Source organism: Rubrivivax gelatinosus (assembly GCF_016583785.1).
Lineage (GTDB): Bacteria > Pseudomonadota > Gammaproteobacteria > Burkholderiales > Burkholderiaceae_C > Rubrivivax > Rubrivivax gelatinosus_B.
Genome location: NZ_NRRU01000018.1, coordinates 1 through 56907 on the forward strand (window position 1 = coordinate 1; position 56907 = coordinate 56907).

Annotated in this window: 48 protein-coding genes and 1 tRNA gene (1 of these 49 only partly in view); 27 read left to right on the forward strand and 22 right to left on the reverse strand. The window is 70.8% G+C overall.

Features of this window, described 5'->3' with window-relative positions:
* Positions 1–262: 262 nt before the first annotated feature.
* The gene (locus tag CKO43_RS06585) at positions 263–520 is read left to right on the forward strand and encodes a hypothetical protein (RefSeq protein WP_242481078.1); all 258 of its coding nucleotides are present in this window, start codon (positions 263–265) and stop codon (positions 518–520) included.
* A 164-nt stretch (positions 521–684) separates the two neighbouring features.
* Here the strand turns inward: CKO43_RS06585 and CKO43_RS06590 are convergent, their stop codons facing one another.
* Both CKO43_RS06590 and CKO43_RS06595 read right to left on the reverse strand, forming a co-directional pair.
* On the reverse strand, positions 685–1347 hold the full coding sequence (locus CKO43_RS06590; RefSeq protein WP_200378207.1) for an alpha/beta hydrolase: 663 nt from the start codon (positions 1345–1347) through the stop codon (positions 685–687).
* A 208-nt stretch (positions 1348–1555) separates the two neighbouring features.
* Positions 1556–2764, reverse strand: coding sequence for a tryptophan--tRNA ligase (locus tag CKO43_RS06595; protein ID WP_200226368.1), 1209 nt, complete (start codon positions 2762–2764; stop codon positions 1556–1558).
* A 73-nt stretch (positions 2765–2837) separates the two neighbouring features.
* On the opposite strand from CKO43_RS06595, the gene purN reads away from it, so the two are divergent.
* From purN to CKO43_RS06610, 3 genes are all read left to right on the forward strand, one after another.
* Positions 2838–3467, forward strand: a complete 630-nt coding sequence (purN, locus tag CKO43_RS06600) for a phosphoribosylglycinamide formyltransferase (protein WP_200378208.1) — start codon at positions 2838–2840, stop codon at positions 3465–3467.
* 71 nt (positions 3468–3538) lie between these two features.
* Positions 3539–4798: an RsmB/NOP family class I SAM-dependent RNA methyltransferase gene (locus CKO43_RS06605; RefSeq protein WP_200378209.1), complete on the forward strand. Its 1260-nt coding sequence runs from the start codon at positions 3539–3541 to the stop codon at positions 4796–4798.
* Between the two features lie 146 nt (positions 4799–4944).
* Positions 4945–6168 (forward strand): DesA family fatty acid desaturase, encoded by a 1224-nt coding sequence (locus CKO43_RS06610; RefSeq protein WP_200226371.1) that lies wholly within the window; start codon positions 4945–4947, stop codon positions 6166–6168.
* Between the two features lie 172 nt (positions 6169–6340).
* Here CKO43_RS06610 and rpmG read toward each other — a convergent pair whose 3' ends face one another.
* The 3 genes from rpmG to trxB form a co-directional block, all read right to left on the reverse strand.
* Positions 6341–6511, reverse strand: a complete 171-nt coding sequence (gene rpmG, locus CKO43_RS06615) for a 50S ribosomal protein L33 (RefSeq protein ID WP_009857054.1) — start codon at positions 6509–6511, stop codon at positions 6341–6343.
* A 20-nt stretch (positions 6512–6531) separates the two neighbouring features.
* On the reverse strand, positions 6532–6765 hold the full coding sequence (rpmB, locus tag CKO43_RS06620; RefSeq protein WP_200226372.1) for a 50S ribosomal protein L28: 234 nt from the start codon (positions 6763–6765) through the stop codon (positions 6532–6534).
* Between the two features lie 95 nt (positions 6766–6860).
* Positions 6861–7820: a thioredoxin-disulfide reductase gene (gene trxB, locus CKO43_RS06625; protein ID WP_200226373.1), complete on the reverse strand. Its 960-nt coding sequence runs from the start codon at positions 7818–7820 to the stop codon at positions 6861–6863.
* A 199-nt stretch (positions 7821–8019) separates the two neighbouring features.
* Between trxB and CKO43_RS06630 the strand changes: the two genes are divergently transcribed.
* From CKO43_RS06630 to lolA, 3 genes are read left to right on the forward strand one after another with little or no spacing between them, the layout of a single operon-like run.
* Complete coding sequence (locus CKO43_RS06630) at positions 8020–8688, forward strand: cyclic nucleotide-binding domain-containing protein (protein WP_200226375.1); 669 nt, start codon at positions 8020–8022, stop codon at positions 8686–8688.
* 37 nt (positions 8689–8725) lie between these two features.
* Positions 8726–11047 (forward strand): DNA translocase FtsK, encoded by a 2322-nt coding sequence (locus CKO43_RS26205; protein ID WP_200226376.1) that lies wholly within the window; start codon positions 8726–8728, stop codon positions 11045–11047.
* A complete protein-coding gene (gene lolA, locus CKO43_RS06640; RefSeq protein ID WP_200226377.1) occupies positions 11044–11652 on the forward strand; it encodes an outer membrane lipoprotein chaperone LolA in 609 nt (202 codons plus the stop codon). The genes CKO43_RS26205 and lolA overlap by 4 nt, the downstream gene beginning before the upstream one ends.
* 16 nt (positions 11653–11668) lie before the next feature.
* On the opposite strand, the gene CKO43_RS06645 is transcribed toward lolA, so the two are convergent.
* Entirely contained in the window at positions 11669–12187 is a 519-nt protein-coding gene (locus CKO43_RS06645) for a chemotaxis protein CheW (protein ID WP_200226378.1), read from the reverse strand.
* A 140-nt stretch (positions 12188–12327) separates the two neighbouring features.
* Here CKO43_RS06645 and CKO43_RS06650 point away from each other — a divergent pair, with 140 nt between their 5' ends.
* From CKO43_RS06650 to CKO43_RS06670, 5 genes are all read left to right on the forward strand, one after another.
* Positions 12328–13674 (forward strand): replication-associated recombination protein A, encoded by a 1347-nt coding sequence (locus CKO43_RS06650; protein ID WP_200378210.1) that lies wholly within the window; start codon positions 12328–12330, stop codon positions 13672–13674.
* A gap of 168 nt (positions 13675–13842) precedes the next feature.
* The gene (locus tag CKO43_RS06655; protein WP_200226380.1) at positions 13843–14766 is read left to right on the forward strand and encodes a branched-chain amino acid ABC transporter permease; all 924 of its coding nucleotides are present in this window, start codon (positions 13843–13845) and stop codon (positions 14764–14766) included.
* A 16-nt stretch (positions 14767–14782) separates the two neighbouring features.
* Positions 14783–15874 (forward strand): branched-chain amino acid ABC transporter permease, encoded by a 1092-nt coding sequence (locus CKO43_RS06660; RefSeq protein WP_200226382.1) that lies wholly within the window; start codon positions 14783–14785, stop codon positions 15872–15874.
* 15 nt (positions 15875–15889) lie between these two features.
* Positions 15890–16660 (forward strand): ABC transporter ATP-binding protein, encoded by a 771-nt coding sequence (locus CKO43_RS06665; protein WP_200226383.1) that lies wholly within the window; start codon positions 15890–15892, stop codon positions 16658–16660.
* Between the two features lie 17 nt (positions 16661–16677).
* Complete coding sequence (locus tag CKO43_RS06670) at positions 16678–17391, forward strand: ABC transporter ATP-binding protein (protein WP_200226527.1); 714 nt, start codon at positions 16678–16680, stop codon at positions 17389–17391.
* Between the two features lie 66 nt (positions 17392–17457).
* Here the strand turns inward: CKO43_RS06670 and CKO43_RS06675 are convergent, their stop codons facing one another.
* Positions 17458–18429: a Bug family tripartite tricarboxylate transporter substrate binding protein gene (locus tag CKO43_RS06675; RefSeq protein ID WP_200378211.1), complete on the reverse strand. Its 972-nt coding sequence runs from the start codon at positions 18427–18429 to the stop codon at positions 17458–17460.
* On the reverse strand, positions 18429–19472 hold the full coding sequence (locus CKO43_RS06680; protein ID WP_200378212.1) for a CDP-6-deoxy-delta-3,4-glucoseen reductase: 1044 nt from the start codon (positions 19470–19472) through the stop codon (positions 18429–18431). Before CKO43_RS06680 ends, CKO43_RS06675 begins: the two co-directional genes overlap by 1 nt.
* Before the next feature lie 33 nt (positions 19473–19505).
* Between CKO43_RS06680 and CKO43_RS06685 the strand changes: the two genes are divergently transcribed.
* A complete protein-coding gene (locus CKO43_RS06685) occupies positions 19506–20393 on the forward strand; it encodes an NAD-dependent epimerase/dehydratase family protein (protein ID WP_200226386.1) in 888 nt (295 codons plus the stop codon).
* Here the strand turns inward: CKO43_RS06685 and CKO43_RS06690 are convergent.
* Both CKO43_RS06690 and CKO43_RS06695 read right to left on the reverse strand, forming a co-directional pair.
* Positions 20390–20980, reverse strand: a complete 591-nt coding sequence (locus tag CKO43_RS06690) for a rhomboid family intramembrane serine protease (protein ID WP_200226387.1) — start codon at positions 20978–20980, stop codon at positions 20390–20392. The genes CKO43_RS06685 and CKO43_RS06690 overlap by 4 nt on opposite strands.
* A gap of 46 nt (positions 20981–21026) precedes the next feature.
* Positions 21027–21111, reverse strand: a tRNA-Leu gene (locus tag CKO43_RS06695).
* Positions 21112–21220: 109 nt separating this feature from the next.
* On the opposite strand from CKO43_RS06695, the gene cysM reads away from it, so the two are divergent.
* Genes cysM through CKO43_RS06710 form a run of 3 tightly spaced genes read left to right on the forward strand, consistent with a single transcriptional unit; the run spans position 21221 to position 22955 of the window.
* Complete coding sequence (gene cysM, locus CKO43_RS06700) at positions 21221–22141, forward strand: cysteine synthase CysM (protein ID WP_200226389.1); 921 nt, start codon at positions 21221–21223, stop codon at positions 22139–22141.
* 8 nt (positions 22142–22149) lie between these two features.
* Positions 22150–22707, forward strand: coding sequence for an NUDIX domain-containing protein (locus CKO43_RS06705; RefSeq protein WP_200378213.1), 558 nt, complete (start codon positions 22150–22152; stop codon positions 22705–22707).
* 11 nt (positions 22708–22718) lie between these two features.
* Entirely contained in the window at positions 22719–22955 is a 237-nt protein-coding gene (locus tag CKO43_RS06710; protein WP_430699132.1) for a sulfurtransferase TusA family protein, read from the forward strand.
* Positions 22956–22968: 13 nt separating this feature from the next.
* Here the strand turns inward: CKO43_RS06710 and galU are convergent, their stop codons facing one another.
* Positions 22969–23835, reverse strand: a complete 867-nt coding sequence (gene galU, locus CKO43_RS06715; RefSeq protein ID WP_200378214.1) for a UTP--glucose-1-phosphate uridylyltransferase GalU — start codon at positions 23833–23835, stop codon at positions 22969–22971.
* Between the two features lie 86 nt (positions 23836–23921).
* Between galU and CKO43_RS06720 the strand changes: the two genes are divergently transcribed.
* Positions 23922–24896, forward strand: a complete 975-nt coding sequence (locus CKO43_RS06720; protein WP_200378215.1) for an NAD(P)-dependent oxidoreductase — start codon at positions 23922–23924, stop codon at positions 24894–24896.
* Here the strand turns inward: CKO43_RS06720 and CKO43_RS06725 are convergent.
* Positions 24838–27672 (reverse strand): valine--tRNA ligase, encoded by a 2835-nt coding sequence (locus tag CKO43_RS06725; protein WP_200378216.1) that lies wholly within the window; start codon positions 27670–27672, stop codon positions 24838–24840. The genes CKO43_RS06720 and CKO43_RS06725 overlap by 59 nt on opposite strands.
* Positions 27673–27774: 102 nt before the next feature.
* Between CKO43_RS06725 and CKO43_RS06730 the strand changes: the two genes are divergently transcribed.
* Positions 27775–29133, forward strand: a complete 1359-nt coding sequence (locus tag CKO43_RS06730; protein WP_200378217.1) for a S41 family peptidase — start codon at positions 27775–27777, stop codon at positions 29131–29133.
* A 17-nt stretch (positions 29134–29150) separates the two neighbouring features.
* Here the strand turns inward: CKO43_RS06730 and CKO43_RS06735 are convergent, their stop codons facing one another.
* Both CKO43_RS06735 and CKO43_RS06740 read right to left on the reverse strand, forming a co-directional pair.
* The gene (locus CKO43_RS06735; protein ID WP_346728216.1) at positions 29151–30767 is read right to left on the reverse strand and encodes a tetratricopeptide repeat-containing diguanylate cyclase; all 1617 of its coding nucleotides are present in this window, start codon (positions 30765–30767) and stop codon (positions 29151–29153) included.
* Positions 30764–31741, reverse strand: a complete 978-nt coding sequence (locus tag CKO43_RS06740) for a GMP reductase (protein WP_200226396.1) — start codon at positions 31739–31741, stop codon at positions 30764–30766. Before CKO43_RS06740 ends, CKO43_RS06735 begins: the two co-directional genes overlap by 4 nt.
* Positions 31742–32031: 290 nt before the next feature.
* Between CKO43_RS06740 and CKO43_RS06745 the strand changes: the two genes are divergently transcribed.
* Positions 32032–35673, forward strand: a complete 3642-nt coding sequence (locus CKO43_RS06745) for a PAS domain S-box protein (RefSeq protein ID WP_242481079.1) — start codon at positions 32032–32034, stop codon at positions 35671–35673.
* 10 nt (positions 35674–35683) lie between these two features.
* Positions 35684–38038, forward strand: coding sequence for a UvrD-helicase domain-containing protein (locus CKO43_RS06750; RefSeq protein WP_200226398.1), 2355 nt, complete (start codon positions 35684–35686; stop codon positions 38036–38038).
* A 12-nt stretch (positions 38039–38050) separates the two neighbouring features.
* Here the strand turns inward: CKO43_RS06750 and CKO43_RS06755 are convergent, their stop codons facing one another.
* The 4 genes from CKO43_RS06755 to CKO43_RS06770 form a co-directional block, all read right to left on the reverse strand.
* Positions 38051–38914 (reverse strand): BPSS1780 family membrane protein, encoded by an 864-nt coding sequence (locus CKO43_RS06755; protein ID WP_346728217.1) that lies wholly within the window; start codon positions 38912–38914, stop codon positions 38051–38053.
* On the reverse strand, positions 38890–39864 hold the full coding sequence (locus tag CKO43_RS06760; RefSeq protein ID WP_200378219.1) for a homoserine kinase: 975 nt from the start codon (positions 39862–39864) through the stop codon (positions 38890–38892). The genes CKO43_RS06755 and CKO43_RS06760 overlap by 25 nt, the downstream gene beginning before the upstream one ends.
* A gap of 53 nt (positions 39865–39917) precedes the next feature.
* Positions 39918–40244 carry a hypothetical protein gene (locus CKO43_RS06765; protein WP_200378220.1) on the reverse strand — a complete coding sequence of 109 codons (327 nt, stop codon included), beginning with the start codon at positions 40242–40244 and terminating at the stop codon, positions 39918–39920.
* A gap of 227 nt (positions 40245–40471) precedes the next feature.
* Positions 40472–42883: a PEP-CTERM sorting domain-containing protein gene (locus CKO43_RS06770; protein WP_200378221.1), complete on the reverse strand. Its 2412-nt coding sequence runs from the start codon at positions 42881–42883 to the stop codon at positions 40472–40474.
* A 294-nt stretch (positions 42884–43177) separates the two neighbouring features.
* On the opposite strand from CKO43_RS06770, the gene polA reads away from it, so the two are divergent.
* The 6 genes from polA (at position 43178) to CKO43_RS06800 (ending at position 52467) form a co-directional block, all read left to right on the forward strand.
* Complete coding sequence (gene polA, locus CKO43_RS06775; RefSeq protein ID WP_200378222.1) at positions 43178–45919, forward strand: DNA polymerase I; 2742 nt, start codon at positions 43178–43180, stop codon at positions 45917–45919.
* A gap of 210 nt (positions 45920–46129) precedes the next feature.
* Complete coding sequence (locus tag CKO43_RS06780) at positions 46130–46606, forward strand: hypothetical protein (protein WP_200226401.1); 477 nt, start codon at positions 46130–46132, stop codon at positions 46604–46606.
* Between the two features lie 58 nt (positions 46607–46664).
* The gene (locus tag CKO43_RS06785; protein ID WP_200378223.1) at positions 46665–49193 is read left to right on the forward strand and encodes a dockerin type I domain-containing protein; all 2529 of its coding nucleotides are present in this window, start codon (positions 46665–46667) and stop codon (positions 49191–49193) included.
* Entirely contained in the window at positions 49190–49819 is a 630-nt protein-coding gene (locus CKO43_RS06790) for a cohesin domain-containing protein (protein WP_200378224.1), read from the forward strand. Before CKO43_RS06785 ends, CKO43_RS06790 begins: the two co-directional genes overlap by 4 nt.
* A gap of 120 nt (positions 49820–49939) precedes the next feature.
* Positions 49940–51994, forward strand: a complete 2055-nt coding sequence (gene ppk1, locus CKO43_RS06795; RefSeq protein ID WP_200378225.1) for a polyphosphate kinase 1 — start codon at positions 49940–49942, stop codon at positions 51992–51994.
* 11 nt (positions 51995–52005) lie between these two features.
* A complete protein-coding gene (locus CKO43_RS06800) occupies positions 52006–52467 on the forward strand; it encodes a SixA phosphatase family protein (protein ID WP_200378226.1) in 462 nt (153 codons plus the stop codon).
* 19 nt (positions 52468–52486) lie between these two features.
* Here CKO43_RS06800 and CKO43_RS06805 read toward each other — a convergent pair whose 3' ends face one another.
* On the reverse strand, positions 52487–53989 hold the full coding sequence (locus tag CKO43_RS06805; RefSeq protein ID WP_200378227.1) for a Ppx/GppA phosphatase family protein: 1503 nt from the start codon (positions 53987–53989) through the stop codon (positions 52487–52489).
* Positions 53990–54074: 85 nt separating this feature from the next.
* Between CKO43_RS06805 and CKO43_RS06810 the strand changes: the two genes are divergently transcribed.
* Positions 54075–54950, forward strand: a complete 876-nt coding sequence (locus tag CKO43_RS06810) for a dienelactone hydrolase family protein (protein ID WP_200378228.1) — start codon at positions 54075–54077, stop codon at positions 54948–54950.
* Between the two features lie 26 nt (positions 54951–54976).
* Here CKO43_RS06810 and CKO43_RS06815 read toward each other — a convergent pair whose 3' ends face one another.
* The 3 genes in view from CKO43_RS06815 to menA are tightly spaced (at most 2 nt apart) and all read right to left on the reverse strand, a layout consistent with a single transcriptional unit that may run on beyond the window.
* A complete protein-coding gene (locus CKO43_RS06815; protein ID WP_200378229.1) occupies positions 54977–55462 on the reverse strand; it encodes a type II toxin-antitoxin system RatA family toxin in 486 nt (161 codons plus the stop codon).
* A gap of 2 nt (positions 55463–55464) precedes the next feature.
* Positions 55465–56445: a Bug family tripartite tricarboxylate transporter substrate binding protein gene (locus tag CKO43_RS06820; protein ID WP_200378230.1), complete on the reverse strand. Its 981-nt coding sequence runs from the start codon at positions 56443–56445 to the stop codon at positions 55465–55467.
* Positions 56442–56907 carry the 3' portion of a 1,4-dihydroxy-2-naphthoate octaprenyltransferase gene (gene menA, locus CKO43_RS06825; protein WP_346728218.1) on the reverse strand. 458 nt of this gene lie beyond the right edge of the window, so 466 of the gene's 924 nt are visible here — the last part of the coding sequence; the start codon falls outside the window, past its right edge; its stop codon occupies positions 56442–56444. The genes CKO43_RS06820 and menA overlap by 4 nt, the downstream gene beginning before the upstream one ends.

Sequence of the window (56907 nt, forward strand, 5' to 3'; positions counted from 1 at the left end):
TGCTGGTGCTGGTGCTGGTGCTGGTGCTGGTGCTGGTGCTGGTGCTGGTGCTGGTGCTGGGGTCCGTGGCGGTGCTGGGGTCCGTGGCGGTGCTGGGGTCCGTGGCGGTGGCCGTGCGTCAGCCGCCCGTGCCCGTGCCGGTGCCGCAGCGGCACCCGGCGCGCCCGACCCGGCTGCCGAACAGGCCGCGGCCGCCTTCACGGCTGCGCTGCTGGCGCGCGCCGCCTTCGTCACGCCGGGTGCCCGCAGCCGGCGTGCGGCGGTGCGTCGGCCGGTCTGGCTGCTGGCCGCGCCCCAGCCGCTGGCCGAACGCGGCGAGCGCCCGCTGTGGCAGGGCCGGGCGCTGCGTGTGCTCGCCGGGCCGGAACGCATCGAGTCGGGCTGGTGGGACGGGGCGCTGGCGGCGCGCGACTATTTCGTCGCCCAGGCCGAGGACGGCGCACTGGTCTGGATCTACCGCGCCCGGCTGCCCGACGACGAGGCGGTCGAAGGCTGGTTCCTGCAGGGCTGGTTCGGCTGATGCAACCGGCACCCGCCATCAGGCCGCACGGCGCCGCCAGTTGGCGGCCAGGCCGGTCACGATGTGCTTTCGTTCGACCACGAAGTACACCGGTTGCCGCCTTCGCTCCCTGGACAGAGGGCGTCGCCGCAGTCGGGGCCACCTGGGGGTGGCCGCAGCGCGCCTCAGCCGAGCCGCTCGATCAGCCAGCGTTCGAGCGCCTGCAGTTCCTCGAGGCAGACCGAGTGCTCCATCGGGTACTCGTGCCATTCGACGTCGATGCCTTGGCGCTGCAAGGCATCGCGTGCCGCCAGCCCGCGGGCGATCGGCACGACGCCGTCGTCGCGCCCATGGGCCATGAACACCGGCACGCCGGCGCTGGCCGGATGGCGCTCGGCCGCGCTCGTCTCGGGCAGCGGCAGGTAACCCGAGAGCCCCGCCAGCCCGGCCAGGCGGTGCGGCGAGCGCAAGCCGGCACCAAGCGTCACCGCGCAGCCTTGCGAAAAGCCGGCGAGCACGATGCGCGAAGCCGGCGTGCCGCGCGCGATCTCACGGTCGATCAGCGCCAGCACCGCGGCGAAAGACTCGCGCAGCCCGGCCTCGTCCTCGCGCCGCTGCAGGTCGGTGACGAGGATGTCGTACCAGGCCCGCATGCGGTAGCCGCCGTTGATCGTCACCGGCCGCACCGGCGCCCGCGGCAGCACCCAGCGCACCGGGCCGACCGCATCCAGGTGCAGTTCGTCTGCCATCGCCAGGAAGTCGGTTCCGTCGGCCCCGAGCCCGTGCAGCACGATCACCGTGGCCGCCGGCGTCACGCCCGGGTCGAGTTCGATCGTCTGCAGCACCATCGTGTCTCCTCGGTCAGTCCAGTCCGCCGGCATCGTGTGCCGCGGTGAGCCTTCGCCGCCTACTCAGTCGGCGACCTGGGCGCCAGAGCAGGCACCACGCGCCCCTGCTTGCATGCCCACAGCACCCCCAGCAGACTCCGTGGATCCGGCTCTGCCGGTCCACTGGCGTCGCCCCCCTGGGGGGGAGCGCGCGAGCGCTCCGGGGGGGTCAATACGAAATGCCCATCGCCTCGCGCACGTCCTTCATCGTCTGCCGCGCCACCGTGCGTGCGCGCTCGGTGCCCATCTCGACGATCCAGTGCACCTGCTTGGGGTTGGCGGTGAAGGCGGCGGCGCGTTCGAACCAGGGCTTCTGCTCGGTGACGATGGCGTCGATCACCGGCTGCTTGCACTCCAGGCAGCCGATGCCGGCCGTCGTGCAGCCCTTGCAGACCCAGTCCTGGGTCGCCGCGTCGCTGTAGACCTGGTGCAGGGCCCAGACGGGGCACTTCTCGGGCGTTCCCGGGTCGGTGCGGCGCACACGCGCCGGGTCGGTGACCATGCCGCGGATCTTCTTCGCGACCGTGTCCGGCTCGTCGCGCATCAGCACCGCGTTGCCGTAGCTCTTGCTCATCTTCGCGCCGTCCAGGCCGGGCAGGCGCGCGTTCTCGGTGTACAGCGCCTGCGGCTCGACGAGGATGGTCTTGCCACTGCCCTTCAGGTGGCCGGCGAGCAGTTCGCCGTCGTGCGCCGTCCAGCCTTCGACGCTGGCGGCGGCCTTCTTCAGGATGCCTTCGCCCTTGGCCAGCGCCTCGGCGGCACCGGTCTCGCCGAAGGCCTTGCGCTGCTTCTCGAAGTAGCGCTGGTCGTCCTTGGGCAGCTTGGCCAGCGCCGCCGCCACCTGCTCGGTGAAGTCGGGCGCGCGGCCGTACAGGCTGTTGAAGCGGCGCGCGACTTCGCGCGTCAGCTCGACGTGCGAGGCCTGGTCCTCGCCGACCGGCACGTAGGCGGCCTTGTAGATCAGGATGTCGGCCGCCTGCAGCAGCGGATAGCCGAGGAAGCCGTAGGTCGCGAGGTCGCGGTCCTTGAGCTTCTCGATCTGGTCCTTGTAGGTCGGCACGCGCTCGAGCCAGCCCAGCGGCGTGCCCATCGCCAGCAGCGTGAACAGCTCGGCGTGCTCGGGCAGGCGGCTCTGGATGAAGATCGTGCTCTTCTCCGGGTCCAGGCCGGCGGCGAGCCAGTCGATCACCATCTCGTAGACGTTCTTCTCGATGACGTCGCGCTCTTCGTAGTGCGTGGTCAGCGCGTGCCAGTCGGCGACGAAGAAGAAGCAGTCGTACTGGTCCTGCAGCCGCACCCAGTTCTTCAGGGCGCCGTGGTAGTGGCCGAGGTGCAGGGAGCCGGTCGGGCGCATGCCCGAAAGAACGCGGGGTCGCATGGAGTTTTGCCGGGACAACGAAAGCGTCGATTGTCTCAGGTCGTCGTGGCCCGATCGCTACACTGCGCGGCCCATGAAACGCATCGTCATCCTGATCTCCGGCCGCGGCTCGAACATGGAGGCGATCGTCCAGCGCTGTGCCGCCGAGGGCTGGCCGGCGCGTGTCGCAGCCGTCGTGTCCAATCGGCCGGACGCATCGGGACTGGCCTTCGCCGCCGCGCACGGCGTGCCGACGGCGGTGGTCGACCACCGCGCCTTCGCCGGCGAGCGCGAGGCCTTCGACGCCGCGCTGGCTGCCGAGATCGACCGCCACGAGCCCGAGCTGATCGTGCTCGCCGGGTTCATGCGCATCCTCGGCGACGCCTTCGTGCGCCGCTACGCCGGGCTTTTGCTCAACGTGCATCCGTCGCTGCTGCCGGCCTTCCCGGGGCTGCACACGCACCGGCGCGCGCTCGAAGCCGGCTGCAAGGCCGCCGGCGCCACCGTGCACTTCGTGACGCCCGAACTCGACCACGGCCCGATCGTGATGCAGGCCGTGGTGCCGGTGCTGCCGGGTGACGACGAGGCGGCGCTGGCCGAGCGTGTGCTCGCCGCCGAACACGTCATCTACCCGCAGGCGGTGCGCTGGTTCGTCGAAGGTGCGCTCAGCGTCGAAAACGGCGTCGTGCACCAGCGCGACGGCCAGGCACAACTGCTCGTCTGAGGCGGCCCCGGCCGGTGCGTGCACGCCCCGACTCGGGGCGCGGTGCGCGCTCACGGGATAATCGCGCCCCTATGCATCCGAACGCCCTGCTCGACCTCGCCACCGATCTGCTGCGCAGCGTGCTGCGCCTGGACCAGCCGGCCGACGCCGTCGTTTCCGCGTTCTTCCGCCAGCACCGCGCGCTCGGCAACCGCGAACGCCATGCGATGGCCGAAACCGCCTACGCCGTGCTGCGTCAGCGCCTGCTGCTCGCGCACCTGGCACAAAGCGGCAGCGGCGCGCTCGAACGCCGCCTGGCCATCCTCGCCTGGCAGGGCAGCGACAGCTTCCTGCGCGGCGCCCTCGGCCCGCACGAACAGCAGTGGCTGGCCCAGGTGAAGACGGTCGACCGCACGACGCTGGGCGAGAAGCTGCGCCACAACCTGCCCGACTGGCTGGCCGGGGCGCTGCAGGCGCAACTGGGCGAGGAGTTCTGGCCGCTGGTGCAGGCACTGGACGCCGGTGCGCCGCTGGACCTGCGCGTCAACGCGCTGAAGGCCAAACGCGAGGACGTGCTGAAGGCGCTGGCCGACGCCGGCATCAAGGCCGAGCCGACGCCGTTTTCGCCCTGGGGCCTGCGTGTCGACGGCAAGCCGGCGCTGAACAAGCTCGAGCTCTTCACCGGCGGCAGCATCGAGGTCCAGGACGAAGGCAGCCAGCTGCTGGCGCTGCTCACCGGTGCCAAACGCGGCGAGATGGTCGTCGACTTCTGCGCCGGCGCCGGCGGCAAGACGCTGGCGCTGGGCGCGATGATGCGCAACACCGGCCGGCTCTATGCCTTCGACGTCTCCGGCCACCGCCTGGACAACCTGAAGCCGCGGCTGGCGCGCAGCGGGCTGTCCAACGTCTACCCGGCGCAGATCGCGCACGAACGCGACGAACGCGTCAAGCGCCTGGCCGGCAAGATCGACCGCGTGCTGATCGACGCGCCGTGCTCGGGCCTGGGCACGCTGCGCCGCAACCCCGACCTGAAGTGGCGCCAGTCGCCCAAGGCGGTGCAGGAACTGCAGGCCAAGCAGCAGGCCATCCTCGCCAGCGCGGCACGCCTGCCCAAGTCCGGCGGCCGCCTGGTCTACGCGACCTGCAGCCTGCTGAACGCCGAGAACGAGGAAGTCGTCGCCGCATTCGACGCCGAACATGGCCGCGACTTCGTGCGCCTCTCACCGGCCGAGCTGATGCGCGAGCAGGGAGTCGAACGCGCCGACGAACTGGTGAGCGCCGAATGCCTGCGGCTGTGGCCGCACCGGCATGGCACCGACGGTTTCTTCGCTGCCGTCTGGCAGCGCCGCTGAAGCTCTTCCGGCATTCGTCGCGCAGCGCTCTGGCGGTGGCGGATCTCACAAGTCGCGCCTGAAATCCCGGTCGATTCGCAAAGACCTTGCGAAATCACGGCCCCTACAATCGGGGTTGTTGATGTAACGCAAGGCTAGTGAACCGGATGATTTACCTGACGACACTGCACGACGGCCTGGTCGAGTGGCTTTCCAACGGGCTGCTCGACGCGTCGTGGTGGCAGATCCTGCTCACCGCGCTGGTGTTCACGCACATCACGATCGCGGCGGTGACGATCTATCTGCACCGGTCGCAGGCGCACCGTTCGCTGGACCTGCATCCGGTGGTCTCGCACTTCTTCCGCTTCTGGCTGTGGCTGACGACCGGCATGGTGACCAAGGAATGGGTCGCCATCCACCGCAAGCACCACGCGAAATGCGAGACCGTCGACGACCCGCACAGCCCGGTGACACGCGGCATCAAGACGGTGCTGCTGACCGGCAGCGAGCTCTACCGCGCCGAGGCCAAGGTCGGCGAGACGCTGTCCAAGTACGGCCACGGCACGCCGGACGACTGGATCGAGCGCCATCTCTACAGCCGCTTCAGCTGGCAGGGCGTGGCGCTGATGCTGATCGTCAACATGGCGCTGTTCGGTGCCATCGGCGCGACGGTCTGGGCGGTGCAGATGGCCTGGATCCCGATCAACGCGGCCGGCATCATCAACGGCCTGGGCCACTACTGGGGCTACCGCAACTTCGAGGCGGCCGACGCTTCGACCAACATCTCGCCCTGGGGCATCGTCATCGGCGGCGAGGAGCTGCACAACAACCACCACACCTATCCGACCTCGGCCAAGTTCTCGGTCAAGCGCTACGAGTTCGACATCGGCTGGGTCTACATCCGCGCGCTCGAGAGCATCGGCCTGGCCCGGGTGCGCAAGACGCCGCCGCGGCTGGCGCTGGGCGCGGTCAGGCCGGTGGCCGACAGCCAGACGCTGGAAGCCGTCATCGCCAACCGCTACGAGGTGATGGCCAAGTACGCGGTCGAGATGCGGCGCGCGGTGCGCGGCGAGCTGGCGCGCCTGAAGGAACAAGGTGCCCAGAACAGTGCGCACTGGCGCGATCTGGTGCTGGCCAAGGCCTGGCTGCACCGCGATGAAGACAAGATCCCGAGCGGCGTGAAGACGCGCCTGGCCGATGCCCTGAGCGAGAGCCCGAAGCTGGCTCAGCTGGTGGCGATGCGCGAGGAGCTGCGTGCGCTGTGGACACGCACCAACGTCTCGGCCGAACAGCTCGTCGTCGACCTGCAGGCCTGGTGCCGGCGGGCCGAGGGCAGCGGCATCGCTGCACTGCACGACTTCTCGCTGAAGCTGCGCGCGGCGCGCATCTGAGAACGGCTGCGGCCCGCGGGCCGAGCACGAAGAACGGGGCCTCGATGGGCCCCGTTTGTCTTTCTGCCGTGTGCCGGCTTGCGATCGGGCTGCCGAGCCCGCGGCACAAATGGCAACGGGGCCCGCGGGCCCCGTGTCAATCGTGCGTGGCCGCCTTGCGGGCGGCCGACGATCACTTCAGCTTCACTTCCTTGTACAGGACGTGCTTGCGAGCCTTCGGGTCGAACTTCAGGAATTCGAGCTTTTCGGGCGTCGTCTTCTTGTTCTTGCTCGTGGTGTAGAAGTGGCCGGTGCCCGCCGTGGACTCCAGCTTGATCTTTTCGCGTCCGCCTTTGCTGGCCATATCGATCTCCTAACGGGCTGTCAGATTTCGCCGCGGGCACGCAGGTCGGCGACGACCTGCTCGATGCCCTTCTTGTCGATCAGGCGCAGAGCCGCATTGGACACGCGAAGGCGCAGCCAGCGGTTTTCGCTTTCGATCCAGAAGCGGCGGTAGTGCAGGTTGGGCAGGAAGCGCCGCTTCGTTTTGTTGTTCGCATGGGAAACATTGTTTCCCACCATCGGGCGCTTGCCCGTGACTTGACAGACGCGTGCCATGACGCTTCTCCGGAAAGGTTCGAGGGTGATGGCCGCCTGCGAAAGATACCGAGGTCCCAGCGGACCCGGGCCATCAAAGGCAGCAAAGCCGAAAATTATAGCCCAGATTGCTCCAGGTACCGCTGTGCATCGAGTGCGGCCATGCAACCGGTGCCTGCGCTGGTGATCGCCTGGCGGTAGACATGGTCCTGCACGTCGCCCGCGGCGAAGACGCCGGGAACGCTGGTCATGGTCGCGAAACCCTCAGCGCCGCCCTTGGTCAGCACGTAGCCGTCCTTCATCTCGAGCTGGCCCTTGAAGATGTCGGTGTTGGGTTGGTGGCCGATGGCGATGAAGCAGCCGTTGACCTTCAGGTCCTCGGTCGAGCCGTCCTGGGTCGACTTCAGGCGCACGCCGGTGACGCCGCTGGCGTCGCCCAGCACCTCGTCCAGCGTCTGCCACAGGTGCAGCACGATCTTGCCGGCCTGCACCTTGGCCATCAGCTTGTCGACCATGATCGGCTCGGCGCGGAACTTGTCGCGGCGGTGGATCAGGTGCACGGTGCTCGCGATGTTCGACAGGTACAGCGCCTCCTCGACCGCGGTGTTGCCGCCGCCGACGACGCCGACCGCCTGGTCGCGGTAGAAGAAGCCGTCGCAGGTGGCGCAGCCGCTGACGCCGCGGCCCATGAAGGCCTGCTCGCTGGGCAGGCCCAGGTACTTGGCGCTGGCGCCGGTGGCGACGATCAGTGTGTCGCAGCTGTAGCTGCCGGAGTCGCCGGTGAGCACGAACGGGCGCCTGGAGAAGTCGACCGCGTTGATGTGGTCGAACACCATCTTGGTGTTGAAGCGCTCGGCGTGCTGCTGGAAGCGCTGCATCAGGTCGGGGCCCATGACGCCGTTGACGTCGGCGGGCCAGTTGTCGACCTCGGTCGTCGTCATCAGCTGGCCGCCCTGGGCGATGCCGGTGACGAGCAAGGGCTCGAGGTTGGCGCGGGCGGCGTAGATCGCGGCGGTGTAGCCTGCCGGGCCGGAGCCGAGGATCAGCACGCGGGCGTGGGTGTTGGTCTGGGTCATGGGAGTTCGAGAATGTCGCTGCGGGGTGCAAGACCCCTGCTCGCGTGGGCGCCTAACGTCGCGCCGATCCGACGCCGGAGGATAGCGCCCCGGAGGCTCGGCCGCAGCCGTGCGCGCTCAATGGGCACAATAGATCATTTCTTATCGCCGCCTACGCACCGCGCCGTGCGGCGCAGAACTACCAGAGGAGGTTCCCGTCGTGTCGATGCTGTCGAATCTGGATCTGATCCGGCGCGTGCCGTTGTTCTCGATGCTGACGGCCGAACAGGCCCAGGCGATCGCCGACAGCGTCGTCAAGCGCCGCTTCCGCCGCGGTGAACTGGTCGTCGAACAGGGGCGCAAGAGCAATGCGCTGTTCATCCTGCTCAATGGCCGGGCCCGCGTGCTCACGTCGGACACGCGCGGCCGCGAGGTCATCCTCGCGGTGCTGGAGTCCGGCGACTATGTCGGCGAGATGAGCCTGATCGACGGCGAGCCGCACTCGGCCACCGTGCGTGCCGAGATCCAGACCGACATGCTGGTGCTGCAGCGTGCCGACTTCGCGCGCTGCCTGCCCGAAGGCTCGACGCTGGCCTACGCCATCCTGCGCGGCCTGGTGCGCCGGCTGCGCAACGCCGACCGCCAGATCGAGTCGCTGGCGCTGCTGGACGTCTACGGCCGCGTCGCGCGCACGCTGCTCGACATGGCCGAGGACGACAAGGGCACGAAAATCATCCGCCACAAGGTCTCGCGCCAGGACATGGCCAAGGTCGTCGGCGCCTCGCGCGAGATGGTCAGCCGGGTCATGAAGGACCTGGAGGACCGCGGCGTCATCGAGACCCAGGAGAACGGCTCGGTGATCATCAAGGAACGGCTGCAGACCGACTGACACCCCTCGGGTCGGGGCGATCGGCCACAATGGCCGCATGACGTTCCCGCTCGGATCCCTGGGCGCCGGCACGGCCGCGGCCCGTTCGCCGCGCACGATCGAAGCTCCGGCCCGCTGGCGCCAGCAGGCGCTGCTGGCCCTCGGAGCCGTCGCCTGGCTGCTGCTGGTGCTGGCGCTGGCGACCTACCACCCGGCCGATCCCGCCTTCACCACTTCCGGCAGCGGCGAGCCGGTGCACAACCGCGCCGGGCTGCTCGGCGCCTGGGTTGCCGATCTCGCCTATTTCCTGTTCGGCTTCTCGGCCTGGTGGCTGCTGCCGGTGGGTCTGCGCGTCTGGCTGGCGACGCTGGCCCAGGTGCTGCGTTCGGGTGACGACGCGCCGGCCGAGCCGCCGCGCCCGGCATGGAGCTTCTGGCTCGGTTTCGTGCTGCTGATGATGTCCGCAGCCGCGCTCGAATGGACGCGGCTGTACCGGCTGGAGGCGCTGCTGCCGGGGCATTCCGGCGGCGTGCTCGGATACGCGCTCGGCCCGCTGTCGATGCGCTGGCTGGGTTTCGCCGGCTCGGGCGTGCTCTGGATCGTGATGCTGGTCGCCGGCATGTCGCTGGCGCTGGGTTTTTCGTGGCTGAAGCTGGCGGACAGGATCGGCGAACGGGTCGAAGGCCTGCGCGAACGCCGCGCCGAGGTGCGCGAGCAGGCCGAGGACCGCCGCATCGGCGAGCAGGCGACGCGCGAACGTGAACACGTCGTCGAGGTCGAGCGCCAGATCGTCGAGGAGCACGTGCCGATCGTCATCGAGCCGCCGGTCGTCGAGGTGCCCAAGTCCGAACGTGTCGCCAAGGAGCGCCAGAAGCCGCTGTTCGTCGAGCTCGCCGACACCAAGCTGCCGCAGGTCGACCTGCTCGACGCCGCGCCCGGGCGCCAGGAGAGCGTGACGCCCGAGTCGCTGGAGATGACCAGCCGGCTGATCGAGAAGAAGCTCAAGGACTTCGGTGTCGAGGTGCGCGTCGTCGCCGCGTCGCCGGGCCCTGTGATCACGCGCTACGAGATCGAGCCGGCCACCGGCGTCAAGGGTGCGCAGGTCGTCAACCTCGCGCGCGACCTGGCGCGTTCGCTGTCGCTGATCTCGATCCGCGTCGTCGAGGTCATCCCGGGCAAGAACTACATGGCGCTGGAGCTGCCGAACGCGCGCCGCCAGACCATCCGCCTGGCCGAGATCCTGGGCTCGCAGATCTATCACGACGCCGCCTCGCTGCTGACGATGGGCCTGGGCAAGGACATCATCGGCAACCCGGTCGTCGCCGACCTGGCCAAGATGCCTCACTGCCTGGTCGCCGGCACCACCGGCTCGGGCAAGTCGGTGGGCATCAACGCGATGATCCTCAGCCTGCTCTACAAGGCCGAGGCGCGCGACGTGCGGCTCATCCTGATCGACCCGAAGATGCTCGAGATGAGCGTCTACGAGGGCATCCCGCACCTGCTGGCGCCGGTCGTCACCGACATGAAGCAGGCGGCCAACGCGCTCAACTGGTGCGTCGGCGAGATGGAGCGGCGCTACAAGCTGATGAGCAAGCTGGGCGTGCGCAACCTCGCCGGCTACAACAAGAAGATCGCCGAAGCCCAGGCCCGGGGCGAGAGCCTGGGCAACCCGTTCAGCCTGACGCCCGAGCAGCCCGAGCCGCTGGAGCGGCTGCCGCACGTGGTCGTCGTCATCGACGAACTGGCCGACCTGATGATGGTCGTCGGCAAGAAGATCGAGGAGCTGATCGCGCGCCTGGCGCAGAAGGCGCGTGCCGCCGGCATCCACCTGATCCTGGCGACGCAGCGCCCCAGCGTCGACGTCATCACCGGCCTCATCAAGGCCAACATCCCGACGCGGCTGTCGTTCCAGGTCTCGAGCAAGATCGACAGCCGCACCATCCTCGACCAGATGGGCGCCGAGGCGCTGCTGGGGCAGGGCGACATGCTCTACCTGCCGCCGGGCAGCGGCATGCCGGTGCGCGTGCACGGCGCCTTCGTCAGCGACGACGAGGTGCACCGCGTCGTCGAATACCTCAAGACCCAGGGCGAGGCCAACTACGTCGAAGGCATCCTCGAAGGCGGCACGCTCGAAGGCGACGCCGACGCGATGCCCGAAGGCGGCCCCAGCGGCGGCGGCGAAGACGACTCGATGTACGACCAGGCGGTGCAGGTCGTGCTGCAGCACCGGCGGGCGTCGATCTCGCTCGTTCAGCGCCACCTGCGCATCGGCTACAACCGCGCCGCACGCCTGCTGGAACAGATGGAGAAGTCCGGCATCGTCTCGGCCATGGGCCACAACGGCAACCGCGACCTGCTGGTCCCGAAACGCGAAGAATGAAGAAGTACCTGATTGCCGCCGCGCTCGTCGCGGCCGCCGCGGCAGCGCATGCCGACGCCGTGCAGACGCTGCGTGCCTTCGTGCGCGACGTGAAGAGCGGCCGTGCCGAATTTACCCAGACCGTCACCTCGCCCGACGGCGCGAGGAAAAAAACCTCCAGCGGTCGCTTCGAGTTCCTGCGCCCCGACCGCTTCCGCTTCGGCTACGAGAAACCCTTCCAGCAGACCATCGTCGCCGACGGTCAGAAGGTGTGGATCTACGACCCCGACCTGAACCAGGTGAGTTCGCGCAAGCTCGCCCAGGCGCTGGGCGCGACGCCGGCGGCGCTGCTGGCCGGCGGCTCGCTCGATGGCGACTTCACGCTCAGCGACGCCGGCAGCCAGGGCGGGCTCGACTGGGCTCAGGCGACACCGCGCACCAAGGACGGCGCCTTCCGCTCGATGAAGGTGGGTTTCCGCGGCAGCGAACTGGCGGCCGTCGAGATCGTCGACGGTTTCGGTCAGCGCTCGCGGCTGGACTTCACGCGCTTCGAGGCCGGCGTCGCGCTGCCGGCCGAGCGCTTCCGCTTCACGGTGCCGGCCGGCGCCGACGTGCTCGAGCAGTAGCCGGCGCGGCCGGTTTTCAGAAGGTCTCGGCGTCCATCAGCCCCATGTCGGGGCTGCGCACCAGCGACTCGATGTCCAGCAGGATCAGCATGCGTTCGTCGTCGCCCGACTTCAGCGTGCCCAGGCCGGTGATGTAGGTCGCGTCGATCGCGCCGTTGAACTCGGGCGAGGGCTTGATCTGCTCGCCGCCGAGTTCGAGCACGTCGCTGACCGAGTCGACCACCATGCCGACGGTGCGCCCGCCGATGTTCAGGATGATGACGACGGTGAAGCTGTTGTACTCGGCGTCGGCCAGGCCGAAACGCACGCGCAGGTCGACGATCGGCACGATCACGCCGCGCAGGTTGACCACGCCCTTGATGAACACCGGCGCGTTGGCGATGCGGGTCGGCGGCTCGTAGCCGCGGATTTCCTGCACCTTCAGGATGTCGATGCCGTATTCCTCGGCACCGAGCTTGAACGAGAGGTACTCGCGCGCCGCGGCGGCGATCGCGGCCGCCTGAGCGGCGGCAGGGCTGGCGAGGGCGGTGCTCATGCGGGCTCCTTGCGTGGTTCTGTTGCGCGGTCCCGCCTGCGGTCGGCGGCCGTGGCGGCGATTCTGGTCGGGCAGGCGGCGCGTCAAAGCTCAAAAAACGCTGTCGACCGGCCCCAATTCCGGCTCGGCGACAATCGGCCATGGACGCCCAGGACAGCCTGTTCGCCGAAGACCCGCCGCCGCCCGCGGTGCCGGCCGATGCCGCGCCGCTGGCAGGCGTGCCGCTGGCCGAGCGCCTGCGCCCGCAGACGCTGGCCGAGGTCATCGGCCAGCAGCACCTGCTGGGCCCGGGCCGCGCCTTGCGCGTGGCCTTCGAGAGCGGCCGCATCCCGTCGATGATCCTGTGGGGCCCGCCCGGCGTCGGCAAGACGACGCTGGCGCGGCTGGTCGCCGGCTCGGTGCAGGCGCAGTTCATCGTGCTGTCGGCGGTGCTCGCCGGCGTCAAGGACATCCGCGACGCGGTCGAGCAGGCCAAGGACGCGCGCCGCCGCGGCCGCGCCACCATCGTCTTCGTCGACGAGGTGCACCGCTTCAACAAGGCGCAGCAGGACGCCTTCCTGCCGCACGTCGAGTCGGGGCTGTTCACCTTCATCGGCGCGACGACCGAGAACCCGTCGTTCGAGGTCAACTCGGCGCTGCTGTCGCGCGCCACCGTGCACGTGCTGAAGTCGCTCGGCGACGAGGACTTGACAGTGCTGCTGGACCGTGCCTGCACGCTGCTGCAGGCGCCGCCGCTCAGCGCCGCCGCGCAGCTGCGTCTGGTGGCTCATGCCGACGGCGACGCGCGCCGCCTGCTCAACGCCTACGAGAACCTGGTCGCCACCGCCGGCGATGTCGCCGAGTTCGACGAGGCGACGCTCGAGCGTGCCCTGGGCGAGATGCTGCGCCGCTACGACAAGGGCGGCGACCAGTTCTACGACACGATCTCGGCGCTGCACAAGTCGGTGCGCGGTTCGAACCCCGACGCCGCGATCTACTGGCTCGCGCGCCTGCTCGACGGTGGTGCCGACCCGCGTTATGCCGCGCGCCGCATCGTGCGCATGGCGGCCGAGGACATCGGCCTGGCCGACCCGCGTGCGCTGCGCCTGGCGCTGGACGCGGCCGAGGTCTACGAGCGCCTGGGGTCACCCGAGGGCGAGCTGGCCCTGGCCGAGGCCGTGGTCTATCTGGCGATCGCGCCCAAGTCGAACGCGGTATACAAAGCGTGGAACCAGGTGCGCGACCTGGTGCGCCGCGACATCAGCCGGCCGGTGCCGGACCGCCTGCGCAACGCACCCACCAAGCTGATGAAGTCGCTCGGCCACGGCGAGGGCTACCGCTATGCCCATGACGAGCCCGAAGCTTATGCCGCCGGCGAGCATTACCTGCCCGACGGGCTCGGCGGCCAGCGCTTCTACGAACCGGTCAAGCGCGGGCTCGAGGCCCGCATCGCCGAACGCCTAGCAGAACTTCGCACTCTCGACGATGCGGTGACTACGCCGCGGTGACAGTTGCGTTTCAGGCGAGAATCGCGCCCCAAGCGCGGCCACCAGCTTGTGCCAGCGGGGAGTCGGGCCCTGCTTTACATACAACTCGAAACGATCCGGCCGGCTTCTTGCTAGCTACGACACGGCGCGCGGAGCACCCGCGCGGCTCACCCCGGAGACTTTCTTTCGATGGAAACTTTCTTCCAGCAGATCATCAATGGTCTGGTGCTCGGCAGCATGTACGCGCTGGTGGCACTGGGCTACACGATGGTCTACGGCATCATCAACCTGATCAACTTCGCGCACGGCGAGGTGTTGATGGTGGGCGCGCTGACGAGCTGGACCGTCGTCACGCTGCTGGCCGACTCCGGCCTGCCCGGCTGGCTGATGATGCTGATATCGCTGATCGCGGCCATCATCGTCTGCGCCGCGCTCAACTTCACGATCGAGAAGCTGGCCTACAGGCCGCTGCGCAGCGCGCCGCGGCTGGCTCCGCTGATCACCGCGATGGGCATGAGTCTGCTGCTGCAGACCATCGCGATGATCATCTGGAAGCCCAACCCCAAGCCTTATCCGCTGCTGCTGCCGACCGACCCGATCGACCTCGGTGGCCCGGTGATCAGCGTCACGCAGTGCCTGATCCTGGGGCTGACGGCGGTGATCCTGGCCTCGCTGATGTACCTGGTGAACCGCACCAAGCTCGGCCGCGCGATGCGCGCCACCGCCGAGAACCCGCGCGTGGCCGCGCTGATGGGCGTGCGCCCCGACATGGTGATCTCGGCCACCTTCATCATCGGCGCGGCGCTGGCCGCCGTCGCTGGCGTGATGTGGGCCGCCAACTACGGCACGGTGCAGCACTCGATGGGTTTCCTGCCGGGGCTCAAGGCCTTCACCGCTGCGGTGCTGGGTGGCATCGGCAACCTGGCCGGTGCCGTCGTCGGCGGCATCCTGCTGGGGCTGGTCGAGGCCATCGGTGCGGGATACCTCGGTGACCTCACCGGCGGCGTGCTCGGCAGCCATTACGCCGACATCTTCGCCTTCGTCGCGCTGATCCTGGTGCTCACGCTGCGCCCCGCCGGCCTGCTCGGCGAACGCGTCGCAGACCGCGCCTGACGTCCTGGCCGCTCCCATGAAGAACAAGCTCTTCCTCTTCCTCCTCGCGGCGGTGGCCCTGCTGGCGCTGCCGATCCTGGCGCAGCAGTTCGGCCAGGGCTGGGTCCGCATCCTGGCGCTGGCGCTGCTGTACGTGCTGCTGGCGCTGGGCCTGAACATCGTCGTCGGCTACGCCGGCCTGCTCGACCTGGGCTACGTCGCCTTCTACGCCGTCGGCGCCTACATGTACGCGCTGCTGGCGTCGCCGCACCTGGCCGAGAACTTCGAGTGGATCGCTCGGGCCTTGCCGGGAGGGATGCACACGCCGATCTGGGCGGTGATACCGCTGGCGGCGGGCCTCGCCGCACTGGCCGGCGTGCTGCTCGGCACCCCGGTGCTCAAGCTGCGCGGCGACTACCTGGCGATCGTCACGCTGGGCTTCGGCGAGATCATCCGGGTCTTCATGAACAACATGGAGTACCCGCTGAACATCACCAACGGGCCGCGCGGGCTGGACCGCATCGACTCGATGAACCTGTTCGGCTTCAGCTTCGGCGAGACCCACTACATCGGCGGCTTCGCGCTGCCGTCGGTCACGCTGTACTACTACCTGTTCCTCGCGCTCGTCATCTTCAGCGTGCTGATCTGCTACCGGCTCGAGCGCTCGCGCATCGGCCGCGCCTGGATGGCCATCCGCGAGGACGAGATCGCCGCCAAGGCGATGGGCATCAACACCCGCAACATGAAGCTGCTGGCCTTCGGCATGGGCGCCACCTTCGGCGGCGTCTCGGGTTCGATGTTCGCGGCCTTCCAGGGCTTCGTCTCGCCCGAGTCGTTCTCGCTGCAGGAGAGCGTGATGATCGTGGCGATGATCGTGCTCGGCGGTCTCGGCCACATCCCCGGCGTCATCCTCGGCGCGGTGATGCTGGCGGCTCTGCCCGAGGTGCTGCGCTACGTCGCCGGCCCGCTGCAGGACATGACCGGCGGGCGCCTGGACGCAGCCATCCTGCGCCAGCTGCTGATCGCCAGCGCGATGATCTCCATCATGTTGCTGCGCCCGCGCGGCCTGTGGCCCTCGCCCGAACACGGCAAGGCCGCACCGCGGCCGGTCACCAAGCTGATGCGCTGAAGGGACGCACGCGACATGTCGGAAACGATTCTCAAGGTTCAGGGCGTCTCCAAGCGCTTCGGTGGTCTGCAGGCGCTGTCGGATGTCGGCATCGAGATCCGCAAGGGCCAGGTCTACGGCCTGATCGGCCCCAACGGCGCCGGCAAGACGACCTTCTTCAACGTCATCACCGGGCTCTACATTCCCGACGCCGGCAGCTTCGAGCTCGGCGGCCAGCCCTACAAGCCGAGTGCGGTGCACCTGGTCGCCAAGGCCGGCATCGCGCGCACCTTCCAGAACATTCGCCTCTTCGCCGAGATGACGGCGCTGGAGAACGTGATGGTCGGGCGCCACGTGCGCACCCATTCGGGGCTGATCGGCGCGGTGCTGCGCACCGGTGGCTTCAAGCGCGAAGAGATCGAGATCACCGAACGCGCGCGCCAGCTGCTCGAGTACGTCGGCATCGGCAAGTACGCCGACTACAAGGCGCGCACGCTGTCCTACGGCGACCAGCGCCGGCTCGAGATCGCGCGCGCCCTGGCGACCGACCCGAAGCTGATCGCGCTCGACGAACCGGCCGCCGGCATGAACGCGACCGAGAAGGTCGTGCTGCGCGAGCTGATCGACCGCATCCGCCGCGACGGCCGCACGATCCTGCTGATCGAGCACGACGTGAAGCTGGTGATGGGGCTGTGCGACCGCGTGACGGTGCTGGACTACGGCAAGCAGATCGCCGAAGGCACACCGGCCGACGTGCAGAAGAACGAGAAGGTCATCGAGGCCTATCTGGGCACGGGTGGCCATTGATGAGCGGCGCGCAGAACATGACGACGACGATGTTGAAGGTCACCGGCCTGAAGGTGGCCTACGGCGGCATCCAGGCCGTCAAGGGTGTGAGTTTCGAGGTCAAGGAAGGCGAACTCGTGAGCTTGATCGGCGCCAACGGCGCCGGCAAGACGACGACGCTGAAGGCGATCACCGGCACCCAGCCGGTGGCCGAGGGCACCATCGAGTACCTGGGCCGCAACATCAGCGGCCAGGGCGCCTGGGACCTGGTCAAGCAGGGCCTGGTGATGGTCCCGGAAGGTCGTGGCACCTTCACCCGCATGAGCATCGTCGAGAACCTGCAGATGGGCGCGTTCATCCGCAACGACAAGGAGATCGACGCCGACATCGACAAGGTGTTCGCGCTTTTCCCTCGTCTGAAGGAGCGCCGCAACCAGCTCGCCGGCACGATGTCCGGCGGCGAACAGCAGATGCTGGCGATGGGCCGCGCGCTGATGGCCCGGCCCAAGGTGCTGCTGCTCGACGAGCCCTCGATGGGGCTGTCGCCGATCATGGTCGACAAGATCTTCGAGGTCGTGCACGACATCCACAGCCGCGGCACCACGGTGCTGCTGGTCGAGCAGAACGCCAGCCGCGCGCTCGGCCTGGCCGACCGCGGCTACGTGATGGACTCGGGCGAGGTCACGATGACCGGCGAGGCCAAGGCGCTGCTGAACGACCCCAAGGTGCGCGCCGCCTACCTCGGCGAATAAACCGCCGGCAGCAAAACGAAGGGCCGTCCCGAGGGGCGGCCCTTCGTCGTTTCGGCGGGCAGCGCGTCAGTCGATCTTCGCCCCCGCGAGCTTGACGACCTGGCGGTACTTGGCGAGCTCGCTCTTGACGAAGCCAGCGAACTGCTCGGGCGTCGTCGGCGCCGGTTCGACCATCAGCGTCGCCATGCGCGCCTTCAGCTCGGGCGTCGCGAGCGCGTCGGTGAAGGCCTTGTTCAGGCGCAGCGTGGTCTCGCGCGGCAGCCCGGCCGGGCCGAAGAGGCCGAACCAGGTACTGATGTCGAAGCCGGGCAGGCCGGCCTCGATCGCCGTCGGCAGCTCGGGCATCACGCTCGAGCGCCGCGCCGTCGTCACCGCCAGCGCCTTCAGCCGGCCGCTGCGGATGTTGGCCGAGGCGGCGGCGAGGTTGTCGAAGTTGAAGTCGACCTGGCCGCCCAGCAGCGCCAGCTGCGCCGGGGCCGCGCCGGCATAGGGGATGTGCACGATGAACAGGCCGGCGCTGGCCTCGAACATCTCGCCGGCCAGATGCCCGGCGCTGCCGTTGCCGCCCGAGCCGTAGTTCAGCTTGCCCGGGTTGCGCCTGGCGTAGGCGACGAGGTCGGCGAGGGTCGCGATCTTCAGCCGCGCCGCGGTCTGCGCGTTCATCACCAGCACGTTGGGCACCTGGGCCACCAGCGTGATCGGCGTGAAGTCGCGGATCGGGTCGTAAGGCATCCGGGCGTACAGCCAGGGGTTGATCGCGTGCGTCGCAACCGCGCCCATCACGATGGTGTGGCCGTCGGGCGCACTCCTGGCGGCAATGTCGGCGCCGAGGTTGCCGCCGGCGCCGGGTCTGTTCTCGACGACGACCAGACCGAGGCTGTCCTTGACACGTTCGGCCAGCGCGCGCGCGATCGTGTCCAGCGGGCCGCCGGGCGGGTAGGGCACGACCAGGCGGATCGGCCGCGAATCGGCGGCGAAGGCCTGGGCGCCGGCGGCAGCCAGTGCGGCGGCGACCAGCAGGTGGCGGCGGCTCGGCATCACGCGGCGGCGCCGTGTTTGTCGGCCTCGGAGGTGAAGGAGTCGGCGTAGAACTCGTCGGCCGGCAGGCCGCAGCGTTCGACGAAGTCGCGCTGCGCGGCTTCGACCATCGCCGGCGTGCCGCAGGCATAGACCTGGTGGCCCGACAGGTCCGGCCAGTCGGCCATCACCGCCTGGTGCACGAAGCCGGTGCGGCCACTCCAGCCGTCCTCGGCCGCGGGCTCGGACAGCACCGGCACGTAGCGCAGATGGGGCAGCGCGCCGGCGGCTTCCAGGCACCAGTCGTGGCGGTACAGGTCGGCGCGGCGGCGGCAGCCCCAGTACAGCAGCACCGGGCGCTCGATCTTCTCGTCGCGCATCTGCTCGACGATCGCCTTCACCGGCGCAAACCCGGTCCCGCTGGCCAGCAGCACGATGGGCTTGGCGCTGTCGGTGCGCAGGAAGAAGCTGCCCAGCGGCCCTTCCAGGCGCAGGATCTCGCGCTCCTTCATCGCGCCGAAGACGTGGTCGGTGAAGCGGCCGCCGGGCATGTGGCGGATGTGCAGCTCGATCGCCGCCGGCTCGCCCAGGCGCTGCGGCGCGTTGGCGATGCTGTAGGCGCGGCGCAGGCCGTCGCGCAGGATGAACTCGACGTACTGGCCGGCGCGGTACTGCAGGTTCTGGTTGGCCGGCAGCTGCAGCCTCAGCACCGCGACGTCGGCCGCGGCGCGTTCGATCGTGAGCACGCGCACCGGCATCTTCAGCACCGGGAACTGGCCGGCCGCGGGCACGCCGCGGGCCTCGATGCTGCAGTCGGTCAGCGGCACCGCGCAGCAGCTCAGCATCAGCCCGGCGGCTTCGTCCTCGGGCGACAGCGCCTTCAGCTGGTGCGCGCCGTGGGTGACGCGGCCGTCGACCAGGCGGCACTTGCAGGCGCCGCAGGCGCCGTCGCGGCAGCCGTAGGGCAGGCCCACACCCTGGCGGATGGCCGCCGCGAGCACCGTCTCGTCGCGCTGGACCTCGAACTCGACCCCGGCGGGGTTGACCTGGACTCTGAAACTCATGGCATCGGACGGCACGTAAACTAACCCGCCATTGTGCCCCCTCCCACCTTGCTGATCGTCGGCTGCGGCGATGTCGGCGTCCGCGTGCTCGAGCAGCTCGGCGGCCGCTGGCGCGTGCTGGCGCTGACCTCTTCCCCCGAACGGCGCGCGGCCTTGCGCGCGCTCGGTGCCGTGCCGCTGGTCGGCGACCTCGACCGGCCGGCGACGCTGGGCCGGCTCGCGGGCCTGGCCGACAGGGTGCTGCATCTGGCGCCGCCGCCGGGGCAGGGCGACGACGACCCGCGCACCCGTGCGCTGCTGCAGGCGCTGGCGCGTTCCGGCCGGGTGCACACGCTGGTCTACGCCAGCACCACGGGCGTCTACGGCGACGCCGGTGGCGCGCGTTTCGACGAGACGCGCGCCGTCGCGCCGGCCACCGACCGTGCCCGTCGCCGCGTCGACGCCGAGCAGCAGATCAGGCGTTATGGGCGGCGTCACGGCGTGCGGGTCGCCATCCTGCGTGTGCCCGGCATCTACGCGGCCGACCGTGCCGGCGGCGACCCGCGCGAGCGCGTGCGCCGCGGCAGCCCGGTGCTGGCGGCGCCGCACGACCCCTACACCAACCATATCCACGCCGACGATCTGGCGCGCGCCTGCGTCGCCGCGCTCATGCGTGCCGCGCCGCAGCGCTGCTACCACGTCTGCGACGACACCGAGCTGACGATGGGGGCGTACTACGAACTGGTTGCCAGTCTCGCCGGCCTGCCGCCGCCGCCGCGTGTGTCGATCGAGGAGGCGCGGCGCACGCTGGGGCCGATGACGCTGAGCTTCATGGGCGAGTCGCGCCGGCTGGTGAACACGCGGCTCAAGCGCGAGCTGCGTCTCGTGCTGCGCTATCCGAGCGTCGTCGAGGGTCTGGCCCCCTGGCGGCCGGCCCCCTAGCGCCGGCGGCTGCCGAAGGGCGGCTGGCGCCGCCAGTAGCGGATCATCAGGAAGCCGCCGACCATGCCGCCCAGGTGGGCGAAGTGGGCGATGTCGCCGCGGTCCATGAAACCCAGCAGCAGTTCGAGCGCGCCGAAGACGATGACGAAGGTGCGCGCCTTCATCGGGATCGGCGGGATCAGCAGCATCACCTGCCGGTTCGGGAACAGCATGCCGAAGGCCAGCAGCAGCGCGAACAGCGCACCCGACGCGCCCAGCGTCGGGTTGTTCGAGCCGGTGAGCGCGGTCATCGCCATCTGCGCCGCCGCCGCCGCCAGCGCGCCGGCGAGCAGGAACTGCAGGTAGCGGCGCTGGCCCCACAGGCGTTCGAGCTCGGCGCCGAACATCCACAGCCCCAGCATGTTGAAGAACAGGTGGAACAGCCCGCCGTGCAGGAAGGCGTAGGTCACGAGCTGCCAGGGCCAGAACATCCCGCTGCCCGGCGGCCAGAGCGCGAACCACAGCGTCAAGGGCACGAAGAACTGCAGGCAGAAGACCGCCGTGCAGATCAGCATCAGCGTCTTGGTGACCGGTGGAAGCGGCGGCATGGATCGGGCCGAGGCGCGGGTAGCCCGGCAATGCTGTCGGGAGGGATGGTGCCCGCGGCCAGACTCGAACTGGCACGCCTTGCGGCGGCGGATTTTGAATCCGCTACGTCTACCGATTTCGTCACGCGGGCGGTGACGGACGGCCGTCAGGCACGCCCGGAGGTCCAAACGATTATGTCATGCGACTTCCGCGCGGCCTCCTGCCGGCGCTGCCACAATGCCGTACGAGGAGCGATGACGATGGATCAAGCGGCCGCACCGGCCTACCCGACACTCGAGGAAACGATCGGCCGCACGCCGCTCGTGCGCCTGCAGCGCCTGCCCGGCGCCGACAACGCCGCCCGCGGCAACCTCGTGCTCGGCAAGCTCGAAGGCAACAACCCCGCCGGCTCGGTCAAGGACCGCCCGGCGATCAGCATGATCCGCCGCGCCGAGGAGCGTGGCGAGATCAAGCCCGGCGACACGCTGATCGAGGCGACCTCGGGCAACACCGGCATCGCGCTGGCGATGGCCGCGGCGATCCGCGGCTACCGCCTCGTGCTGATCATGCCGGAGGACCTGTCGATCGAACGTGCGCAGACGATGAAGGCCTTCGGCGCCGAACTCATCCTGACGCCGCGCTCCGGCGGCATGGAGTACGCCCGCGACCTGGCCGAACGCCTGCAGCGCGACGGCAAGGGCAGGGTCCTCGACCAGTTCGCCAACGCCGACAACCCGCGCGTGCACTACGAGAGCACCGGCCCCGAACTGTGGGAGCAGACCGGCGGGCGCATCACCCATTTCGTCAGCGCGATGGGCACCACCGGCACGATCACTGGCGTCTCGCGCTATCTGAAGGAGCGCAACCCGGCGGTGCGCATCGTCGGCGCGCAGCCGGCCGAAGGCTCGCGCATCCCCGGCATCCGCAAGTGGCCCGAGGCCTACATGCCCAAGATCTACGACCCGCGCGCCGTCGACGAGACCGTGCTCGTCAGCCAGGCCGACGCCGAGGACATGGCGCGGCGTCTGGCGCGCGAGGAAGGGCTGTTCGCCGGCATCTCCGCGGCCGGCGCCTGCTGGGTCGCGCTGCAGATCGCGCGCACGGTCGAGAACGCGACGATCGTCTTCGTCGTCTGCGACCGCGGCGACCGCTACCTGTCCACCGGCGTCTTCCCCGCCTGAACCCGGCCGTGGACGAAGAGGCCTGTTTCTGCCTGCGCTGCGGCAGCGCGCTCGCCTGGCTGACGCTGGACGAGGACGGCGGCCCCAAGAGCCGCCGCCGCTGCCCGGCCTGCGGCTGGACGCATTGGAACAACCCGACGCCGGTGCTGGCGGCGATCGTCGAATGTGCCGACCGCGGCGGGCGCCTGCTGCTGGCGCGCAACGCCGCCTGGTCCGGGCGCCTGTTCGCGCTGATCACCGGTTTCATGGAAGCCGGCGAGAGCGCCCAGGACGGCATCCGGCGCGAGGTCGCCGAAGAGACTGGCCTCGAAGTGCAGAGCCTGGACCTGGTCGGTGTCTACGACTTTCAGCGCATGAACCAGGTCATCATCGCCTGGCATGCGCTGGCGCGCGGGGAGATCCGGCTGTCGCCCGAACTGGCCGAATACCGGCTGTTCGAACCGTCCGAAGTGCGCTGCTGGCCGGCCGGGACGGGTTACGCGCTGGCCGACTGGCTGCGTTCGCGCGGCCACGAGCCGGTCTTCATCGATTGGCCGCCGCGCGAGCCGGCGGCTCCCGCCGCCTAGAATCCGCCACGATGGACGCCCTGCCTTTCGACAAGGAACTCGACACCCGCGGCTTGAACTGCCCGCTGCCCATCCTGAAGGCCAAGAAGGCGCTGGCCCTGATGACCAGCGGCGAGGTTCTGAAGGTGGTCGCGACCGACCCGGGTTCGATGCGCGACTTCCAGGCCTTCTCGCGCCAGACCGGCAACGAACTCGTCGACCAGCACGCCGACGGCGCCGAGTTCGTGCACTGGCTGCGGCGGCGCTGAGGCCGCCGGGTCTTCAGAGCTCCAGGCTGCGCAGGTAGTCGCGGAAGCCCGGGCCCAGCTGCGGGTGGGCGAGCGCGAGTTCGACGTTGGCCTGCAGGAAACCTTCCTTGCTGCCGCAGTCGAAACGTTTGCCTTCGTAGCGGTAGGCGAAGACCTTCTCACGCCGCAGCAGGCTGGCGATGCCGTCGGTGAGCTGGATCTCGCCGCCGACGCCACGCGGCTGGCTCATGATCTCGTGGAACACGCCCGGCGTCAGGATGTAGCGGCCGGCGACACCCAGGCGCGACGGTGCGTCCTCGGGCGCCGGTTTCTCGACGATGCGGGTGACGTCGACGATGCGGTCGTTGATCACGGTGCCGTCGACGATGCCGTAGCGCCGCGTCTGTTCGGCCGGCACTTCCTGCACTGCCAGGATGGACGCGCGCCACTCGTCGTACTGCTCGACCATCTGCTTGAGAACCGGCGGCTCGCCGACCATCAGGTCGTCGGCCAGCAGCACTGCGAACGGTTCGTTGCCGACCAGGCGGCGGCCGCACAGCACCGCGTGCCCCAGGCCCAGCGCCTGCGGCTGGCGCACGTAGATGCACTCCATGTCGTCGGGCTTGACGCTGTGCACGACGTCCAGCAGGTCCTTCTTGTGGGCCTGCTCGAGCGCGACCTCGAGCTCGAAGGTCATGTCGAAATGGTCTTCGATCGGGCGCTTGTGGCGGCCGGTGACGAAGATCATCTCGCGCACGCCGGCGGCGTAGGCTTCCTCGACGGCGTACTGGATCAGCGGCTTGTCGACGACCGGCAGCATCTCCTTGGGCTGCGCCTTGGTCGCCGGCAGGAAGCGAGTGCCGAGACCTGCGACCGGGAATATTGCCTTTTGGACCAACATTTAGTTACATAGAATGGGTTGATTCGAATTCATTGTGGCACGCGATCCCATGCGTCAGATGGCGTGATGTCAGTGCCTGTTTCCGCATGGAAGTGCTGATCGTCGAGCCGCTGGAACCGCGTGCGCTCGACTGGCTCGGCAAGCGGCGTGCCATCCACGTCGACCCCAGCCTCGCGAGCGACCCGCGCCGTTTCGAGGCGCTGCTGGCGAACGCGCGTGGCATCGTCGTGCCGCCGACGATGCGGCTGGATGCGCGCATGCTGCTCGCGGCACCGGCGCTGCGCGCCGTCTGCCGGCTCGAGGGCGGGCCCGGCAACATCGACCTGCTCGCTTGCGAAAGTGCCGGCATCGCCGTGGTGCAGCCGGCCGGAGCCGGTGCCGTGGCCGAAGCCGAGTTCGCGACCGCCGCGATGCTGCAGCTGCTGCGCCGCGTGCCGGTGCACGAAGGCGAGGGCGTCTACGTCGGGCGCGAGCTGTCGGCATCGACCGTGGGCATCGTCGGCATGTCGCCGACGGCCCGGCTGCTGGCGCAGCTGGCCGGCGGGTTCGGCGCCCGGGTCGTCGGCTACGACCCGGCGCTGCACGCCTCGGACAGCGGCTGGCGCCAGACCGGCATCCGCCCGGTGCCGCTGGCTGAACTCTTCGAGTCCTGCGACGTCGTCGTCGTGCTGCTGGCCTACTACTCGCGTTACCACGGCCTGCTGGGCGAACGCCTGCTCGAAGCCTGCAAGGCCGACCAGGTGCTGGTCTGCCTGTCGCCGTCCTCGGTCTTCGACGAGGAGGCGCTGGCTGCCGCGCTCGGCAGCGGGCGCCTCGCAGCGGCCTGGTTCGACCGCATCGAGCCCGGCTGGCTGGACCCCGGGCGTGCGCTGTGCGGCATCGACACGCTGCACGTGACGCCGCGGCTGGCGCCGTCGACACGCGAGTCGCGTGCGCGCGGCGCCTGGGCGCTGGTGCGCCGGCTGGACGCGCTGCTCGGCGCGCCGCCCGCCGACGCCGCGTTCACCGAGACGGTGCCAAGCGCGCTCTTTGGTCCTGGAGGCGATCCAGAGCTTGCGTGAAGCCGTCCAGCCGCGCCTGCTCCTGCTGCACCACGGCTGCCGGCGCGCGCGCGACGAAGCTCTCGTTGGCGAGCTTGGCGCGCGCCTTCGTGATCTCGCCTTCCAGGCGCGCGATCTCCTTGCCCAGGCGCGCGAGTTCGGCCTCGACGTCGATCTCGACGTGCAGCGCCAGCCGCAGCCCGCCGCCCAGCGCCACCGGCGCGGTCTGGGTCGCGGCGGCGAAGGCGGCGTCGTCGGCCGGGGCGCGCACCTCGGCCACGCGCGCCAGAGCCTTCAGCAGCGGCGCGGCCTGCTCGACGAAAGCGGCGTCGCCGAAGGCGATGAGCGGCACGCGTTCCGAAGCTGACAGGTTCATCTCGCTGCGCAGGTTGCGCACGACACCGACCACGGCCTTGAGCCGGCCGACCCAGTCCTCGGCGGCGGCGTCGATCTTCTCCGGCTGCGCGACCGGGTAGGGCGCGGTGACGATGGTCTCGGCGACCTTGCGCCGGGCCACCGGCGCCACCGTCTCCCAGAGTTCGGCGGTGATGAAGGGCGCGAGCGGGTGCAGCAGGCGCAGCACGGTCTCGAGCACGCGGATCAGCGTGCGCCGCGTCGCGCGCTGCGCGGCCGCGTCGCCCTGGGCGATCTGCACCTTGGCGATCTCGAGGTACCAGTCGCAGTACTCGTCCCAGACGAAGGCGTAGATCGTGTTCGCGACGTTGTCCAGCCGGTACTCGGCGAAGCCCTGGGCGACGGCCTGCTCGACACGCTGCAGCTGGCTCGTGATCCAGCGGTCGGCCGGCGAGAACACCATGTGCGTGCTGCAGTCGCCGCTGGCACAGGCGGCATCGGCGGCGGCGTCCAGGCCGCAGTCCTGGCCTTCGCAGTTCATCAGCACGAAACGCGTGGCGTTCCAGAGCTTGTTGCAGAAGTTGCGGTAACCCTCGCAGCGCTTGGAGTCGAAGTTGATGTTGCGCCCCAGGCTGGCGTAGCTCGCCATCGTGAAACGCAGCGCGTCGGCGCCGAAGCCGGGGATGCCGGCCGGGAACTCCTTCTCGGTCTCCTTGCGCACGCGCGGCGCGGTCTCGGGGCGGCGCAGGCCGGTGGTGCGTTTGTCCAGCAGCGCCGGCAGCTCGATGCCGTCGATCAGGTCGACCGGGTCGAGCACGTTGCCTTCGCTCTTGCTCATCTTCTTGCCCTGCGCGTCGCGCACCAGGCCGTGGATGTAGACGTCGCGGAACGGCACCTTGCCGGTGAAGTGCGTCGTCATCATGATCATCCGGGCGACCCAGAAGAAGATGATGTCGAAGCCGGTCACGAGCACCGACGACGGCAGGAACAGGTCCTGCTCGACGGTCTTCTCGGGCCAGCCCAGCGTCGAGAACGGCACCAGCGCCGACGAGTACCAGGTGTCGAGCACGTCTTCGTCGCGCTTCAGTTCACCGGTGTAGCCGGCGGCTGCGGCGCGCGCGCGCGCTTCGTCCTCGCTGCGTGCAACGAAGAGTTCGCCGCCCGTGCCGTACCAGGCCGGGATCTGGTGGCCCCACCAGAGCTGGCGGCTGATGCACCAGTCCTGGATGTTGTTCATCCAGTGGTTGTAGGTGTTGACCCACTGTTCCGGCACGAAACGCACCTGGCCCGAGGACACGGCGTCGATCGCCTTGGCGGCGATGCTCTTGCCGTCGGCGCCGGGCTTGTTGACGGCGACGAACCACTGGTCGGTCAGCATCGGCTCGACGATCTGGCCGGTGCGTTCGCAGCGCGGCACCATCAGGCGGTGCTTCTTGGTCTCGACCAGCAGGCCGAGCGCGTCGAGGTCGGCGACGATGCGTTTGCGCGCCTCGAAGCGGTCCAGGCCGCGGTAGGCCTCGGGGGCGTTGTCGTTGATCGTCGCCTGGAGCGTCAGCACGCCGATCGAGGGCAGGCCGTGGCGCTGGCCGACGGCGTAGTCGTTGGCGTCGTGCGCCGGCGTCACCTTGACGACGCCGGTGCCGAACTCGCGGTCGACGTAGGCGTCGGCGATGACGGGAATCGTGCGTTCGGCGAGCGGCAGCTTGACGCGCTTGCCGATCAGCGCCGTGTAGCGCTCGTCCTCCGGGTGCACCATCACCGCGGTGTCGCCGAGCATGGTCTCGGGCCGCGTCGTCGCGACGACCAGGCTGCCCGAGCCGTCTTCCAGCGGGTAGCGGATGTGCCAGAGGAAACCGTCTTCCTCTTCGCTGGCGACTTCCAGGTCCGAGACCGCCGACTGCAGCACCGGGTCCCAGCTGACCAGGCGCTGGCCGCGGTAGATCAGGCCTTCGTCATAAAGGCGCACGAAGGTCTCGGTGACGACGCGCGAGAGCTTGTCGTCCATCGTGAAGTACTCGTGGTCCCAGCTGACGCTGTCGCCCAGGCGGCGCATCTGGCGCGTGATCGTCGCGCCCGAGCTCTTCTTCCAGTCCCAGACGCGGGCGACGAAGTTCTTGCGGCCGAGTTCGTGGCGCGACTGGCCGGCTTCCTGCAGCTGGCGCTCGACGACGATCTGCGTGGCGATGCCGGCGTGGTCGGTGCCGGGCACCCAGAGCGTGTTGTCGCCGCGCATCCGGTGGTAGCGCGTCAGCGAGTCCATGATCGTCTGGTTGAACGCGTGCCCCATGTGCAGCGTGCCGGTGACGTTGGGCGGCGGCAGCTGGATGCAGAACGAGGCCTTGGCAACGTCCAGCGTCGGCGCGTGCGCGCCGCTGGACTCCCAGACCGGGGCCCAGCGGGCTTCGATGGCGGCAGGTTCGAAGGACTTGGCGAGTTCGGACATGAGGCGCGTGGGGGATCTGCGTGCGCCCGTGAGGCACACCCGGCAGACGAATCGGAGAAGATCGGGATTGTAGGTTGCCACCCCCGGCCGGGAGACCGCCCCATGACCTTGACCGCCTCGCCTCTGGCGCGTGCCCTGCGCCGCGCCGCCCTCGTCTTGCTGCCCGTCGTGCTCGCCGCCTGCGGTGGCAGCGGCGACGACGAGGGCGGCGGCGCCGCAGACTGCAGCGTGGCCTCGCGCCAGGTCTGGCTGCGCGACTACATGGCCGACTGGTACTTCTGGTACCGGATCTCGCCGCGCCCCGACCCGTCGGGCTATGCCAGCCTGGACAGCTACTTCGACGCACTGCTCTACACCGGCACCAGCGCCGACTTCCCCGCCGACCGCTGGAGCTACTTCGACAGCACCGAGGACTTCAACCGCTTCTACGGCGAAGGCCGCACGCTGGGCTACGGCGTCTCGGTCGCCGGCTTCGAGGTCGAGGGCGCTCCCGATCAGCCGCTGTACGTGCGCGCCGTCGAGCCCCAGTCCGACGCCGCCGCCCGCTGGGTCGTGCGCGGCGACGAGATCGTCTCGATCAACGGCGTCGCTGCCGCCGCGTTGATCAACGACGGCAGCTTTTCGGTGCTGACCGCCGCCAACGCCGGCCAGACGATGACGCTGGTGCTGCGCCGCGACGGCGCCACGCGCACGGTGACCGTCACCGCCACCGAATACGCGCTGACGCCGGTGCCGACGAGCAGCGTCGTCACCACCGCCGGCGGCCGCAAGCTCGGCTACGTCGTCGTCAAGGACATGATCTCGCAGGTGGGCACGCCGCTGGCGCAGGCCTTCGCCGGTTTCGCCAGCGCCGGCGTCGACGAGGTCGTGCTCGACCTGCGCTACAACGGCGGCGGCCTGGTGTCGGTGGCGACGACGGTCGGCTCCTACGTCGCCGGCAGCGCCAAGTCGGGGCAGACCTTCGCCTCGCTGCTCTACAACGACCGCCACAGCGACCAGAACCAGAGCTTCCGCTTCCAGAGCCCGGCGTCGGCAGCCGGTGTCGCGCGCGTCTTCGTGCTCGTCGGCCCGCGCACCTGCTCGGCCAGCGAGCAGGTCATCAACGGGCTGCGCGGCGTCGGCGTCGAGGTCATCGCGATCGGCGACACCAGCTGCGGCAAGCCGGTGGGGTTCCTGCCCCAGGACGACGGCTGCGGCCGCACCTACAGCGTCGTCAACTTCGAGTCGGTGAACGCGCGCTACGAGGGCCGCTACTTCGACGGCTTCGCGCCGACCTGTGCCGTCGCCGAGGACTTCACCCAGCCGCTGGGTGCCGCCAGCGAGCCGCTGCTGGCCGCCGCGGCGAACTACGCCGACAGCGGTGCCTGCCCGGCCGTGGCCGGCGTGCGCGCGCTGTCCGTGCCGCGCAGCGGCTGGCGGAAACCGGAACCCGGTGAACGCCGCGGCATGATCGCGCGCTGAAGCGCCCGGCGGGCGGTTCAGGCCGCCGGCCGGACCTCGGGCACGACGCGGTTCTTGCCGTGGCGCTTGGCTTCGTAGAGCCGGGCGTCGGCGGCGGCCACCAGCGCCTGACGGCCGTCGGCGCCGTCGCGTTCGGCCAGGCCGAGCGACAGCGTGACCTGCAGCCCGGGCGCGATCGCCGGCCAGCCGTGGGCCTCGACCGCGGCGCGCATCGCCTCGCAGACGCGCAGCGCGTCGTCGGCGGCGGCTTCGACGAAGACGACGCAGAACTCCTCGCCGCCGTAGCGCGCGACGAGGTCGATGTCGCGGCAGTGGCGGCGCAGCAGCGATGCGACCTCGCGCAGCACGACGTCGCCGGTGGCGTGGCCGTAGCGGTCGTTGATGCGCTTGAAGTCGTCGATGTCGATCATCGCCACCGCCAGCGGGTGGCCGTTGCGCAGCGCGCGCGCGTATTCGTCGCGCAGCCGTTCCTCGAGATGGCGCCGGTTGGCGACGCCGGTGAGCGCGTCGGTGCGGGTCTGCGCCGTGAGCCGCGCCGACTCCATGCGTGCCATCGCCGCGTCGTGCTGTGCACGCGCGAGGTCGAAACGCACCTGCAGCGAACGCAGCTTGCGGTCGGACTCGGCGTTGAACTGGGAGCGTTCGGCCTCGTGGAAGGCTTCGTGGTGGACGAGCGCGGCCTCGAAGCGGCCCGCGGCCTTGTGCAGCGCCCACAGCGCCTTGTGCGCACGCGCGACGTGGTTGCGGCCGCCGAGCCGGGTGGCGAGGTCGACCGCACGTTCCAGCGCCGCCAGCGCTGCCGCATCGTCGCCGGCGGCAGCGAGCAGTTCGCCCAGCAGCACGTGGCCGTGGCACTCGGCGCTGCGGTAGCCGGTGCCGACGGTGCGCTCGATCGCCTGGCGCAGCGTCGCCAGCGCCTCGTCGCGGCGGCCGAGTGCCACCAGCGGCTCGACCCGGTTCAGCGCCGCGATGATGCAGGCGCCGGCGGCGGCGGCTTCGGTCTCGCCGATGGCGATCGCACGGTCCAGGTACTCGAGCGCCTGGGCGTGGCGGCCCAGGTTCTTGCAGTTGATGCCCATGTTGTTGAGCACATTGGCGCAGCCCGCCTGCTCGCCGGCCTGCTCGTAGAGCGCGAGCACCTCGTGGTACTGCTGCAGCCCGGCCTCGGGCTCGCCGCTGCGCGAGCGCACGACGGCGATGCTCAGCAGCGTGTTGCCCAGCTGCACCGGGTCGCCGAGCGCGCGTGCGACCTCGGCCGCGCGCACGCCCCAGTCCAGCGCCGTGTCCAGCGCGCCGGCTTCCTCGGCGGCGATGGCCAGCGCCCGCAGCGCCTTGCAGCGCGGCAGCAGGTCGTCCTCGGCCACGAGTTCGAGCGCGGCTTCCAGTTCGGCCAGCGCGTCGGCGTGGCGGCCGCAGAACGCGAGCGCGACGCCGCGCACGCGGCGCGCGCGCGCCAGCCCCCGCATTCCCAGCGCGCCACCCGCCAGCGCCTGTTCGGCCAGGCGCAGGGCCTCGCCGGGGCGGGTGTAGTAGTGCGTCTCGGCCTGGTCGAGCAGCCGCTCGCCCTCGGCCGCCGCCGCTTCGTCGGCGGCAGCGTCCGCGGTCGGGGCGTCGGGGCCGGACAGCGTGTTCACATGAACAGGTGTTCGCCGGCGTTCTCGCCGCCGAGGATCACGTAGTTGACCTTCTTCAGGTCGGCCAGCGCGCGCCCGCCGGCGTAGCTGATCGAGCTCTGCAGGTCCTCGCGCATCTCGCGCAGCGTGTCGCCCAGCCGGCCCTTGATCGGCTCGAGGATGCGCTTGCCCTCGACGTGTTTGTACTCGCCCTTGTTGAAGTCGCTGGCCGAGCCGTAGTACTCCTTGTAGCGCTTGCCGTCGACCTCGACGGTCTGGCCCGGGCTCTCCTCGTGGCCGGCGAACAGCGAGCCGACCATCACCATCGCGGCGCCGAAGCGCACGCTCTTGGCGATGTCGCCGTGGTGGCGGATGCCGCCGTCGGCGATGATCGGCTTGGTCGCGACGCGCGCGCACCACTTCAGCGCCGACAGCTGCCAGCCGCCGGTGCCGAAGCCGGTCTTCAGCTTGGTGATGCAGACCTTGCCCGGGCCGACGCCGACCTTGGTCGCGTCGGCGCCCCAGTTCTCGAGGTCGATGACGGCCTCGGGCGTGGCGACGTTGCCGGCGATGACGAAGGCCTGCGGCAGGCGCTTCTTGATGTGCTCGATGGTCTCGCGCACGCTGTCGGCGTGGCCGTGGGCGATGTCGATCGTGATGTAGTCGGCCCCGACGCCGTCGGCCGCGAGCCGGTCTATCGTCTCGTGGTCCTGCGGCTTGACGCCCGAGCTGATCGAGACGAACAGGCCCTTGTCGCGCATGCGCCGGGCGAAAGCGACGCCGTCCAGGTCGAAGCGGTGCATCACGTAGAAGTGGCCGCCGGCGGCCAGCATCTCGGCGATGGGCTCGTCGATCACCGTCTTCATGTTCGCCGGCACCACCGGCAGCGTGAAGCGGCGGGCGCCGAAGGTGATGGAGGTGTCGCACTCGCTGCGGCTTTGCACGCGGCACTTGCGCGGCAGCAGCAGGATGTTGTCGTAGTCGAAGATTTCCATGGCCGGGGCTTTCGCAAACCGTGAGAGGCGATGGACCCGGCTGCGTGGACGCCGGCTACGGGCGGCCCCGACGGGGCGGCTTTCTGGCCGGACACAGTTTTCGAGTCCGGTGACCGATTCTACGCAGCGACCGGGGCGCGGCACTTGTCCCCCTTGGCGTCGTGCCGCGGGCCGGTGCGCGGGCGCGTACGGCCGGCGCGTCGGCGGCAGGTCCGCGTGCTACGCTGGCAGCACAGAAGGCCGAGACAGACCGCCCCGTTTTCATGGCCAACAAGAGCCGCAGAGACCCGTTGGGACCGCGACATCACCAGGAGCGGTTGGCTCTTGCCGTGCTGCTGCTGGTCGTCGGCCTGACGCTCGCGCTGGTGCGGTTCCGGGCGCGCGACGATCTGCTCGCGACCGAGACCGCGCGTCTGGCCGGCCAGGCCACCGCGGTGCGTTCCGTGCTCGCGCAGCAGATCCAGTCGACCCAGTCGGTGCTGGCGGCGCTGCGTGCCGGCATGGCGCCGGCGCGTCCCGCCGCCATCCAGCTGCCGCTCAGCGCCGTCGGTGAAGCCATGCTCGGCGTCGACGACGTGTTCCGGGTCGATGCCGACGGCCGGGTGATCGCGGCCGGGCGGCCCGGGTCGCAACCGGCTGCGTTCGGCGGGCTGCCGGCGGTGCGCGCGCGCGACCGGCTGCACCTGCTGCTCGCGCCCGACCGCGAGCGCCCGGACAGCTGGCGCCTGCTGATGCTGCTGCCGCTGGACGACGGCGGCTGGCTCGGCGCCGCGCTCGACACCGAATACGCACGTGTCGTGCTCGCCGCCGTGCGTTATGCGCCGGACATGCTGGTGTCGCTGTCGCACGGCAGCGGCCGGGTGCTGATGTCCGAGCCGGTGCGGCCGGGCTCGGCGGCGATCGACCTCTCGCGCAGCAGCCAGCCTTTCATGAACCACCGCGCCAGCGGGCTCGAGACCAGCGTGCAGCGCGGGCTGAGCGCGCTGTCGGGCGACGAGCGCCTGTTCGCGATCACGACGCTGCGCGCGCCGCTGGTGCCGATGGACGGCGAGCTGGTGTTCGGTACCAATCGCAGCGTTGAGGCGGTGCTGCGCGACTGGAAGCGCCAGACCTTCATCGCGACCGTGCTCTTCGTGCTGCTGTCGGCCATCAGCGCTGTGGGCCTGGCGCTGATGCACCGGCGCCAGCGTGCCGCCAGCGAGAGCCAGCGCGAGCAGTCCGAACGCCTGGCGCTGGCGCTGCGCGGCGCCGACCTCGGGCTCTGGGACAACGACTTCGTGCGCGGCGGCGGCACCGTCAACGCCCGCTGGTGCGAGATCCTGGGGCTGGCGCCGCGTACCGGCCAGGACATGCGTGCGGCCTGGCTCGAGCGCCTGCACCCCGAGGACCGCGAGCGTGTGCTCGCCGCCGAGGACCTGCACCTGGCCGGCGGCAACGAAGCCTACGAGGCCATCTACCGGCTGCGCCATGCCGACGGCCGCTGGGTCTGGGTGCTGGACCGGGGCAAGGTGCTCGAGCGCGCCGCCGACGGCAGCCCGCTGCGCATGGCCGGCACGCTGCTGGACATCAACGCACGCATGCTCGAGCGCCAGGCGCTGGAACGCAGCGAGCGGCGGCTGGCGATCACGCTGCAGTCGATCGGCGACGGTGTCATCGTCACCGACCGTCGGGCCTGCATCACGCGGCTGAACACCACCGCCGAGCGCCTCACCGGCTGGACCGACGCCGAGGCCTTCGGCCGGCCGCTGGCCGAGGTGCTGCGCATCTTCAACCAGACCAGCGGCGAGCCGGTGGCCAACCCGGCCGAGACCGTGCTCGCCACCGGCCGCATCGTCGAGCTGGCCAACGACACGGCGCTGATCGCGCGCGACGGCCGCCGCCTGTACATCGAGGACAGCGCGGCGCCGATCCCGGGCGCCGACGGCAGCGTCGACGGTGTCGTGCTGGTCTTCAGCGACGTCACCGAACGTTATGTCGCGCGCCAGGCGCTGCGCGAGCGCGAGCGCCTGCTGGCCGGCATCACCGACGCGCTGCCCGGGCCGGTCTCGCGCCTGGACCTGCAGGGCCGCTACCTGTTCGCCAACGCCGCCTACCGCGAGTGGTTCGGCGCCGACCCGGCGGCGATGGTCGGCCGTGGCATCGCCGAGATCATCGGCGCGCCGCTGCACGAGCGAGTCCACACCTATCTGCAGCGCGTGCGCGGCGGCGAGACGGTGCGCTTCGACGTGCCGCTGACGACGGTCGACGGCGTCGTGCGCCAGGCACTGGTCACGCTGCTGCCCGACCGCGATGCCGACGGCACGGTGCGCGGCCACTTCGCGATCACCTTCGACATCGGCGACCTCAAGCGCGCCGAGGAGGCGCTGCGTGCCGGCGAGCGCCGGCTGCGCGTGCTGCTCGAGAACCTGATGACCGGCGTCGTCGTGTACGGCGCCGACCTGGCGGTGCGCGACGCCAACCCGGCGGCGCTGCGGCTGCTCGGCATGCAGGACCTCGAGGCGCTGCGCGCGTGCGACGAAGCCGGGTCCTGGAACCTCGTCGACGAGGACGACATGCCGCTGGCGCCCGAGCGCTACCCTGCGGCGCGTGCCCGGCGCGAGCAGCGCCGCATCGCCGACCTCGTCGTCGGCGTGCAGCGTCCCGAAGGCGGCACGGTGTGGGCGCTGTGCAATGCGGTGCCGCTGACCGGGGATGACGGCCGGATCGAGTCGGTCGTCGTCACCTTCGCCGACATGACCGCACGCCGCGAGGCCGACCGTTTCGAGCGCCGCAAGCGCGAGGCGCAAAAGCTCGAGGCCATCGGCACGCTGGCCGGCGGCATCGCCCACGACTTCAACAACATCCTCGCCGGCATCCTCGGCCGGCTGACGCTGGCGCGGGAGGACGCCGCCGCCGGCCGCCCGGTGCACGAGCACCTCGAGCAGGCGATGCATGCCGGGCTGCGTGCGGTGGCGCTGGTGCGCAAGATCCTCGAGTTCAGCCGCGGCGAGAGCGGCAGCCGCGCGCTGCAGCCGGCCGCCGCCATCGTCGAGGAGACGCTGGACCTGCTGCGCGCGATGGTGCCAGCCGGCGTGCGCCTGGACGCGCGGCTGCCGGCGCAGCCGGTGTGCGTCGAGGTCGACGCGACCCAGCTGCAGCAGGTGCTGATGAACCTGGCGACCAACGCCTGGCATGCGCTGCCCGAGTCGGGCGGCCACGTCGAGTTCGGCCTCGAGCGCCTGGACCCGGCCGCGGCCGACGGGCTCGGCGAGCCGGCGCTGGCCGGCGCCGCGGTGGCGCACCTGTGGGTGCGCGACGACGGCAGCGGCATCGCGCCGGAGCTGCGCTCGCGCATATTCGACCCGTTCTTCACCACCAAGGAGGTCGGCAAGGGCACCGGCCTGGGGCTGTCGGTGGTGCACGGCATCGTGCAGGCGCACGACGGCGTGATCCGGGTCGACAGCACGCCGGGTGCCGGCAGCAGCTTCCACGTCTACCTGCGCTCGCCCGAGCCGCCCGCGCCGGCACCGGCCGTGGCCGCCGGTGCGCCGCCGGCTCCGGCGGCCCCGTTGCGTGGCGGCCGCGTGCTGCTGGTCGACGACGACGCCAGCGTGGCCGAGGTCCACGGCCAGCTGCTGCGCCGCGCCGGCCTGCGGGTGCGGGTCTGCAGCGGCGGCGCCGAGGCGCTGGCGCTGCTGCAGGCGGCGGCGTCCGACTTCGACATCGTCGTCACCGACTACAACATGCCCGACGCCTCGGGCCTGGACCTGGCGCGCCGCATCGCGGCGCTGGCGCCGGCGCTGCCGGTGGTGCTGAGCTCGGGTTTCGTCGACGACGCGCTGCGCGCCCGCGCCGCCGCCGCCGGCGTGCGTTTCGTCGTGCCCAAGGAGGAGAGCCACGAGCGCCTGGTGCCGGTGGTGGCCGCGCTGCTGGCGGCTCAGGCCGGCTCCTAGAATCGGCCGGATGCATCTCCAAGACGCGCAATTGCTGCGCAACCTGAATCCGGAACAGCACGCCGCCGTCACGCTGCCGGCTGAAGCCGCGCTGATCCTCGCCGGCGCCGGCTCCGGCAAGACGCGCGTGCTGACCACCCGCATCGCCTGGCTGCTCGCCACCGGGCAGGTGTCGCCCGGCGGCGTGCTCGCCGTCACCTTCACCAACAAGGCCGCCAAGGAGATGCTGACGCGGCTGGGCGCGATGTTGCCCATTCCCGTGCGCGGCATGTGGATCGGCACCTTCCACGGCCTGTGCAACCGCTTCCTGCGTGCCCACTGGAAGGCCGCCGGGCTGCCGCAGAGCTTCCAGATCCTGGACAGCGGCGACCAGCTCTCGGCCGTCAAACGTGTCGTCAAGGCGATGAACCTGGACGAGGAGCGTTTCGTCCCGAAGCAGGTCACCTGGTTCATCGCCGGGCAGAAGGAGGAGGGCCGGCGCCCGCACGCCGTCGAGGCCATCGACGAGCACACGCGCAAGCTGGTGCAGGTCTACGAGGCCTACGAGGAGCAGTGCCGGCGCGAAGGCGTGGTCGACTTCGCCGAGCTGATGCTGCGCAGCTACGAGCTGCTGCGCGACGACGAGGCCCTGCGCGAGCACTACCGCCGGCGCTTCCGCCATGTGCTCGTCGACGAGTTCCAGGACACCAACCGGCTGCAGTACGCCTGGCTGAAGATGTTCGCGCCGCCGGGGCAGGCGGGCCAGGGCGTGTTCGCCGTCGGCGACGACGACCAGAGCATCTACGCTTTCCGCGGCGCGCGTGTCGGCAACATGGCCGACTTCGAGCGCGAGTACCGCGTCAAAAGCGTCATCAAGCTGGAGCAGAACTACCGCTCCTTCGGCAACATCCTCGATGCCGCCAACGCGCTGATCGCGCACAACTCGCAGCGCCTGGGCAAGAACCTGCGCACCGACGCCGGGCCGGGCGAACCGATCCGGGTGCAGGAGTCGGCCAGCGACTACGCCGAAGCCCAGTGGCTGCTGGACGAAGCGCGCGAGCTGCACCGCAGCGGCGTGGCACGCAGCGAGATCGCCGTGCTCTACCGCAGCAACGCCCAGAGCCGGGTGCTCGAGAGCGCGCTCTTCAACGCCGGCATTCCCTACCGCGTCTACGGCGGTCTGCGCTTCTTCGAGCGCGCCGAGGTCAAGCATGCGCTGGCCTACCTGCGGTTGCTGGAGAACGCCGACGACGACACCAGCTTCCTGCGGGTCGTCAACTTCCCGGCGCGCGGCATCGGCGCACGCTCGATCGAGCAACTGCAGGACGCTGCGCGCGCCAGCGGCCGCAGCCTGGCGCAGAGCGTCGGCGCGGTCGCGGGCAAGGCCGGCATCAACCTGCAGGGCTTCGTGCACAAGCTGGGCGCGATGCGCAGCGCGACCCAGGGCCTGACGCTGCGCGAGATCATCGAGCACGTGGTGCACGAAAGCGGCCTGCTCGACTTCTACCGCACCGAGAAGGAAGGCCAGGACCGCATCGAGAACCTGCAGGAACTGGTCAACGCCGCCGAGAGCTTCGTCACCCAGGAAGGTTTCGGCAAGGACGCGGTGGCGCTGCCGCTGGACGAACACGGCCCCGGCGCGCTCGCCGGCGGCGGCGAGGCGGCGCTGCCCGCGCCCGATGCCGAGACCGGCGAGATCGTTTCGCCGCTGGCGGCCTTCCTGACGCACGCGTCGCTGGAAGCCGGCGACAACCAGGCCCAGGCCGGCAGCGACGCGGTGCAGCTGATGACGGTGCACTCGGCCAAGGGGCTGGAGTTCGACGCCGTCTTCATCACCGGCATCGAGGAAGGCCTGTTCCCGCACGAGCAGGCGCTGTCCGAGGCCGACGGCGTCGAGGAGGAGCGGCGGCTGATGTACGTCGCGATCACGCGTGCCCGCAAACGCCTGTACCTGAGCTTCAGCCAGACCCGCATGCTGCACGGCCAGATGCGCTACAACGTCAAGAGCCGCTTCTTCGACGAACTGCCCGAAGGCGCGCTGAAGTGGCTGACGCCGCGGCTGGCGGGTTTCGGCTCCAGCTATGCGCGCGAGTACCGCGAGGCCTGGGACCGCGGCCAGGGGCTGTCGGGCATCGTCGGCGCCGGCCGCGTCGAGCGAGCCGAGCCCTGGCAGCAGCCGGTGCCGTTCACGCCCAAGGCCCCGCCCGCGGCGCCGGGTCAGCCGGTGCTGCGCACCGGCCAGGCGGTGTTCCACACCAAGTTCGGCGAAGGTGTGGTCGTCACGCTCGAAGGCCAGGGCGAGGACGCCCGCGCCCAGGTGCGCTTCGGCCGCCACGGCAGCAAGTGGCTGCTGCTGGCGATGGCCAAGCTGACGCCGATCGAGTGATCGTCCGCGGTGTCAGGCCGCGGGCGGTTCGCCGTCCGCCGCCTGGCCCTGGGCGCCGCCAAAGCTGTCGTTGAAGGTGAACAGCAGCGACACGTAGAACACGGTCGAGAACAGCAGCCCGGCCGGCAGCGCCAGCATCGAGGCCGCGCTGTGCGCGCCCAGCACCGAGAACACCAGCGCCGCGGCGATGCCGAAGACGGTGGCGACGACGAACCAGGCCAGGCCGTAGACGAAGAACGCGCCCTTGCATCGCCACACCGCCAGCGTGCTGGAGAACAGCGACTGCGCGACGCTCTGCCGGCCCCAGTGCACCAGCGCCGGCGCGTGCCAGAACGGCACCGACAGCAGCGAACCCAGCACCAGCGCGAGCATCGCCGCCGCCGTCACGCCGGGCTCGGCCATCAGCGCGTCGAGTTCCGCCTGGTCGACCGTACCCTGCGCCATCAGCTCCTGCAGGCGCTGCATCGCGCCGCCCGAGACCCAGTCGCAGATCACCAGGATCGCGATCGCCGCGAGGCCGTAGATCAGGCACAGCAGCAGCAGCGAACGCCGGCGCGCCGGGTCGGCGCGCAGCGGCTCGATGAACTGCGCCGGCGTCACCGGCCCGCCGAACAGCGCCGACTGCGAGGCCACCATGAAACCCAGCGACAGCAGCGGCAGCGACATCATCTGCAGCACGCCGCCAACCAGCGGCAGCAGCGAGACGGCCAGCGCCGCGAACAGGAACACCGCGAACATCGCGGTGAAGGCGAGCGGGCGGCGTGCGAACAGCGCGAACGCGTCGCCCAGCCAGCGCGCGCCGCGCGCCGGTTCCACCTTCTTCAGTTGCAGCGGCATCGGGTCGGTCGGGATCAGGTCGTGGCCGGCGGGTGCCACGGGTTGGCGATGCGGTCGCGCAGCAGGCGTTCGAAGTGCACCGGGTCCTTGGGCTGCAGCAGCGCGGCCTCGCGCGGCTGGTGCCAGTCGCGCAGCCGCGAGAGCCAGAAACGAAAGCCGGCGGCGCGCAGCAGCCCCGGCATCAGCCGGATCTCGCCGTGCGACAGCGGCCGCACCGTCTGGTAGGCGGCCATGAAGGCGAGCGCACGCGCCTCGTCCAGGCTGGCGGTCGTCAGGTCGGCGCACCAGTCGTTGAGGCAGACGGCGATGTCGAACAGCAGCGTGTCGGTGCCGGCGAAGTAGTAGTCGAAGAAGCCGCAGAGGCGGTCTTCGCCGGCGGTCTCGTCGAACATCACGTTGTCGCGGAACAGGTCGGCGTGGATCGCGCCGCGCGGCAGCGCACGGCCGGCGGCCGAAGCCGCGAGCTGCTGCTGGAAGGCGAGTTCGTCTTGCAGCAGTTCGGCCTGTTCGGCGTCGACGTAGGGAAGGACCTCGGGCACGGTGCGCTGCCACCAGTCCAGCCCGCGCAGGTGCGGCTGTTCGACCGCCAGGTCGGCGACTGCCAGGTGGGCGCGCGCCAGCATCGCGCCCACCTGGGCGCAGTGCGTGGCCTCGGGCGCCAGGCGGTGGCTGCCGGGCAGCCGGGTGACGACCGCGGCCGGCTTGTGCGCCAGCGTGTGCAGCAGTTCGCCGCCGGCGTCGGCTTGCGGCGCCGGCACCGGGATGCCGTGCTGCGCCAGGTGCTGCATCAGCTGCAGGTAGTAGGGCAGTTCGGCGCGCGACAGGCGCTCGAACAGCGTGACGACCCACTGGCCCTGGGCCGTGGTCGCGTAGTAGTTGGTGTTCTCGATGCCTGAGCGGATGCCGCGCAGGTCGCCGAGCGCGCCCAGATCCAGGCTGCGGAGCAGGGCATCGGCTTCGGCGAAGCCGACTTCGGTGTAGACGGCCACCTAAAGCCTCGCTCGCCCGGCTGCGGGGCGGGTGTCTCGCAAGCTCTTCACGCTCAGAACGTCAGCATGTGCCAGACCCGCTGGCCCGACGGGTCGCCGGGCTGCGACGGGTCGCGCGCGCCGCTGGACGGCACGATCTCGTAGGGCTTCACGCCGGGCAGCTTGCTGCGCACGGTGATGCTCTGCGTCTGGCCGCGGACCTTGAGTTCTTCGATGCGCACGTTGTCGTCTTCGGAAACCTGGCGCTGCACGGCCGGCTCGGGCGTGCGAGCGGAGGCCGGCTCGGCGACGGCCGGCGGGGTCGCCTGTTGGGCGATCGCGGCACCAGCCAGCGCGAGCAGAGCGCCAGCCGTCAGGTTTCGGGGAAATGAGCGCGCCATGTGACCGATTCTAGGCGGGCGCAACGGCGGCTCCTCAACGGCGGGGGAATCGCTGAGGCGCGAGAAGCGGCGCAGCGGACAGTCCGGCCGGCCTCCAGCGCTCACGGATGGCCCGAACCGAAGACGGTGCAGCCGCCCGGAATCACCCCAGCTACGTGCGCGAGCGGGTACGGCCCCTCGGCCTCGCGGCCCTGGGGCCATGGCGCGCCGCAAGCCGCGGGTGTCGTTCACGGCGTGGTGGTTCCCCTGGGCGATCCTCGTTCACGCCGCCACCGTGCGGCGGTCGTGGCCAGACCGATGCCGGCCAGCCACAGTGCCCAGGTCGCCGGCTCGGGCACCATCAGCGCACCGGCCGCGACCAGGTACTCGAGGCCGAAGTCCTGGGCTCCGACGCCGCTGAACGTGTAGTCCACCGTCAGGTCCACCACGCCACTGAACACGCCAAGGTCCAGCGTGCGGTCCTTGAAGAAGGACTCGGCGGCGCTCAGCGACGTGAAACTGCGGCTCAGCAGCGTCTGGCCGAAGTTCTCGACGCTGAACCTGAAGTCGATCGGCAGACCGCCGTCCTGGCCGGTGAAGTCGACGAGGCCGAGGACGACGGGTTGGCTGCCGGCCAGGCTGATGCGGTAGTGGGCACCACCCTCGGCGGAGTGTCCCGATTCGTCGTCGAGGTAGCCACTGAGGTGCACACCGGTGGCGGTGGCGGCGATGACGCCGAGGGTACCGGACGCCAGCGCCGCGGCGACTGCGGGCGCGCGGGACAGGGCGCTGGCGACGGTGGTGTCGGCAGGGGCGGCGTCGATGCGGGTGAACGCCTGGTTCACGGAGAAAGGATCCTCGAGCGGCGGGCCGCCGACGCCTTCGCCGTGGGCCACGCGCGCCGTGGCCAGGCCGAAGCTGCGGCCTGTCACGACCGCTTTCGCGCTCGTGACGCGCTCGAGTGTGCCGGCGGCCTCGGCCTGGGCACTGGCGCGGCTGTCACCGTCGCCGGTGGTTTGGGCGCGGACGTCGGCTCGCCCGTCCATGCCTGCCTGTGCCTGCGCCTGTGCGTCGGCACGGCGCCAGAGGGAATCGGCGATAGCGGTCGCGGTCGCGGCTCCTCGGCGCTCGCTCGCGTTCGCCTGGGCTTGCGCGGTCGCGTCTGCCCAATCGAGGCTGCCGACCTCGCTCCGGGCCAACGCCACGCGCCCGGCGCGCGCCGTGGCGGTGCCGGAGGACGAGCCGCCACGGCCCCCCAGGTCGCCGCCCCTGCCGCCAAAGACGCCGAGCACGGCGTCCGCAGCCGATCCGGGGCTGTCGACAGCGAGTTCCAGGACACCGCGCGCGGCGCCGCCGAAGCCATCTTCGCCGTACACGGCGCCGTCTTCCGGCGGCCCGTGTGGCCTGCGCACGCTGCCGCCCGCGCCACCTCGGACCTCGAGCGCGCCCGACACCGCGCTCGCTCCGCTGCCGGACCAGCGCAGCGCCGCGTCGGCCTGGCCGCCGGCGCCGCCATTGCCGCCCTGGGTCGAGTCCGTATCGCCGCCCGACCCGGCTTGCACCCGCGCGCTCAGGTGCAGTGTGCCCCGCGCGCTGCCGCCGACCGTTCGGCTGGTGAAGACGTCGGCGCCGCGGCCGCCGTCGCCCGCTTGGCTGTCGCCGCCCTTGCCCCCTTGCAGGAGCAGTGATGCCCAGGCGTCGCCGCTGCCACTGGCGGCGGTCGCGTCTCCGGAGGCCGTGGCGCCATCGCCGCCGGACCCGTACGCGAGCTGACCGTCGCTGCCGATCGCCGTCACGAAGGATCGGGCTTCGGCGCCCGTCGTCCCGGCGTGACCGGAGGCCGTCGCACGACCGCCACGAGAGAAGCCGCTCGCGTAGGCGGCCGGGATTCCTCCCTCCGCGCGGACCTCGGCTTGCACCGGGCCGCGCCCATTGACCGAGGCGTGTGCGGTGGCGTCTCCCCCGCCGCCGCCCGAATACCCCCAACTGGTGCCGCCCCCCGCACCGCCGATGGCTCGCACCACCGCAACCAGCGGGCGTGTCGGGCTGTCGCTTCCGAGACTGAGCGTGGCGCTGGCGGCGCCGCCGTCTCCACCGTACGCGAAGTTCTCGGACGCGCCGCCATCGCCCCCGACCGCGGTTGCGAGCGCCAGGTCGGATCCGGTGGCATATCCCGTGACGTCTGCAGTGGCCATGCCGCCGGCACCGGCCCGGAAGTCCATGCCGCTGGAAGCGCCGCCGTGCCCGCCGACCGCCGATGCCTGGGCGCTGCCACCCGCGGCGCCGGTCCCGTCCAGCCTCGCACGGGCCTGGGCCCCGCCGCCGTTGCCGCCGTCGGCCGCGCTGCCGGCGCCCCCGGCTCCACCGAATGCCTGCGCGCTGACGTCGGTCCGGTCCAGCCCCGAGCCGATGGCGGTGGCGCGTGCCGAACCGCCGTATCCCCCCGGGGCGCCGTCGCCCATCCCGCTATTGCCGCCGGGCCCGCCGTAAGCGCGGGCGGACACGGAGAGCGATTGACCCGCCACATCGGCGAAGCTCTGTTGCGCCGTGGCGCTGCCTCCGTCCTCGCCGACGGCGCCCGGGACGCCGTGGACGACGGTCTCCTTCGTCAGGTCCGCAGCCCAGGCCGGGGGCCACGCGACCAGCAGCAGGGCCCACATCGCGTGGTACCGACAAGCGCCGCATCGATTCCGGTAGCCCATTTCGGCCTCCTCGAAACGGGTTCGACAAGCCTGGAGCATGGCCGAGCGGCCTGCCTTCAATCAAGCGGGCGGCCTCCGCGGCGAGGCTTCACGACCAGAGAAGTGTGTGCAGGCTTGTCGAACGCGTGTCGCGTCACGGCGAGGCAGCGCGAAACGCATCCGGCCCGCGCCGACCCGGCCTTGCAGGCATCCGCGACGCCCTGGCGGCAGCCGTCGGTGCGGTGGCGCGCACCGTCACCGACAATCGCCGCCATGAGCGACACCCGCCCCACGCTGCTGCTGGTCGATGGTTCCAGCTACCTCTACCGCGCCTACCACGCGATGCCCGACCTGCGTTCGCCGGACGGTTTCCCCACCGGCGCGATCCACGGCATGGTCGCGATGATGAAGCGCCTGCGCGAGCAGGTGCCGGCCGAACACGCGGTCTGCATCTTCGACGCCAAGGGCCCGACCTTCCGCGACGCCTGGTACGACCAGTACAAGGCGCAGCGCGCACCGATGCCCGAGCCGCTGGTGCAGCAGATCGAGCCGATCCACGAGGTCGTGCGCCTGCTCGGCTGGCCGGTGCTGGAAGTGCCCGGCATCGAGGCCGACGACGCCATCGGCACGCTCGCCTGCGTCGCCAAACGCGCCGGCCACCGTGTCGTCGTCTCCACCGGCGACAAGGACCTGGCTCAGCTCGTCGACGAACACGTCACGCTGATCAACACGATGAGCAACGAGACGCTGGACCCGCCCGGCGTGCTCGCCAAGTTCGGCGTGCCGCCGGAGAAGATCGTCGACTACCTGACGCTGGTCGGTGACAGCGTCGACAACATTCCCGGCGTCAAGGGCGTCGGCAAGGTCACGGCGCTGAAGTGGCTGGCCGCCTACGGCTCGCTCGACGGCGTCATCGCCGCGGCCGGCACGATCAAGGGCGTCACCGGCGACAACCTGCGCCAGGCGCTGGACTGGCTGCCGCAGGGCCGCCGCCTCGTCACCGTGGCCTGCGACTGCGACCTGACGCCGCAGGTGCCCGGCTGGCCGGCGCTGGACGCGCTCGCGCTGCGCCCGGTCGACGGCGCCGGGCTGCTGGGCTTCTTCGGCCGCTTCGGCTTCAAGACCTGGCGCCGCGAGCTGGAGGAGCAGAACAGCCCCGCGGGCGACGCGTCGCAGGCGGCCGAAATCCGCCCCGCCGCCGAAGCGGTCGCCCGCGAGTACGAGACGATCACGAACTGGGAGCGTTTCGACGCCTGGTTCGAGCGCCTGCAGGCGGCCGAGCTGGTGGCGATCGACACCGAGACCGACTCGCTGGAGCCGATGCGGGCACGCATCGTCGGCATCAGCTTCGCGGTCGAACCCGGCCGCGGCGCCTACGTGCCGCTGGCACACGCCGGCCCCGACGCGCCCGAGCAGCTGCCGCTGGCCGAGGTGCTGGCGCGGCTCAAGCCCTGGCTGGAGGACGCCACGCGCGCCAAGCTCGGCCAGAACCTGAAGTACGACCGCCACGTCTTCACCAACGAAGGAATCCGGCTCGCCGGCGTGCGCCACGACACCATGCTCGAGAGCTATGTGCTCGAGGCGCACAAGCCGCACGGCCTGGAAAGCCTGGCCGAGCGCCACCTCGGCCGCAAGGGCCTGTCCTACGAGGACGTCTGCGGCAAGGGCGTGAACCAGATCCCGTTCGCCCAGGTCGACGTCGCGCGTGCGACCGAGTATTCGGCCGAGGACAGCGAGATGACGCTGCACGTGCACGGCGTGCTCTGGCCCGAGGTCGAGGCCGACGCCGGGCTGCGCTACGTCTACGAAACGATCGAGATGCCGGTGGCCGAGGTGCTGGCGCGCATCGAGCGCACCGGCGTGCTCGTCGACCCGCAGGAGCTGGCGCGACAGAGCCGCGACCTGGCCGAACGCATGGTCGCGCTCGAGCAGGAGGTCTATGCGATCGCCGAGCAGCCCTTCAACCTGGGCAGCCCGAAGCAGATCGGCGAGATCCTGTTCGGCAAGCTCGGCCTGCCGGTGAAAAAACGCACCGCCAGCGGCGCGCCCAGCACCGACGAGGACGTGCTGACCGAACTCGCTGCCGACTACCCGCTGCCGGCGCGCATCCTCGAGCACCGCAGCCTGGCCAAGTTGAAGGGCACCTACACCGACAAGCTGCCGCTGATGGTCAATCCGGCCACCGGGCGGGTGCACACCAACTACGCGCAGGCGGTGGCGGTGACGGGCCGGCTGGCGAGCAACGAGCCCAACCTGCAGAACATCCCCATCCGCACGGCCGAAGGCCGGCGCGTGCGCCGCGCCTTCGTCGCGCCGCCGGGGCATGTGATCCTGAGCGCCGACTACTCGCAGATCGAGCTGCGCATCATGGCCCACATCAGCGGCGACGAAGGCCTGCTGCGCGCCTTCTCCGAAGGCGTGGACGTGCACCGCGCGACCGCCAGCGAAGTCTTCGGCGCGCCGCTGGAGGACGTCACGAGCGAGCAGCGCCGCTATGCCAAGGTCATCAACTTCGGCCTCATCTACGGCATGGGCGCTTTCGGCCTGGCGAGCAACCTGGGAATCGAGCAGAAGGCGGCCAAGGACTACATCGACCGCTATTTCGCGCGTTTCGCCGGGGTCAAGCGCTACATGGACGAGACCCGTGTGCGCGCCAAGGAGAAGGGCTACGTCGAGACCGTCTTCGGCCGCCGGCTGTGGCTGCCGGAGATCAACTCGGGCAACGGCCCGCGCCGCAGCGGCGCCGAGCGCCAGGCGATCAACGCGCCGATGCAGGGCACGGCCGCCGACCTGATCAAGCTGGCGATGATCGCGGTGCAGCGGGCGCTGGACGAAGAGGGCCGGGCGACGCGCATGGTGATGCAGGTGCACGACGAACTGGTGCTCGAGGTGCCCGAGGCCGAACTCGACTGGGCGAAGGAAGCGATCCCGCGCTTGATGGCCGGCGTCGCCGCGCTGAAGGTGCCGCTGCTGGCCGAGGTCGGCATCGGCGCCAACTGGGACGAAGCGCACTGAGTGACCCCGGCCCGGCAGCCCGGCCACGGCCGCCGACGCGGCCGTGGTCATGGCCATGGTCCGCCGCGGTTCTAGGGGTTGGTCGGGGCAAGGCTGCCCGATAGCGTGCGCCGGCGTCGGCCCGCAACCCCTGCCCTCTTGCGCCAGCGAGTTGCACCCGGCATCCGATATCCGGGGAGCCCCGTTGGCCGCTACCGCTTTTCCGCTTCGATGATCCGTCCCGCCCTGCGCCTGAGCGCGCTGCTGGCGGGGGCATTCTCCGGCCTCGTCGCCTGCAGCGACCGCGGGGCGGAACCGCCGCTGCATGACGCCGGCGCCCAGCTGCGCGCGGCCGCCGCCGAGCCGGTGCCACGTGCGCGCCAGATCCGCGATCTGCTCGAGCGTGAGAAGGAATGGGGCGGCGGGCATTCTCCCGTGCCGCGCCGCGGCGCGACCGCGAACACCTTCGCGAAGCTGCGCTCCGAACTCACCCGCGCCGACGTGCCGGCCCTGCTGCTGCTGATCGAGGACGACGCCGTCGACGTGCGCTCGATGGCGGTGAGCCTGCTCGAGTGCCTGGAGCCGCTGTCCGAACAACTGGTCGAGCAGCGCGCCGCGCAGGCCGTCGATGCCCAGCGCCGCAGCCGCGACCTCGATGCCTTGATCGGCATCCGCGCCATCCGTGCCGGCGGCACGTCCTGCCGCTGACCCGTCTTCAGGCCGGCTGCAGGGCCGCTGCAGCGAACGATCGACAGGGAGGCAACTGATGTCATGGCACGAAGTTGAACGCTCGTCCCGCGCTGCGCTCAGGCGCGCCTGGCTGCTGGCGACGGGCATGGTGATGGCTGCAGGCGCGCTGGCGTTCGCCCCGGGCGGCGGCGTGCACGTCTATCCGGCGTCGAAGACGCATGGCGAAATCACCGATGAGGCGCTGGCAACGGTTTATGCGTCGGCCGGCTTGACCACGGTCAGCAATTCGATGAAGGCGGCGCGCAAGCAGTTCGTCGAGGCGAACAAGGCGGTCGACAACGACCAGTTCTCCAGCCGCAAGCATTTCGACGGCGAGAACTTCGCCGGCGGCCAGAGCGAGATCAACGGCCTGCTGTCCAAGGCGGTGACGCAGGCCAAGGCCGGCGACTTCTCCAATGCGCGCACCAGCGTCGGGGCGGCGTTGCACACGGTTCAGGATTTCTACGCCCATTCGAACTGGGTCGAACTCGGCAACTCCGCGCCGAGCGCCGAGGTGGGGCGGCCGGGGTCGATCAGCAACACGTCCCCGGTCGGGGACCTGGCCTGCGTCAGGCTGCCGGCGGTCTGCAACGTCTCCAACCTGGTGACGTCGCGGCTGACCAGCGGCTACTACGGCAAGGAGGACGCGGTCATCCTGCCCGGCAAGTGCCGCCACGGCGGTTTCTTCGACAGCGGCCCGGGCGCGGACGGGCTGCCGGATCTCACCGGCATCAGCAAGGATTCGGCCGTCTGCCTGGTCACGGGCGCGGGCCTGGTCGACAGCCCGCACAGCGACTTCAATCCGGCGGCCGCGGCCGTCGCGGTGCGGGCGACGGTGCAGGTCTTCGACGACCTGAAGTCCAAGCTCAGCACGAGCGAGTTCAAGTCGCTGCTCGGCGTCGGCCCGAGCCTGGCGTTCTCGATCGACACCACGGGCAGCATGGGCTCGATCATCGCCGGGGTCCGCAGCGCGGCGATCTCGATCGTCAACAGCCGCCTGGGCACCGAGCAGGAACCGTCGAAGTACGTGCTCAGCCCGTTCAACGACCCGTCCACCGGGCCGGCGACCTCGACTGCCGACGCCAACGCCTTCAAGGCCGCGATCGGCGCGCTCGGCGCCAGCGGCGGCGGCGATTGCCCGGAACTGTCGATGGCCGGCAGCTACAGCGCGGTCGACCTGTCCGACGACCGCGGCGACGTCTTCGTCTTCACCGACGCATCCTCCAAGGACGCCAGCCTGGCGTTTGCGGTCAGCTCGCTCGCGTCGACCAAACGCGTCAAGGTCTTCTACGCCCTGTTCGGCAGCTGCTCGCCCTACGACCCCGCCTACTTCAGCGTCGCCAACGCCTCCGGCGGCCAGGTGTTCACGCTCGCCGCGTCCGAGGCGGGCACGGTCACCCGGCTCAGCGACATCCTGGCGCGCAACAACGCGGTCGACGTCGAGAGCCGCCAGGGCAGCGTCGTCACCGGCGCGCCGGTCACGATCCCGTTCAGCGTCGATTCCTCGATGTCCAAGCTCAACGTGTCGTACTCGGACATCGACGCCACCACGCTGACGCTTTACCGCCCCGACGGCGTCATCGTCACGCCGTCGACGCCCGGCGTGTCGACGATCGCGCTCAGCAACGGCGTGATCTACTCGATCAACCCGCCCGCGGCCGGGGTGTGGCGCGCCGTCATCGGCGGCAGCGGCCAGTACTCGCTGCTGGTCAACGGCGAGAGCCAGGTCGCGCTGGACCAGTTCGACTTCGCCGAGCTCGCCGGGCGCGGCGGCCACCAGGGCTACTACGCGATCACGGGGCTGCCGCTGGTCGGCAAGACCTACAAGGCGGTGGCGCGCTTGTCCGGATCACCGGCCTCGGTGGCGTTCGAGTTTCGCGACCTCGACGGCGCCACCATCGCCCCGTTCGCGCTCGCCGACGCCGACGTGGAGGCCCACTACCTGGCGGGCGACGTGCGCATCCCGTCGCAGAGCTTTCGCGTCTACGCAACCGGCGCCGATGCCGGCGGCACCGCGTTTCAGCGCCTGATCGCGACCGTCGTCTTCCCGCAGACGGTGAGCGTCAATCCGCCGGCCGCGGTGGACCTGGGCCAGGGCCAGACGAGCAGCTACGTCTTCGAGGTGCGCAACGAAGGGCCGGCAGCGACCTTCGTCTTCGCGGCCAAGGACACGGCCGGCTTCGTTTCCGGGAGCATGACGCCGGCCTCGGCGACGCTGGCCACCGGGGCTTCGGCGCTGACCAAGGTGACGCTGAAGGTCGGTGCCGCGATACCGGTCGGGACCCGTGACTCGCTCACCGTCACGGCCACCGATGCGGCCGATGCTGCGCGGCGCAACTTCGCGGTGCTGACGAGTTCGGTCGTCGCACCCAAGGTCTCGGGCGACGTGAACCGCGACGGCGTGGTCGACTGCGGCGACCTGAACCTCGTCAAGGCCTCGTTCGGCAGCCGCACGGGCTCGCGCGCGTTCAACCCGGACGTCGATGTCGACGGCAACGGCGTGATCGACGCGCGCGACCTCGCCTTCGTCGCCCGGCTGGTGCCGGCCGGGACGGTGTGCAAATGATCGGGTTCGACTTTCGGGAGGACAACATGATGGATCGATGCTGGATGCAGAGAATCGTGCGCCGGGTTTGGGCGTGCGTGTTCGCGTTGGGCCTGCCCCTGGCCGCGCATGCGACGGCGGTGACGCTGACGCCGACAGGCCCGACGACGGTCGCGGTCGGCGAGACGATCACCTTCGACCTGGGCATCAGCGATGCGGTCGACCTGTTCGCGTTCCAGTTCTCGCTGCAGTTCGACCCGGCGATCGTCCAGGGCCTGACGCTGAGCGAGGGCCCTGCGCTGGGCACGGCGGGCACGACGTTCTTCATCGCCGGCGCGTTCGACAAACTGTCCGGGCTGCTCGAGCTGACCGGCTCCTCGCTGATCGGCGCGATCCCCGGCTTCAGCGGCAGCGGCGTCCTGGCGTCGCTGACGTTTTCCGCGCTCGGCCCTGGCACGAGCGCGATCGAGCTCGGCGATGTGTTGCTGCTCGACTCGTCGTTCACCATCGCCGAGGCCACGCTCGCTTCGTCTGCGGTGGTCGTGGCCGAGCAGGCGGTGCCGGAGCCGGCGACGCTGGCGCTCGTGCTGACGGCATTGGCGGCAGCGGCGTCCACACGCGGCGGTGCAAGGCGTCGGGCCGGCTGAACGAGGCCGCCGCATGCGCCGGGGCCTACCCGGGCATGCGGGGGCGGTCGTCACGGCGTTGTCATCGAAAAGTCGCCTGCCGCACCTAGACTCGGCAGCGTGACTGACGCATCGACCCCGATGGCCCGGCAGGAAGAACGGCTGCCGGCGCCGGCCCCCCTCCTCAACCGCGAACGATCCATCCTCCAGTTCAACCGCCGCGTGCTGGCCCAGGCGCGCCGCGCCGACGTGCCGCTGCTGGAGCGGCTGCGCTACGTCACCATCGTCTCGTCGAACATCGACGAGTTCTTCGAGGTGCGTTTCGCCGACCTGGCCGAAGCCGCGCGCCAGCCCGGCGGCGGCGTCTCGCGCAGCGACCTGGCCGCGGTGGCGGTCGCCGCCCACGAGCTGATCGACGAGCAGTACAAGATGCTCAACGACGAGGTCGTGCCCGAGCTGCAGCGCCACGGCATCATCGTGCTCAACCACGCCGACCGCGACGAAGGCCAGCGCCGCTGGGTGCGGCGCTTCTTCGAGCGCGAGGTGCGGCCGCTGCTGGTGCCGCTGGTGCTGGACCCGAGCCACCCGTTCCCGCTGGTGGCCAACAAGTCGCTGAACTTCATCGCCCGGCTCGGCGGCCGCGACGCCTTCGGGCGCGAGAACTCGATCGCCATCGTCAAGGTGCCGCGTGTGCTGCCGCGCGTGATCCGCCTGCCCGACGCGCTCTGCGGCGGGCGCCAGGGTTTCGTGCTGCTGACCAGCGTCATCCGCGCCCACCTGGATGAGCTGTTCCCCGGGCGCAGCGTCGAGTCCTTCTCGCAGTTCCGCGTCACGCGCGACTCCGAGCTGGAGTTCGACGCCGACGACGTCACCAACCTGCGCCAGGCGCTGCGCAGCAACCTGAGCAAACGCCACTTCGGCCTGGCGATCCGGCTCGAGGTGGTGCGAAGCTGCCCGAGCGAGCTGCACGACTTCCTGCTGCGCCAGCTGCAGCTGCCCGAGTACGCGCTGTACAAGGTCAACGGCCCGGTGAACCTGGCGCGCCTGAACGAGATCATCGACCAGGCCGACGCCCAGACCCTGCGTTTCCCGCGCTACGACCCGGCCTGGCCGGCCTCGCTGCGCCCGGGGCACTCGATCTTCGAGCAGCTGCAGGCCGGCGACGTGATGCTGCACCACCCGTTCGAGAGTTTCGAGCCGGTCGTGCAGTTCCTGCGCGAGGCGGTCGAGGACCCGGCGGTGCTGGCGATCAAGCAGACGATCTACCGCACCGGCAGCCAGAGCGTGCTCGCCGACCTGCTGATCGAGGCGGCGCGCCGCGGCAAGGAAGTGATGGCGGTGGTCGAGCTCACTGCGCGTTTCGACGAAGAGGCCAACATCAACTGGGCCGAGCGGCTCGAGGCCGTCGGCGCCCAGGTGGTCTACGGCGTCGTCGGCCTGAAGACCCACGCCAAGCTGATGCTGGTGACGCGGCGCGAAGGCAGCCGGCTGCGGCGCTACGTGCACCTGTCCACCGGCAACTACAACCCCAAGACCGCGCGCCTGTACACCGACGTCGGCTACCTGAGCGCCGACCCGGCGCTGGCTGCGGACGCCGACGCCGTCTTCCACCAGCTCGCCAGCCAGGGCCGCATGCGCAGCTCGCGCCGGCTGCTGACCGCGCCCTTCGTGCTGCACCGCACGATGGTGCGCCACATCGCGCAGGTGGCCGCGGCCGCACGCGCCGGGCGCGAGGCGCGCATCGTCGCCAAGGTCAACGCGCTCACCGACCCGGGGCTGATCGCGGCGCTGATCGACGCCGGCCGCGCCGGCGCGAAGATCGACCTGATCGTGCGCGGCGCCTGCATGCTGCCGCCGGGTGTGCCCGGGCACACCGACACGATCCGGGTGCGCTCGGTCATCGGCCGTTTCCTCGAACACACGCGGGTGCTGTACTTCCGCTGGGGCGAGGCGCCCGACGACGAGATCCTGTACCTGTCCAGCGCCGACTGGATGAGCCGCAACATGTTCCGGCGCATCGAGCTTGCCTGGCCGGTGCGCGACGCGGTGCTGCGCCAGCGCATCATCGACGAGGCGCTGGTGCCCTATCTGCACGACGAACTCGACGCCTGGGAGCTGCAGGCCGACGGCGAGTACCGCCGCGTCGCCCAGACCGGCATCAGCGCGCAGCAGGCGCTGATGCGGCGCTACACCTGAGGAGAGCGACGATGGACCTGGTCCTCTGGCGCCACGCCGAAGCCTTCGACGCGCGCGAGGGCCAGGACGATCTGGATCGCCCGCTCAGCCCCAAGGGCGAACGCCAGGCGCAGCGTGTCGCCGCCTGGCTCAACCGCCAGCTGCCGGCCGGCACGCGCGTGCTGGCCAGCCCGGCGCGGCGCTGCCAGCAGACCGCGGCGGTGCTGGAGCGGCGCGTGAAGACGCTGGCCGAGCTCGCGCCCGGCGGCTCGGTCGAGGCGCTGCTGCACGCGGCGCGCTGGCCCGAGTCGCGCGAGCCGGTGCTCGTCATCGGCCACCAGCCGACGCTGGGGCTGGCGGCGGCGCTGCTGCTGGCCGGCGAGATCCAGCCCTGGGCGGTGCGCAAGGCCGGCGCCTGGTGGCTGCGTTCGCGTGAACGCGGCGACGAGGTTCAGTTCGTGCTGCACGCGGTGATCGGGCCCGAGACGCTGTAGCGCCCGGGCGCCGCCGCACTCAGCGCGGCAGCAGCAGCTTGCGTGGGCCCGAGCGCGCCCAGCTCTGCGCCTCTTCCTCGAGCAGGTAGGCGGTGCGGGGGTGCGCTCGCGCCCAGGAGGCGTCGTAGGCCAGCGTGGCGTCGCGGCCGCGCTCGCGCAGCAGCAGCGCGTCGGCATCGACGTCGGCGCGTGCATGGCACTTGATGACCGCCAGCCGCAGGCACATCACCTGCCAGGTCAGCGCCTCGCTGGTGAGCGCGTCCTCGATCTTGCGCAGGCCGCCACGCTGGCCGAGCACGAGCTGGCCGATGCGCCGCTGCTGGCTCTGCGAGAAGCCGGGCGCGTCGACATGCGCCAGCAGGTAGGCGCTGTGGCGGTGGTGGTCGTGGTGCGAGACCATCAGGCCGATCTCGTGCAGGTCGCAGGCCCAGCCGAGTTCGCGCCGCGACTCGGCGTCGGCGGCCGGCATGACGCCGTCGAACAGCGCCTGGGCCACGGTGGCGACACGCCGCGCCTGCTTCTGGTCGACGCCGAAACGGCGCTGCAGCTCGCGCACCGAGGCGTCGCGCATGTCGGTCGGCCGGGTGCGCTTGAGAGCCGTCAGGCGCTCGTGCAGATCGACGATGACGCCCTGGCGCAGCGCACCCTTGGCCGGCCACAGGGTTTCGATGCCGAAGTTCTCGGCCAGCGTCTGCAGGATCGCCAGGCCGCCGGGGATGACGGCGCGGCGCTCGGGCTTCAAGCCCGGCAGGTCCAGGCGTTCGACGTGGCCGGCGGCGACGCAGCGCTGTTCCAGCCAGGCCAGGCCCGCGGTCGTGATGCGGCCGTCGCTGACGCCGGCGGCGGCGAGGATCTGCGACACCGCGCCCGCGGTGCCCGAGGAGCCCAGCGCCTGCTGCCAGTGGCGCGGCGCGAAGGGCTCCAGCGCTTCCTCCAGTTCGGCGCCGGCGGCGACCCGCGCGCCGCGGAAGGCGTCGGCCGTCATGCGGCCGTCGGCGAAGAAACGCAGCGACAGGCTGACGCAGCCGACGGCGAAGGACTCGGCCGTGACCGGCGTGCGCCCGCGGCCCAGGATCAGCTCGGTCGAGCGGCCGCCGATGTCGACGACGAGCCGCGGCTCGTCGGCCGGCTGCAGCTGGGCGACACCGGCGTAGATCAGGCGCGCTTCCTCGCGCCCGGAGATGACCTCGATCGTGTGACCCAGCGCCTCCTGGGCGCGCAGCAGGAAGGCGTCGCGGTTGCGCGCCTCGCGCAGCGTCTGCGTCGCCACCGCGCGCACCTGAGCCGGCGCGAAGCCGACCAGGCGCGACGAGAAGCGGCGCAGACAGTCCAGGCCGCGCTGCACGGCCTCTTCGGTCAGCAGGCGCTGGTCGTCGAGACCGGCGCCCAGGCGAACCATGTCCTTCAGGTATTCGGTGCGGCGATAGCGCCCGCGCTGCAGCTGTCCGATCTCGAGACGGAAGCTGTTGGAACCCATGTCCACCGCGGCCAGCGGCAGGTCGGGCGATGTGTTGTCGGCCATGGGCCGATTGTGCAAGAGGGCTATCACGCTGCCGTGACGCGCTTCCTAGAATGACTTCGACCTGCTCGGGATCAAGGAGGCTGGCATGCAGCAAGACGACTTCGACACCCTGGTGCCGCGCCCGGACCCGAGCCGGCGCGACTTCGTGCGCTGCGCCGTCGGCGGCGGTTTCGCCGCCGCGGTGCTGCCTATCGCGGCCCAGACCGTGGTGCGCACCGACAGTGCCGGCCTCGTCGCCGGCGAGGTGACGATCCCCGTCGGCGACTTCCGCCTGCCGGCCTACCGCGCCGCGCCGGCGGGGCGCGCCCAGGCGCCGGTGCTGCTGGTGGTCAGCGAGATCTTCGGCGTGCACGAACACATCGCCGACGTCGTGCGCCGCTTCGCCAAGGCGGGTTATTTCGCGGTCGCGCCGCAGCTTTTCGTGCGCCAGGGCGACGCCGCCGCCTATACCGAGATCGCGCGGCTCGTCGCCGAGGTCGTCTCCAAGGTGCCCGACGAACAGGTGCTGCGCGACCTCGACGCCACGCTGGCCTGGGCCTCGGGGCAGGGCGCCGACACCAGCAAGGCCGGCGTCACCGGTTTCTGCTGGGGCGGGCGCATCACCTGGCTGTACGCGGCACACAACCCGCAGATCAAGGCCGGCGTCGCCTGGTACGGGCGCCTGGTCGGCGACAAGAACCCGCTGCAGCCGGTGAACCCGGTCGAACTCGCCGGGCAGCTGCGCGCGCCGGTGCTGGGTCTCTACGGCGGGCAGGACAGCGGCATCCCGCTGGACAGCGTCGAGCGCATGAAAGCGGCGCTGGCGCAAGGCAGCGTCGCCGCGAAGCAGTCCCGTTTCGTCGTCTACCCGGATGCCGGGCACGCCTTCCATGCCGACTACCGGCCGAGCTACCGCGCCGACGCGGCCCAGGACGGCTGGAAGCGCACGCTCGCCTGGTTCGCCGAGCACGGCGTCGGCTGAGGCGCCCGCGCGCGCTCGGGCCTGTCTCAGGGCGGCGGCCAGTCCTCGTCGGGTGGCCGCGGCGCCTCGACCGTAGGCAGCACCGGCGGCGGCACGTCGATCGCACGCTGCACGAAGGCGTCGACCAGCTTGTCGGCGATCTTGTCGAACACCGGGCCGGCCATTCGCGTCATCACGACGCTGTCGAACTCGTAGTCCAGCAGGAACGTGACCTTGCAGGCCTCGGCCGCCAGCACCTTCAGCTGCCACTCGCCGTAGAAGCGGCGGAAGGGCCCGCGCTCGAGGTGGATGGCCATGAACTCGGGCCGGCGCTTGGGGTTGCGCGTGCGGATCTCGAAGCCGACGCCCTTGAAGCGGATGCTGATGTCGGCGGCGACGACGCCGTCGTCGCGCTCCAGGATGGTCGCCGCCGAGCACCAGGGCAGGAACTTCGGGTAGTGCTCGGCGCCTTCGATCAGGTCGAAGAGGTGGGCGGCCGGCCGGGCCACGAGCGCGCTGCGTCGGACCTGCATCGCTACAGGCGCACGACGCGGCCGTCGGCCAGCAGCGGCGCGTACAGCGCGCGGTCGGCTTCGGCGCGCGCGCGCAGTTCATCGGGCGCCGACGGCGTGATCTCGAAGCCGGCTTCGGCGGCACGTGCGCGCAGCCGCGGCGCGGCCAGCGCGGTGCGCAGGTCCTGCTGCAGGCGCGCCAGCCGCGGCGCCGGCGTGCCGGCGACGGTGACGATGCCGGCCCACGGATGCATCTCGACCGCCGGGCCACCGGCTTCGGTGAGCGTCGGGATCTCGGGGTTGGCGCCCAGCCGCGCCCGGGCGGCGACGGCCAGCGGCCGCAGCCGGCCGCCGGCGTACAGGCCGGCGGCGGTGTTGACGCTGCAGGCGTAGAGGTCGACCTCGCCCGCGGCCAGCGCCGCCAGCAGCGCGCCGTTGTCCTTGAACGGCACGTGCAGCAGCCGGATGCCGGCAGCGCGCGCGAAGCTCTCGATCGCGACCTGGCTCGCGTGGCCGTTGCCCAGCGAGGCGTAGCTCAGCCGCCCGGGCTCGCGGCGCGCCGCGTCCAGCAGCGTGTCGAGCCGGCCCCAGCGGCTGCTGCGTGCCGTCCAGAGCACGAAGGTGGCGCGAAACAGCAGCGACAGCGGCGCGATGTCCTGCACCGGGTCGTAGGGCAGGCTGGCGTGCAGCAGCGGGTTCACCGCCAGCGTCGCGGTGTCGGCGAGGAACAGCGTGTGGCCGTCCGGCGGCGTGCGCCGCAGCTCCGAGAACGCGACGATGCCCGAGGCACCGGGTTTGTTGTCGACGACGACCGGCTGCCGCCACGGCGCCGCGAGTTCGTCGGCGAGCGCGCGGGCCACCACGTCCGGGCCGATGCCGGTCGAGTAGGGCACGACCAGGCGCACGGCGTGGCCCGGGAAGCGCTCGACCGCGGCGCGCGCCGGCAGCATGGCGGCAGCCGCCGTCGCGAGCAGCGCGCGGCGCGAGAGGCGCGCCGGGTTCATCGCGCGATCATCGTGCCGAGCAGGGCGCCGGCGGACAGCAGCGCGGCGAACCAGAGCTCGAGGCGGAAGGTGCGGAACAGGATCTCGTTGAAGGCGATGCCGCGCGGGCAGCGCACGAAGTCGCCACGCAGCTGCAGCGTAGCCGGCAGCAGCAGCAGCGGCAGCAGCATCGTCGCCGACTGCGCCAGCAGCGCCATCAGCGGCACCAGCGCGAAAGGCAGCAGCAGCAGCAGCGTGTACAGCGCCACCGAGCCCGACTCGCCGAAGGTGACGGCGAAGGTGCGGCGGCCGACCAGGCGGTCGTGGGCGATGTCGCGGTGGTTGTTGACCGCCAGCGCCGCGGCCGCGACCGAGCCGAGTGCGATCGAGGCCAGCAGCGTCACCAGGCCGAAGCTGCCGGTCAGCACCCAGTCGGTGCCGACGACGGCGATCAGGCCGAAGAAGATGAACACCGTCAGTTCG

Bases quoted from the DNA above. Each gene is read 5' to 3' on its own strand.
- CKO43_RS06590 (WP_200378207.1), bottom strand. From the start codon at position 1,347: ATGGTGCTGCAGACGATCGAACTCGACCCGGGCGTGACGCCGGCGGCC.
- CKO43_RS06595 (WP_200226368.1), bottom strand. From the start codon at position 2,764: ATGCGACCCCGCGTTCTTTCGGGCATGCGCCCGACCGGCTCCCTGCAC.
- purN (WP_200378208.1), top strand. From the start codon at position 2,838: ATGAAACGCATCGTCATCCTGATCTCCGGCCGCGGCTCGAACATGGAG.
- CKO43_RS06605 (WP_200378209.1), top strand. From the start codon at position 3,539: ATGCATCCGAACGCCCTGCTCGACCTCGCCACCGATCTGCTGCGCAGC.
- CKO43_RS06610 (WP_200226371.1), top strand. From the start codon at position 4,945: ATGATTTACCTGACGACACTGCACGACGGCCTGGTCGAGTGGCTTTCC.
- rpmG (WP_009857054.1), bottom strand. From the start codon at position 6,511: ATGGCCAGCAAAGGCGGACGCGAAAAGATCAAGCTGGAGTCCACGGCG.
- rpmB (WP_200226372.1), bottom strand. From the start codon at position 6,765: ATGGCACGCGTCTGTCAAGTCACGGGCAAGCGCCCGATGGTGGGAAAC.
- trxB (WP_200226373.1), bottom strand. From the start codon at position 7,820: ATGACCCAGACCAACACCCACGCCCGCGTGCTGATCCTCGGCTCCGGC.
- CKO43_RS26205 (WP_200226376.1), top strand. From the start codon at position 8,726: ATGACGTTCCCGCTCGGATCCCTGGGCGCCGGCACGGCCGCGGCCCGT.
- lolA (WP_200226377.1), top strand. From the start codon at position 11,044: ATGAAGAAGTACCTGATTGCCGCCGCGCTCGTCGCGGCCGCCGCGGCA.
- CKO43_RS06645 (WP_200226378.1), bottom strand. From the start codon at position 12,187: ATGAGCACCGCCCTCGCCAGCCCTGCCGCCGCTCAGGCGGCCGCGATC.
- CKO43_RS06650 (WP_200378210.1), top strand. From the start codon at position 12,328: ATGGACGCCCAGGACAGCCTGTTCGCCGAAGACCCGCCGCCGCCCGCG.
- CKO43_RS06655 (WP_200226380.1), top strand. From the start codon at position 13,843: ATGGAAACTTTCTTCCAGCAGATCATCAATGGTCTGGTGCTCGGCAGC.
- CKO43_RS06660 (WP_200226382.1), top strand. From the start codon at position 14,783: ATGAAGAACAAGCTCTTCCTCTTCCTCCTCGCGGCGGTGGCCCTGCTG.
- CKO43_RS06665 (WP_200226383.1), top strand. From the start codon at position 15,890: ATGTCGGAAACGATTCTCAAGGTTCAGGGCGTCTCCAAGCGCTTCGGT.
- CKO43_RS06670 (WP_200226527.1), top strand. From the start codon at position 16,678: ATGACGACGACGATGTTGAAGGTCACCGGCCTGAAGGTGGCCTACGGC.
- CKO43_RS06675 (WP_200378211.1), bottom strand. From the start codon at position 18,429: ATGCCGAGCCGCCGCCACCTGCTGGTCGCCGCCGCACTGGCTGCCGCC.
- CKO43_RS06680 (WP_200378212.1), bottom strand. From the start codon at position 19,472: ATGAGTTTCAGAGTCCAGGTCAACCCCGCCGGGGTCGAGTTCGAGGTC.
- CKO43_RS06690 (WP_200226387.1), bottom strand. From the start codon at position 20,980: ATGCCGCCGCTTCCACCGGTCACCAAGACGCTGATGCTGATCTGCACG.
- cysM (WP_200226389.1), top strand. From the start codon at position 21,221: ATGGATCAAGCGGCCGCACCGGCCTACCCGACACTCGAGGAAACGATC.
- CKO43_RS06710 (WP_430699132.1), top strand. From the start codon at position 22,719: ATGGACGCCCTGCCTTTCGACAAGGAACTCGACACCCGCGGCTTGAAC.
- galU (WP_200378214.1), bottom strand. From the start codon at position 23,835: ATGTTGGTCCAAAAGGCAATATTCCCGGTCGCAGGTCTCGGCACTCGC.
- CKO43_RS06720 (WP_200378215.1), top strand. From the start codon at position 23,922: ATGGAAGTGCTGATCGTCGAGCCGCTGGAACCGCGTGCGCTCGACTGG.
- CKO43_RS06725 (WP_200378216.1), bottom strand. From the start codon at position 27,672: ATGTCCGAACTCGCCAAGTCCTTCGAACCTGCCGCCATCGAAGCCCGC.
- CKO43_RS06730 (WP_200378217.1), top strand. From the start codon at position 27,775: ATGACCTTGACCGCCTCGCCTCTGGCGCGTGCCCTGCGCCGCGCCGCC.
- CKO43_RS06740 (WP_200226396.1), bottom strand. From the start codon at position 31,741: ATGGAAATCTTCGACTACGACAACATCCTGCTGCTGCCGCGCAAGTGC.
- CKO43_RS06750 (WP_200226398.1), top strand. From the start codon at position 35,684: ATGCATCTCCAAGACGCGCAATTGCTGCGCAACCTGAATCCGGAACAG.
- CKO43_RS06765 (WP_200378220.1), bottom strand. From the start codon at position 40,244: ATGGCGCGCTCATTTCCCCGAAACCTGACGGCTGGCGCTCTGCTCGCG.
- CKO43_RS06770 (WP_200378221.1), bottom strand. From the start codon at position 42,883: ATGTGGGCCCTGCTGCTGGTCGCGTGGCCCCCGGCCTGGGCTGCGGAC.
- polA (WP_200378222.1), top strand. From the start codon at position 43,178: ATGAGCGACACCCGCCCCACGCTGCTGCTGGTCGATGGTTCCAGCTAC.
- CKO43_RS06780 (WP_200226401.1), top strand. From the start codon at position 46,130: ATGATCCGTCCCGCCCTGCGCCTGAGCGCGCTGCTGGCGGGGGCATTC.
- CKO43_RS06785 (WP_200378223.1), top strand. From the start codon at position 46,665: ATGTCATGGCACGAAGTTGAACGCTCGTCCCGCGCTGCGCTCAGGCGC.
- CKO43_RS06790 (WP_200378224.1), top strand. From the start codon at position 49,190: ATGATCGGGTTCGACTTTCGGGAGGACAACATGATGGATCGATGCTGG.
- ppk1 (WP_200378225.1), top strand. From the start codon at position 49,940: ATGGCCCGGCAGGAAGAACGGCTGCCGGCGCCGGCCCCCCTCCTCAAC.
- CKO43_RS06800 (WP_200378226.1), top strand. From the start codon at position 52,006: ATGGACCTGGTCCTCTGGCGCCACGCCGAAGCCTTCGACGCGCGCGAG.
- CKO43_RS06805 (WP_200378227.1), bottom strand. From the start codon at position 53,989: ATGGCCGACAACACATCGCCCGACCTGCCGCTGGCCGCGGTGGACATG.
- CKO43_RS06810 (WP_200378228.1), top strand. From the start codon at position 54,075: ATGCAGCAAGACGACTTCGACACCCTGGTGCCGCGCCCGGACCCGAGC.
- CKO43_RS06815 (WP_200378229.1), bottom strand. From the start codon at position 55,462: ATGCAGGTCCGACGCAGCGCGCTCGTGGCCCGGCCGGCCGCCCACCTC.
- CKO43_RS06820 (WP_200378230.1), bottom strand. From the start codon at position 56,445: ATGAACCCGGCGCGCCTCTCGCGCCGCGCGCTGCTCGCGACGGCGGCT.